Annotated in this window: 58 protein-coding genes and 1 tRNA gene (1 of these 59 cut by a window edge); 32 read left to right on the forward strand and 27 right to left on the reverse strand. The window is 65.4% G+C overall.

What is annotated here, in order from left to right:
* Both JDO7802_RS18610 and JDO7802_RS15740 read right to left on the reverse strand, forming a co-directional pair.
* Positions 1-578: AMP-binding protein (locus JDO7802_RS18610; protein WP_245624207.1), on the reverse strand; the 578-nt coding region annotated here is incomplete at its 3' end.
* A 4-nt stretch (positions 579-582) separates the two neighbouring features.
* Positions 583-1,077, reverse strand: a complete 495-nt coding sequence (locus tag JDO7802_RS15740) for a hypothetical protein (protein ID WP_055086879.1) — start codon at positions 1,075-1,077, stop codon at positions 583-585.
* Between the two features lie 108 nt (positions 1,078-1,185).
* Between JDO7802_RS15740 and moaA the strand changes: the two genes are divergently transcribed.
* Genes moaA through JDO7802_RS15755 form a run of 3 tightly spaced genes read left to right on the forward strand, consistent with a single transcriptional unit; the run spans position 1,186 to position 3,283 of the window.
* Positions 1,186-2,187: a GTP 3',8-cyclase MoaA gene (gene moaA / locus JDO7802_RS15745; protein ID WP_055086880.1), complete on the forward strand. Its 1,002-nt coding sequence runs from the start codon at positions 1,186-1,188 to the stop codon at positions 2,185-2,187.
* A complete protein-coding gene (locus tag JDO7802_RS15750; protein WP_055086881.1) occupies positions 2,184-2,813 on the forward strand; it encodes a hypothetical protein in 630 nt (209 codons plus the stop codon). The genes moaA and JDO7802_RS15750 overlap by 4 nt, the downstream gene beginning before the upstream one ends.
* A complete protein-coding gene (locus tag JDO7802_RS15755; protein WP_055086882.1) occupies positions 2,810-3,283 on the forward strand; it encodes a SixA phosphatase family protein in 474 nt (157 codons plus the stop codon). The genes JDO7802_RS15750 and JDO7802_RS15755 overlap by 4 nt, the downstream gene beginning before the upstream one ends.
* A gap of 79 nt (positions 3,284-3,362) precedes the next feature.
* On the opposite strand, the gene JDO7802_RS15760 is transcribed toward JDO7802_RS15755, so the two are convergent.
* Together JDO7802_RS15760 and JDO7802_RS15765 are read right to left on the reverse strand one after the other, a co-directional pair.
* Positions 3,363-4,112 (reverse strand): leishmanolysin-related zinc metalloendopeptidase, encoded by a 750-nt coding sequence (locus tag JDO7802_RS15760; protein ID WP_055086883.1) that lies wholly within the window; start codon positions 4,110-4,112, stop codon positions 3,363-3,365.
* Positions 4,113-4,575: 463 nt separating this feature from the next.
* Positions 4,576-5,055, reverse strand: coding sequence for an Lrp/AsnC family transcriptional regulator (locus JDO7802_RS15765; RefSeq protein WP_055086884.1), 480 nt, complete (start codon positions 5,053-5,055; stop codon positions 4,576-4,578).
* Positions 5,056-5,172: 117 nt separating this feature from the next.
* Here JDO7802_RS15765 and cysG point away from each other — a divergent pair, with 117 nt between their 5' ends.
* From cysG to JDO7802_RS15795, 6 genes are read left to right on the forward strand one after another with little or no spacing between them, the layout of a single operon-like run.
* Positions 5,173-6,549 carry a siroheme synthase CysG gene (gene cysG / locus JDO7802_RS15770; protein WP_055087291.1) on the forward strand — a complete coding sequence of 459 codons (1,377 nt, stop codon included), beginning with the start codon at positions 5,173-5,175 and terminating at the stop codon, positions 6,547-6,549.
* Positions 6,546-6,866 (forward strand): DUF2849 domain-containing protein, encoded by a 321-nt coding sequence (locus JDO7802_RS15775; RefSeq protein ID WP_055086885.1) that lies wholly within the window; start codon positions 6,546-6,548, stop codon positions 6,864-6,866. Before cysG ends, JDO7802_RS15775 begins: the two co-directional genes overlap by 4 nt.
* A gap of 3 nt (positions 6,867-6,869) precedes the next feature.
* The gene (locus JDO7802_RS15780) at positions 6,870-8,519 is read left to right on the forward strand and encodes a nitrite/sulfite reductase (RefSeq protein ID WP_055086886.1); all 1,650 of its coding nucleotides are present in this window, start codon (positions 6,870-6,872) and stop codon (positions 8,517-8,519) included.
* Entirely contained in the window at positions 8,509-9,249 is a 741-nt protein-coding gene (locus tag JDO7802_RS15785; RefSeq protein WP_055086887.1) for a phosphoadenylyl-sulfate reductase, read from the forward strand. The genes JDO7802_RS15780 and JDO7802_RS15785 overlap by 11 nt, the downstream gene beginning before the upstream one ends.
* A gap of 1 nt (position 9,250) precedes the next feature.
* Complete coding sequence (locus tag JDO7802_RS15790) at positions 9,251-9,679, forward strand: DUF934 domain-containing protein (RefSeq protein ID WP_055086888.1); 429 nt, start codon at positions 9,251-9,253, stop codon at positions 9,677-9,679.
* Positions 9,680-9,731: 52 nt separating this feature from the next.
* Entirely contained in the window at positions 9,732-10,568 is an 837-nt protein-coding gene (locus JDO7802_RS15795; RefSeq protein ID WP_055086889.1) for a ferredoxin--NADP reductase, read from the forward strand.
* A gap of 112 nt (positions 10,569-10,680) precedes the next feature.
* On the opposite strand, the gene JDO7802_RS15800 is transcribed toward JDO7802_RS15795, so the two are convergent.
* Entirely contained in the window at positions 10,681-11,466 is a 786-nt protein-coding gene (locus tag JDO7802_RS15800) for a hypothetical protein (protein ID WP_055086890.1), read from the reverse strand.
* Positions 11,467-11,696: 230 nt separating this feature from the next.
* On the opposite strand from JDO7802_RS15800, the gene infC reads away from it, so the two are divergent.
* Positions 11,697-12,191, forward strand: coding sequence for a translation initiation factor IF-3 (gene infC, locus JDO7802_RS15805; RefSeq protein WP_438501651.1), 495 nt, complete (start codon positions 11,697-11,699; stop codon positions 12,189-12,191).
* Between the two features lie 365 nt (positions 12,192-12,556).
* Here the strand turns inward: infC and JDO7802_RS15810 are convergent, their stop codons facing one another.
* From JDO7802_RS15810 to JDO7802_RS15865, 12 genes are all read right to left on the reverse strand, one after another.
* Positions 12,557-13,348 carry an FAD binding domain-containing protein gene (locus tag JDO7802_RS15810; protein ID WP_055086892.1) on the reverse strand — a complete coding sequence of 264 codons (792 nt, stop codon included), beginning with the start codon at positions 13,346-13,348 and terminating at the stop codon, positions 12,557-12,559.
* Positions 13,349-13,358: 10 nt separating this feature from the next.
* On the reverse strand, positions 13,359-15,785 hold the full coding sequence (locus JDO7802_RS15815) for a xanthine dehydrogenase family protein molybdopterin-binding subunit (RefSeq protein WP_055086893.1): 2,427 nt from the start codon (positions 15,783-15,785) through the stop codon (positions 13,359-13,361).
* 125 nt (positions 15,786-15,910) lie between these two features.
* Complete coding sequence (locus JDO7802_RS15820; RefSeq protein WP_055086894.1) at positions 15,911-16,396, reverse strand: (2Fe-2S)-binding protein; 486 nt, start codon at positions 16,394-16,396, stop codon at positions 15,911-15,913.
* A 92-nt stretch (positions 16,397-16,488) separates the two neighbouring features.
* Complete coding sequence (locus JDO7802_RS15825; RefSeq protein ID WP_055086895.1) at positions 16,489-17,463, reverse strand: molybdopterin-binding protein; 975 nt, start codon at positions 17,461-17,463, stop codon at positions 16,489-16,491.
* A complete protein-coding gene (locus tag JDO7802_RS15830) occupies positions 17,460-18,419 on the reverse strand; it encodes an XdhC family protein (RefSeq protein ID WP_055086896.1) in 960 nt (319 codons plus the stop codon). Before JDO7802_RS15830 ends, JDO7802_RS15825 begins: the two co-directional genes overlap by 4 nt.
* Before the next feature lie 99 nt (positions 18,420-18,518).
* Positions 18,519-20,573 carry an OmpA family protein gene (locus tag JDO7802_RS15835; protein WP_055086897.1) on the reverse strand — a complete coding sequence of 685 codons (2,055 nt, stop codon included), beginning with the start codon at positions 20,571-20,573 and terminating at the stop codon, positions 18,519-18,521.
* Positions 20,574-20,649: 76 nt separating this feature from the next.
* Complete coding sequence (locus tag JDO7802_RS15840; protein WP_055086898.1) at positions 20,650-21,135, reverse strand: DUF1203 domain-containing protein; 486 nt, start codon at positions 21,133-21,135, stop codon at positions 20,650-20,652.
* A gap of 70 nt (positions 21,136-21,205) precedes the next feature.
* Positions 21,206-22,438, reverse strand: a complete 1,233-nt coding sequence (locus tag JDO7802_RS15845; protein WP_055086899.1) for a vWA domain-containing protein — start codon at positions 22,436-22,438, stop codon at positions 21,206-21,208.
* Positions 22,431-22,967, reverse strand: coding sequence for a hypothetical protein (locus tag JDO7802_RS15850; RefSeq protein ID WP_055086900.1), 537 nt, complete (start codon positions 22,965-22,967; stop codon positions 22,431-22,433). Before JDO7802_RS15850 ends, JDO7802_RS15845 begins: the two co-directional genes overlap by 8 nt.
* On the reverse strand, positions 22,964-23,842 hold the full coding sequence (locus tag JDO7802_RS15855) for an AAA family ATPase (RefSeq protein WP_055086901.1): 879 nt from the start codon (positions 23,840-23,842) through the stop codon (positions 22,964-22,966). The genes JDO7802_RS15850 and JDO7802_RS15855 overlap by 4 nt, the downstream gene beginning before the upstream one ends.
* 96 nt (positions 23,843-23,938) lie before the next feature.
* Complete coding sequence (locus JDO7802_RS15860) at positions 23,939-24,517, reverse strand: YceI family protein (protein WP_055086902.1); 579 nt, start codon at positions 24,515-24,517, stop codon at positions 23,939-23,941.
* A 123-nt stretch (positions 24,518-24,640) separates the two neighbouring features.
* A complete protein-coding gene (locus JDO7802_RS15865) occupies positions 24,641-25,264 on the reverse strand; it encodes a DNA-3-methyladenine glycosylase I (protein WP_055086903.1) in 624 nt (207 codons plus the stop codon).
* Positions 25,265-25,373: 109 nt separating this feature from the next.
* On the opposite strand from JDO7802_RS15865, the gene JDO7802_RS15870 reads away from it, so the two are divergent.
* From JDO7802_RS15870 to JDO7802_RS15895, 6 genes are all read left to right on the forward strand, one after another.
* Positions 25,374-25,865 (forward strand): PRC-barrel domain-containing protein, encoded by a 492-nt coding sequence (locus tag JDO7802_RS15870; RefSeq protein ID WP_245624208.1) that lies wholly within the window; start codon positions 25,374-25,376, stop codon positions 25,863-25,865.
* Between the two features lie 221 nt (positions 25,866-26,086).
* A complete protein-coding gene (gene rpsF / locus JDO7802_RS15875; RefSeq protein WP_055086905.1) occupies positions 26,087-26,440 on the forward strand; it encodes a 30S ribosomal protein S6 in 354 nt (117 codons plus the stop codon).
* Positions 26,441-26,451: 11 nt separating this feature from the next.
* On the forward strand, positions 26,452-26,679 hold the full coding sequence (gene rpsR / locus JDO7802_RS15880; RefSeq protein ID WP_055086906.1) for a 30S ribosomal protein S18: 228 nt from the start codon (positions 26,452-26,454) through the stop codon (positions 26,677-26,679).
* Positions 26,680-26,691: 12 nt separating this feature from the next.
* On the forward strand, positions 26,692-27,324 hold the full coding sequence (gene rplI / locus JDO7802_RS15885; protein ID WP_055086907.1) for a 50S ribosomal protein L9: 633 nt from the start codon (positions 26,692-26,694) through the stop codon (positions 27,322-27,324).
* Positions 27,325-27,480: 156 nt separating this feature from the next.
* Positions 27,481-29,445, forward strand: coding sequence for a bifunctional 2',3'-cyclic-nucleotide 2'-phosphodiesterase/3'-nucleotidase (locus JDO7802_RS15890; protein WP_055086908.1), 1,965 nt, complete (start codon positions 27,481-27,483; stop codon positions 29,443-29,445).
* 103 nt (positions 29,446-29,548) lie between these two features.
* Entirely contained in the window at positions 29,549-30,730 is a 1,182-nt protein-coding gene (locus JDO7802_RS15895) for a PQQ-dependent sugar dehydrogenase (RefSeq protein WP_055086909.1), read from the forward strand.
* A 180-nt stretch (positions 30,731-30,910) separates the two neighbouring features.
* Here the strand turns inward: JDO7802_RS15895 and tig are convergent, their stop codons facing one another.
* The 4 genes from tig to JDO7802_RS15915 form a co-directional block, all read right to left on the reverse strand.
* Positions 30,911-32,239 (reverse strand): trigger factor, encoded by a 1,329-nt coding sequence (gene tig, locus JDO7802_RS15900; protein WP_055086910.1) that lies wholly within the window; start codon positions 32,237-32,239, stop codon positions 30,911-30,913.
* A 162-nt stretch (positions 32,240-32,401) separates the two neighbouring features.
* The gene (locus JDO7802_RS15905) at positions 32,402-32,899 is read right to left on the reverse strand and encodes a MarR family winged helix-turn-helix transcriptional regulator (protein WP_055087292.1); all 498 of its coding nucleotides are present in this window, start codon (positions 32,897-32,899) and stop codon (positions 32,402-32,404) included.
* Positions 32,900-32,987: 88 nt separating this feature from the next.
* A complete protein-coding gene (locus JDO7802_RS15910) occupies positions 32,988-33,260 on the reverse strand; it encodes an FAD assembly factor SdhE (protein ID WP_055086911.1) in 273 nt (90 codons plus the stop codon).
* A complete protein-coding gene (locus JDO7802_RS15915) occupies positions 33,257-33,634 on the reverse strand; it encodes a helix-turn-helix domain-containing protein (protein WP_055086912.1) in 378 nt (125 codons plus the stop codon). Before JDO7802_RS15915 ends, JDO7802_RS15910 begins: the two co-directional genes overlap by 4 nt.
* 76 nt (positions 33,635-33,710) lie before the next feature.
* Between JDO7802_RS15915 and JDO7802_RS15920 the strand changes: the two genes are divergently transcribed.
* From JDO7802_RS15920 to JDO7802_RS15940, 5 genes are all read left to right on the forward strand, one after another.
* Positions 33,711-34,913, forward strand: a complete 1,203-nt coding sequence (locus tag JDO7802_RS15920; RefSeq protein ID WP_055086913.1) for a pyridoxal phosphate-dependent aminotransferase — start codon at positions 33,711-33,713, stop codon at positions 34,911-34,913.
* A gap of 8 nt (positions 34,914-34,921) precedes the next feature.
* Positions 34,922-35,470 carry an EF-hand domain-containing protein gene (locus JDO7802_RS15925; protein WP_144430640.1) on the forward strand — a complete coding sequence of 183 codons (549 nt, stop codon included), beginning with the start codon at positions 34,922-34,924 and terminating at the stop codon, positions 35,468-35,470.
* Positions 35,467-35,865, forward strand: a complete 399-nt coding sequence (locus JDO7802_RS15930) for a hypothetical protein (protein ID WP_055086915.1) — start codon at positions 35,467-35,469, stop codon at positions 35,863-35,865. Before JDO7802_RS15925 ends, JDO7802_RS15930 begins: the two co-directional genes overlap by 4 nt.
* 80 nt (positions 35,866-35,945) lie before the next feature.
* Positions 35,946-36,728: an exodeoxyribonuclease III gene (gene xth / locus JDO7802_RS15935; RefSeq protein WP_055086916.1), complete on the forward strand. Its 783-nt coding sequence runs from the start codon at positions 35,946-35,948 to the stop codon at positions 36,726-36,728.
* Between the two features lie 38 nt (positions 36,729-36,766).
* The gene (locus JDO7802_RS15940; RefSeq protein WP_055086917.1) at positions 36,767-37,810 is read left to right on the forward strand and encodes an aldo/keto reductase; all 1,044 of its coding nucleotides are present in this window, start codon (positions 36,767-36,769) and stop codon (positions 37,808-37,810) included.
* 21 nt (positions 37,811-37,831) lie between these two features.
* Here the strand turns inward: JDO7802_RS15940 and JDO7802_RS15945 are convergent, their stop codons facing one another.
* The 3 genes from JDO7802_RS15945 to JDO7802_RS15955 form a co-directional block, all read right to left on the reverse strand.
* Positions 37,832-38,284 carry a DUF1499 domain-containing protein gene (locus JDO7802_RS15945; RefSeq protein ID WP_055086918.1) on the reverse strand — a complete coding sequence of 151 codons (453 nt, stop codon included), beginning with the start codon at positions 38,282-38,284 and terminating at the stop codon, positions 37,832-37,834.
* Positions 38,285-38,323: 39 nt separating this feature from the next.
* Positions 38,324-39,517, reverse strand: a complete 1,194-nt coding sequence (locus JDO7802_RS15950; RefSeq protein WP_055086919.1) for a glycerate kinase type-2 family protein — start codon at positions 39,515-39,517, stop codon at positions 38,324-38,326.
* Positions 39,518-39,624: 107 nt separating this feature from the next.
* Positions 39,625-39,709, reverse strand: a tRNA-Leu gene (locus JDO7802_RS15955).
* A gap of 134 nt (positions 39,710-39,843) precedes the next feature.
* On the opposite strand from JDO7802_RS15955, the gene JDO7802_RS15960 reads away from it, so the two are divergent.
* Both JDO7802_RS15960 and JDO7802_RS15965 read left to right on the forward strand, forming a co-directional pair.
* On the forward strand, positions 39,844-40,359 hold the full coding sequence (locus JDO7802_RS15960) for a Hint domain-containing protein (RefSeq protein ID WP_055086920.1): 516 nt from the start codon (positions 39,844-39,846) through the stop codon (positions 40,357-40,359).
* A gap of 218 nt (positions 40,360-40,577) precedes the next feature.
* Positions 40,578-41,075 (forward strand): Hint domain-containing protein, encoded by a 498-nt coding sequence (locus JDO7802_RS15965; RefSeq protein WP_055086921.1) that lies wholly within the window; start codon positions 40,578-40,580, stop codon positions 41,073-41,075.
* On the opposite strand, the gene JDO7802_RS15970 is transcribed toward JDO7802_RS15965, so the two are convergent.
* Complete coding sequence (locus JDO7802_RS15970; RefSeq protein WP_055086922.1) at positions 41,072-42,655, reverse strand: bifunctional ADP-dependent NAD(P)H-hydrate dehydratase/NAD(P)H-hydrate epimerase; 1,584 nt, start codon at positions 42,653-42,655, stop codon at positions 41,072-41,074. The genes JDO7802_RS15965 and JDO7802_RS15970 overlap by 4 nt on opposite strands.
* A 154-nt stretch (positions 42,656-42,809) precedes the next feature.
* On the opposite strand from JDO7802_RS15970, the gene JDO7802_RS15975 reads away from it, so the two are divergent.
* The 6 genes from JDO7802_RS15975 to hisD all read left to right on the forward strand — a co-directional run bounded on the left by JDO7802_RS15975 (position 42,810) and on the right by hisD (position 47,629).
* Positions 42,810-43,148 (forward strand): P-II family nitrogen regulator, encoded by a 339-nt coding sequence (locus JDO7802_RS15975; protein WP_055086923.1) that lies wholly within the window; start codon positions 42,810-42,812, stop codon positions 43,146-43,148.
* A gap of 42 nt (positions 43,149-43,190) precedes the next feature.
* Complete coding sequence (gene glnA / locus JDO7802_RS15980) at positions 43,191-44,594, forward strand: type I glutamate--ammonia ligase (protein ID WP_055086924.1); 1,404 nt, start codon at positions 43,191-43,193, stop codon at positions 44,592-44,594.
* Positions 44,595-44,719: 125 nt separating this feature from the next.
* Positions 44,720-45,097 carry a carboxymuconolactone decarboxylase family protein gene (locus JDO7802_RS15985; RefSeq protein WP_055086925.1) on the forward strand — a complete coding sequence of 126 codons (378 nt, stop codon included), beginning with the start codon at positions 44,720-44,722 and terminating at the stop codon, positions 45,095-45,097.
* Complete coding sequence (gene pcaH, locus JDO7802_RS15990; protein ID WP_055086926.1) at positions 45,094-45,813, forward strand: protocatechuate 3,4-dioxygenase subunit beta; 720 nt, start codon at positions 45,094-45,096, stop codon at positions 45,811-45,813. The genes JDO7802_RS15985 and pcaH overlap by 4 nt, the downstream gene beginning before the upstream one ends.
* Positions 45,810-46,334: a peptidase associated/transthyretin-like domain-containing protein gene (locus JDO7802_RS15995; RefSeq protein WP_055086927.1), complete on the forward strand. Its 525-nt coding sequence runs from the start codon at positions 45,810-45,812 to the stop codon at positions 46,332-46,334. Before pcaH ends, JDO7802_RS15995 begins: the two co-directional genes overlap by 4 nt.
* A gap of 17 nt (positions 46,335-46,351) precedes the next feature.
* Complete coding sequence (hisD, locus tag JDO7802_RS16000; RefSeq protein ID WP_055086928.1) at positions 46,352-47,629, forward strand: histidinol dehydrogenase; 1,278 nt, start codon at positions 46,352-46,354, stop codon at positions 47,627-47,629.
* Positions 47,630-47,651: 22 nt separating this feature from the next.
* Here hisD and JDO7802_RS16005 read toward each other — a convergent pair whose 3' ends face one another.
* The gene (locus tag JDO7802_RS16005) at positions 47,652-50,105 is read right to left on the reverse strand and encodes a GcvT family protein (protein ID WP_055086929.1); all 2,454 of its coding nucleotides are present in this window, start codon (positions 50,103-50,105) and stop codon (positions 47,652-47,654) included.
* Positions 50,102-52,531 (reverse strand): GcvT family protein, encoded by a 2,430-nt coding sequence (locus JDO7802_RS16010; protein WP_055086930.1) that lies wholly within the window; start codon positions 52,529-52,531, stop codon positions 50,102-50,104. Before JDO7802_RS16010 ends, JDO7802_RS16005 begins: the two co-directional genes overlap by 4 nt.
* 320 nt (positions 52,532-52,851) lie before the next feature.
* Between JDO7802_RS16010 and aroQ the strand changes: the two genes are divergently transcribed.
* The 3 genes in view from aroQ to mnmH are tightly spaced (at most 31 nt apart) and all read left to right on the forward strand, a layout consistent with a single transcriptional unit that may run on beyond the window.
* Positions 52,852-53,286: a type II 3-dehydroquinate dehydratase gene (aroQ, locus tag JDO7802_RS16015; RefSeq protein ID WP_055086931.1), complete on the forward strand. Its 435-nt coding sequence runs from the start codon at positions 52,852-52,854 to the stop codon at positions 53,284-53,286.
* Positions 53,279-53,896, forward strand: a complete 618-nt coding sequence (locus JDO7802_RS16020) for a nucleoside/nucleotide kinase family protein (RefSeq protein WP_055086932.1) — start codon at positions 53,279-53,281, stop codon at positions 53,894-53,896. The genes aroQ and JDO7802_RS16020 overlap by 8 nt, the downstream gene beginning before the upstream one ends.
* A 31-nt stretch (positions 53,897-53,927) precedes the next feature.
* Positions 53,928-54,692, forward strand: the 5' portion of a protein-coding gene (gene mnmH / locus JDO7802_RS16025) for a tRNA 2-selenouridine(34) synthase MnmH (RefSeq protein ID WP_055087293.1). It continues 276 nt past the right edge of the window; only the first 765 of its 1,041 coding nucleotides appear in the window; it begins with the start codon at positions 53,928-53,930; its stop codon lies beyond the right edge, outside the window.

The raw sequence follows: 54,692 nt of genomic DNA on the forward strand, positions 1-54,692 counted from the left end.
AGCACACCCTTGGGTGTTCCGGTCGTGCCCGAGGTATAGATCATCATCGCCGGATCTTCGGCCCGCGTCTGGACCGGCGCGGGGACCGGCGCGACGGCGTTCCAATCGTCCACGTCGATCATCGCCGCCATATCCGGCAGATGCAGGTCGGCAAGCCGCGTCAAACCGGCACCGTCCGTCATCACCGCCTTCGCCCCGGAATCGCGCAAACGGTACTCCAGCGCCTCGGGTCCAAAGAGAGAGAAGAGCGGCAACGACACCGCGCCCAGCTTCATCGCCGCGAAATGTGCGACCATCACCTCCGCCCGCTGCGGCAGAAGGATCGCGACCCGGTCGCCGCGCCTCACGCCACGCAGGGCAAGCAGGGCCGCCAACCCGTCCGACGCCGCCTTCAGCTGACCAAAGGTCCAGACGCGCCGCCCGTCAGACAGGTCAATGATCGCCGTGCGGTCCGGCTCCGCCTCGGCCCAGCTGTCGCAGCAGCCTTGCGCGATGTTGAACGTCGCGGGAATGTCCCACCGGAACCCCGCGCGCATCTCGGCCCAGGGGGCCAGCGCGGGGATCATGCGGCGCGTCAACGCCCTATCCGGTCGTCGCCAGCGTCACCGGGAACAGGCCGACCAGCGGCAGGCCCAACGCCTGCAACGCCGACAGCGAAATCTGAGGTCCACCCGCGCCGCCCAGCGGGCGCAGGGTGACGGCGATCGCGTCGCCGTCCGATGTGCGCACGGTCCCGGGCGTGTCCTGTGTGACCAAAGCCGATTTGACCCAAAGCCCCGTTTCCGCCGGACTGCCCAGCGCGACGGTCACGGTGCCCAACTCGCCCCCGGCGGGGGCCGATGCGGCAACGTCGCGCGCCTGGGCCTTTTCGGCCTCCGACACGGTGTCCAGCGCTTCGGGCCGCGTGGCCGGCCCCGCCAGCGGGCTTGTCACCGTGGCACCCGTCGGCACGGGGGTCGGCACCGCCGGATCGACGGTCGGCGCGGGGTCGCCCGATCCACCGCCCACGCGATTCAGCAGCGGTATGTCAGCACAGCCCATCGCAAGAAGCGGGAGGATAAAAACGAAGCGGTTCATGAAGGCTCTCCAGGCACGAGTCGGTTCACTCTAGCGGACATGCGGGTGGTGTCAGCCCCGCACCGTCTGCCACTTGTGACTGCGCGGCCCGGCGCGTAGCCTTTGGATATGACAGCCCCCCTGATCGACCCCTTCGCCCGCACGATCGACTACCTGCGGGTCTCGGTAACGGACCGCTGCGACTTCCGCTGCACCTACTGCATGTCCGAACACATGACCTTCCTGCCCAAGCGCGACTTGCTCACGCTGGAGGAGTTGGACCGCATGTGCTCCGCCTTCGTGCGGATGGGCGTGCGCAAACTGCGCATCACCGGGGGCGAGCCATTGGTCCGCAAGGGTATCCTGACCTTCTTCGACAGCATGTCACGCCACCTCGGCGACGGCCTGGACGAACTCACCCTCACCACCAACGGAAGTCAGCTGGAACGCTTTGCCCAGCCGCTTTGGGATGCGGGCGTGCGGCGGATCAACGTCTCGCTCGACACGCTGGACCCGGTCAAATTCAAGGAAATCACCCGCTGGGGCAGCCTCGACAAGGTGCTGGCGGGCATCCGCGCCGCGCAATCGGTCGGCATGCGCGTCAAGATCAACGCCGTCGCGCTCAAGAATTTCAACGACGTCGAACTCTTCGATCTGCTGGCCTGGGCCGCGCGCGAAGACCTGGACCTGACCTTCATCGAGGTCATGCCCATGGGCGACATGGGCGAAGTGCAGCGCCTGGACCAATACTGGCCGCTGCGGGATCTGCGCGCGTCCCTGGCCGAACGGTTCACCCTGACGGAACTGGCCTACAAGACCGGCGGCCCCGCCCGGTATTTCGAAGTCGCGGAAACCGGCCAGCGCATCGGCTTCATCACGCCGCTGACCCATAATTTCTGCGAATCGTGCAACCGCGTCCGCGTCACCTGCACCGGGGAATTGTTCATGTGCCTGGGCCAGGAAGACATGGCCGACCTGCGCGCCCCGCTGCGCGCCTCCGAAGCCGATGCCGGGCTGGAGGATGCGATCCGCGCCGCAATCGCCCGCAAGCCCAAGGGCCACGACTTCGATTATTCGCGCCAGGACGTCGCCGGCCAGATGTCGCGCCACATGAGCCATACGGGCGGATGACGACCCACGACACGCTTGTCGATCGTGCGGCCCGGCAGGCGCTGACCGTGCTGGGCGGCTTCACCGAAGATGGCCGCACCACGGTCCTGCTCGGCCCCGACCCCGACCGGTTCTGGCCCGCGTTGCAAGCCGCGCCCGAAAGGGACCTGCCCAACCCCGTCGACACCTGGTCCACCCGCGTCGTCACCGCCCTGGCCGACGATCTGGGCGCGCAGGCGCGGTTCCCCTTTGGACAGCCCCTGCAACCGTTTTTGACTTGGGCGATGAACACCGGGCGCTGCCACATCTCGCCCGTGGGCATGTTGGTCCACGACACGCAGGGCCTGATGGTCAGCTTTCGGGGCGCGCTGCTGTTCGACCATGAAATCGCCTTGCCCGCCGCGCCGCCCAAACCCTGCGACACCTGCACGGCCCCCTGCCTGACCGCCTGCCCGGTCGATGCCCTGGGGCCCGACGGCTACGACTTGCCGGTCTGCCACGGATGGCTCGACGATCCGCGCAACACCTGCATGGACCGGGGCTGCGCCGTGCGCCGCGCCTGCCCCGTGTCGCAACCGCGCCCCGACGCCCAATCGGCCCACCACATGGCCAGCTTCCACACCACCGAGAGAGGGACCGACCGATGAAACTCATCCTGTTGCGGCACACGAAATCCGACTGGACCGATCCCGCGCAGCAGGATCGGGATCGCCCGCTCAACGACCGGGGCCGCGCCGCCGCGGCCGAGGTCGGCAAATGGCTGACCTCGCGTGGCTATCTGCCCGACCTCGTGCTCTGCTCCGATGCCGTGCGCACGCGCGAGACGTTCGCCGCCCTGGACCTGCCCGACACGACCGTGGACCACCGCGCAGACCTTTACCTGGCCGACGCCGACACCATCCTGGCCCTCGCCCGCGCGCAGACCGCCGCCTGCGTCCTCATCGTCGCCCACAACCCCGGCATCGCCGAGGCGGCAACGCAGGCCGTCGCCACCCCGCCCGTCCATACCGAATTCGCCCACTACCCCACCGGAGCCTGTCTGGTGGTCGACCTGACGGACGACCGGCCGGGCCGCCTCCTCGACTTCGTGGTGCCGCGCGACCTCGGGGTAACGTGACGCAACACACCCGGCCCAATCGGTCGATGTCCGGCTTGCCGGCGGGACCGATGCCGCGCCCTCGTGGCCGGTGCGCCGCCTAACTCTCGTCTTGGCGAAGGACGATCGGTTCGGGTCGCTCCATCCGGCACAGGATACCGCTGCGCACGGCTTCGGGGACGCCCTTCAAGGCTAGGTCCCGGAAACCGGGCAAGACGAAATCGTCCGCACGGCCATAATCGACGGCATACCCCAGATCCTCGAAGGACGCGATCGACATCCGGCTCAACGGTCGGCCGGTTCCCGACAGAAAGCCGGTCAGCAATTCGTCCCCGAAGATCAGCTCCCGCCAATGCCCGTCCCGTGTCCCTGCTCCGCCGGTGTTGGCCACCGGCACGGCCGAACCGCCGTCCGCATCAAGAAGCGCGAATTCCCGCGACGCCGCCGGCCCGATGAAACGTGGGTCGATCGACCCCGCACCCGCGATCAGGTTCCTGCGCGACCACAGCGTTCCAAAGCCAAGAACATGGGCCATTTCGTGCAGGATCACGTCTTCGAAACTGCCGGCGCCTTCAAGATCGACCACATCCGCCCGGTCGAATTCCATGACCCCGATCAACGGCAATTCAGATCCTGCTCGCAAGACGGTCGGCCCCGCGCGCCCCAGGACGCCTTCGGCCCCGTCTATGTCCACGACCGAGGCATCGATCCGCATCCCGGTGATGGTCACACCTTCGTATGTGATGGGGTCGAATTGCGTGGTTATGATCTCGTCCCACCTGACGGCGGCCCGCTCGAAGACCGCGCGCCGGGCCGCAGGGAAGTCTCCGGAAAATGACAATGTGATCATGAGCGACGGTCCTCACGCGGCCTGGGTCACAAAAGCGTAGCAAAGACTTCGCAGGCCGCGATACCGCGCCCCGTTTTTTCGGCAAGGGGACGCTGACCACGGGCGTCCCATCCGCTGACAAGCGCCGATCAGCTCAGGGGTGGCCTAATATCGTTCCTCGACCGTCTGCTGGACGAGGCGCTCCCGTCCCGGCTCGATAGGACCGTACGTGGGGCGATCCGGTTGCCGCCTGTATCAATCTTCGAAATTCACTGACCGCCGCGACCGCATCTTCGCACTGCAAGCTGCGCTCTCAATCACTCGGAAAAACAGCAGCGCACCATTCCGCTCTGCTCCGACCCTTTCGGTGCGATCCGATACGGGTGACGTATATCCGACGTAGATCACCCGTAGATCACCCATGGATTGGACCCTGCCGAACCGACAAAGATAGGGAAGATTTCCCGCGCGCTCTGCCCCCGGGTCAGACCGGCAGCGCGGTGCCCGTCTTGATCTCCTCCATCGACAAAAGCGCGGTCACGTTGAACACCCGCACCTCTGAAATCAGCGCCTGATAGAACACGTCATAGGCCCGCGCATCCGCGACCCGCACCTTCAGGATATAGTCGATTTCACCCGCCAGCCGGTGCGCCTCCTGCACTTCCGGCCGGGCGCGCAGGGCGGCCAGGAAGGTCCGCTGCCACTCCGCCTCGTGCTCGGACGTGCGGATCAGAACGAAGAAACAGGCATCCAGACCAATGGCCTGCGGGTCGACCACCACGGTCGACGGCCCCATCACCCCGGCCTCCCGCATCTTGCGAATGCGATTCCAGACCGGCGTCTTCGACGACCCCACCTGACGTGCGATTTCATCCAGCGATTGCCCGGCATCCGCCTGCAATGCGCGAAGGATGTTCCGGTCCAACTCGTCCAATCGGGCAGGCTTTCGGGTCTGGGCAGTCATTCGGAACACCTTTCTATTTGAGAAAGTATTATCGCGGCAACGTCCCTGTTACCACCGCTCCTCTGTCCAAAATACAGAACGATGTTCTATATCTACGACAGGAACCGGAGCCGCGCCATGAACCACTTCCCCATCTTCCTCGCCCTAGAAGGCCGCCGAATCCTCGTCGCCGGCGGCGGTGACGCGGCGATTGCCAAGCTGCGGCTGCTGCTCAAGACGACCGCGCGGATCACCGTCGTCGCCGAAGATGCCGACCCCCTGATCGCGCAATGGGCGGCGGAAGGCCGGCTGACGCTGATCCCGCGCGCGCAGGAACCCGGCGATGCGCTGTGCTGTGTCATCGCCTATGGCGCGCACGAGGATGACGCGTTGGACGCCCGCACCTTGCGTCTGGCCGCCGCCGATGGGGCATTGGTGAACCTGGTCGACAACCTGCAGAAGTCGCAGTTCATCACCCCCGCCATCGTCGACCGCGATCCCGTCGTCATCGCCATCGGCACCGAAGGCGCGGCCCCCGTCCTGGCGCGCAAGATCAAGGCGGATCTGGAGGCCAGGCTGCCCGCACAGACCGGCCTTCTGGCGCGGATCGGGAAAACGTTCCGAAAAACGGCCGACATCCTGCCCATGGGCGCCGTCCGCCGCCGGTTCTGGGCCGAATACTACGACACCGCCGGCCCCCGCGCCGCCGACGCCGGAGAGGCTGCGATCCGCGCATCGCTCGATCTTCTGCTTGACAAACATGTGAACGCCGAAGCGCGTCAAGGTCATGTCGATCTGGTCGGGGCCGGTCCCGGCGACCCAGACCTGCTGACGCTCAAGGCGCGCAAGGCGCTCGACCGCGCTGACGTGGTGATCCACGACCGTCTGGTCACGCCCGAGATCCTGGAGCTCGCCCGCCGCGAGGCGCTGATCATCGACGTCGGCAAGGAGGGGTTCGGCCCCTCGACCGCACAAGCGGACATCGACGCACTGATCGTGGAGCATGGGTTGAACGGCGCGCATGTGGTGCGGCTCAAGGCCGGCGATCCGACCGTATTCGGGCGGCTGGACGAGGAGATCGCCGCGCTGGAGGCCGCGGGCCTCAGCTATGCCATCGTTCCGGGTATCACCGCCGCCTCCGCCGCGGTTGCCACCATCGGGCAGAGCCTGACCAAGCGGAACCGCAACGGATCGGTCCGGTTTCTGACCGGTCACGACATGAAGGGCTTCGCCGATCAAGACTGGGCCGCGCTGGCCCGCCCCGGCGAGGTCGCCGCGATTTATATGGGCAAGCGGGCCGCGCGCTGGATGCAGGGTCGGCTGTTGATGCACGGCACCGCGCCCGCGACCCCGATCACGGTGATTGAAAACGCAAGTCGGGCGGATCAAAACATCCATGCCGCGACGCTGGCCACCCTGCCCGACACGCTGACGTCCGTGACCGGCCCCGCCGTCATCCTTTTCGGCCTCGCCCCCCGTGCGGCCAGCACTGCCCTGCAGGAGATCGCGCTATGAGCCGCAATCGCCCCTTCACCCCCAAGGTGCTGACCGCCAATCTGCTGCGCGACGGTGACGTCGTGTACTATACCGAAAGCGACCGCTGGTCGCTAAATCTGGCCGACGCCGAGGTGCTGGAAGACGAGGCCCATGCCCAGATGCGTCTGGTCGAGGCCGACGATCCCGCCGTTGTGGTGGGCGTTTACCTAGCCGACGTGATCCGCACCGACAGCGGCATCGCCCCCGCGCACTTCCGCGAAGATTTTCGCGCCGCCGGCCCCACCAACTACGACCATGGCAAGGCCCATGGTCAACGCCCCGGATCCGAGGTTTAGACCATGTATCACTATTCCGATTTCGACCGCGATTTCCTGGCCGAACGTAACGCCCAGTTCCGCGCGCAGGTCGAACGCCGTCTCGACGGCTCGCTCACCGAGGACGAGTTCAAGCCGCTGCGCCTGATGAACGGCGTGTATCTGCAACTGCACGCCTACATGCTGCGCGTGGCGATCCCCTATGGCACGCTGTCATCAGACCAGATGCGCGTTCTGGCCGAGCTGGCCGAGCGATGGGACAAGGGCTACGGCCACTTCACCACCCGTCAGAACATTCAGTACAACTGGCCCAAGCTGACCGACATTCCGGACATGCTCGATCGGCTCTCTGACGTCGGCCTGCACGCGATCCAGACGAGCGGCAACACGATCCGCAACGTGACCGCCGACCATTTCGCCGGGGCGGCGGGCGACGAGGTGGCCGACCCGCGCCCCGTGGCCGAGCTGCTGCGCCAGTGGTCCACCGACCATCCGGAGTTCCAGTTCCTGCCGCGCAAGTTCAAGATCGCCGTGACCGGATCGGTGAATGATCGCGCCGTGACCCGCGCCCACGACATCGGCCTGCTGCTCAAGGAACAGGACGGCGTGGTGGGTGTGGAGGTCATCATCGGCGGCGGCCTGGGCCGGACCCCGATGATCGGCAAGACGGTTCGGGAGTTTCTGCCGCTCGACGATTTGTTGCCCTACTGCGAGGCGATCGTCAGCGTTTACAACCGGCTGGGTCGGCGCGACAACAAGTACAAGGCGCGCATCAAGATCACCGTGCACGAGAACGGGATCGACACGATGCGCGACCTGATCGAGGCGCGCTTCGCGGAGGTCAAGCCGCTGTTCTCCGGCGTCGACCGACAGATGCTCGCCGGGATCGAAGCGCAATTCGCGCGTCCCGACTTCGTCGCCAACACGCCCGCCCCGATCCTGGACCCGGTGCTGCAAAGTTTCGTGGACACCAACGTCACGGCGCACCGGCGTGACGACCACGCCATCGTCACCATCTCGATCAAGAAGCACGGCGAGACGCCCGGCGATGCCACGACCGCACAGATGAATCTGATGGCCGACCTGGCCGATGCCCACGCTTACGGCGAATTGCGGATCAGCCATGAGCAGAACGTGATCCTGCCCCACGTCCGCCGCGACGCCCTGCCCGAATTGTTCGCAGCGCTCAAATCAGCCGGTCTGGGCACCGCTAACGTCGGGCTGGCCAGTGACATCATCGCCTGCCCCGGCATGGACTATTGCGCGCTGGCGACGGCGCGGAGCATCCCGGTCGCCCAAGGCATCGCCACCCGCATCGACGAATTGAAGATCGAGCACGAAGTCGGGCACCTGAAGATCAAGATCTCGGGTTGCATCAACGCCTGCGGCCACCACCACGTCGGGCACATCGGGATCCTGGGCCTGGATCGTGCGGGGGTGGAAAACTACCAGATCACGCTGGGCGGCGACCACACCCAGACGACAGTAATCGGCGAACGCGCCGGTCCCGGCTTCGCCTACGATCAGGTCGTGCCCGCCATCGAACGCCTGATCTTCGCCTATCTCGACGTGCGCCAATCAGCGGACGAAACTTTCATCGATACGTTCCGCCGCTTGGGCGCCGCGCCGTTCAAGGCCGCGCTTTACCCACAGGAGAAACAAGATGCCGCTTGATCTCACAGCCCTGCTGACGGCCCGCGCCGCGCAGCTGAACGCCGATCTGGCCCACGCCGATGCCGCGACCATACTCGACACCGCCCTGCGCAACGCTTCCGTCGGCGATCTGGCGATGGTGTCGTCTTTCGGGGCGGAATCGGTCGTCCTTCTGCACCTGCTGGCGCAGGTCGCGCCCGACACACCGGTCCTGTTTCTGGAGACGGGAATGCTTTTCCCCGAAACGCTGACCTATCAGACACGCGTCGCGGAAATGCTTGGCCTTGGGGACGTGCGGATCATCCGGCCCGACACGCTCGACACCTTCCTGCACGACCCCGACGGCGACCTGCACGACCGCGATCCCGACGCCTGCTGCGCGATCCGCAAGACCAAGCCGCTGGAACTGGCGTTGCTTGCCTTCGATGGCGTCATCACGGGACGCAAACGCCACCAGACGGGCGACCGCGCGGATATGCAGATCGTGGAAGTCGACGCGGGCAAGCTGCGCATCAACCCGCTGGCCGGTTGGACGCCGCAGGATATCGCCGATTACATGGATGCGCATGATCTGCCCCGGCATCCCTTGGTCGCGCAGGGCTTCGCGTCGATCGGCTGCGCGCCCTGCACCACCAAGGTCGCCCCCGGCGAAGACCCACGCGCCGGGCGCTGGCGCGGTCGCGTGAAAACCGAATGCGGCATCCATTTTTCCGGCGGGCGCGTGTACCCCGGCCAAAATAAGGACGCCTGACATGCCGATCGTCAACGACGCCGGATTCGCCCCGGACACCCTGAATGCGACCTTCGCGACCTCCGACGATCTGCCCGCGAACGGGCCGATGGCGGTGGACATCGCGCCCGACGCGGACCTTGGTCCCATACTTGCGCGTCTGGACGAGGCGAGCGTGATCCGCGTCGCCTTCCCCAGTTTTGCCGATGGCCGCGGGTTTTCCATCGCGCGCGAATTGCGGCGGGCGGGGTACACCGGGCGATTGCGTGCCCAGGGGCACGTCATTGCCGATCAATACGCGATGGCACGGCGCAGCGGCTTCGACGAGGTCGAGATTTCCGACGACCTGGCCGCCCGTCAACCCGAGGCACAATGGCTCGCCCGCGCCGATTGGCAGGCCCACGACTATCAAAGCAGATTGGGCCGGATGCGCGACACCGCGTCCGCCTAGAAACTTCCCCCCCGATTTCCTAGAGGTGCGGACAGGCTCCGCAATCGAAGACATGAACCAGATGACCGCTACCGCCCCCGCGACCCCTATCCTGCCCGACGCCCAGACCGTCACCTCCGTCACGCATTGGACCGACCGGCTGTTCTCGTTTCGCGTGACGCGGCCGGCCAGTTTGCGCTTTCGGTCGGGCGAATTCGTGATGATCGGACTGATGGGCGACCCACACCCCCAGACGGGCAAGGTCAAACCGTTGCTGCGCGCCTATTCCATCGCCTCCCCGTCCTGGGACGAGGAGTTGGAATTCTACTCCATCAAAGTGCAGGACGGGCCGCTGACATCGCGGTTGCAGCATATCCAGCCCGGCGATCAGATCATCCTGCGCCCCAAGCCCGTCGGAACGCTGGTCCACGACGCGCTGCTGCCAGGCAAGCGGCTGTGGCTCTTTGCGACCGGCACGGGCTTCGCACCTTTCGCGTCGCTGCTGCGCGACCCCGAGACGTTCGAGGCTTACGACGAGATCATCATGACCCATACCTGCCGCGACGTGGCGGAGTTGGAGTATGGACGGCAATTGATCGACAGCATCCGCACCGACGAGATGCTGGGCGAACTGCTGGGCGAGGAAAACCTAGCCAAACTGACATATTATCCCACCACCACGCGGGAAACCTCGGCCAAGATGGGCCGCATCACCGACCTGCTGAAATCGGGCGAGGTACAGCGCGATCTGGGCGTCGATGCCATTTCACCCAACACCGACCGCGCGATGATCTGCGGCTCCATGGGGTTGAACACCGACCTGAAGGAAATCCTCGAAGGTTACGGCCTGGAGGAAGGGGCGAACTCCGACCCCAAGCATTTCGTGGTGGAAAAGGCCTTCGTCGGCTGACCGCGCCGGGCGGCGCGCGACTCCGTTTCGGCCGTCCTGACCAGACAAACCCGCATAGAAAAGGGCCGCGCGATCACTCGCGCGGCCCCCTTTCATTCCATGGCCGGTCAGGTCATTCCACGCCGAGACGTGCCTTGACCTGTGCAATGACACCTTCGACCAGCGCGGGATTGTCCTTCGCCGCTTCGATGGATGTCTTCAGCGCCGTCTTGGCCAGCGCATTCATGTCCGACTGATCGACGTAGGCGCCCACGGCATCCGCGTCGAAGCCTTCGGCGGTCAGCAGCGATGCGATATCCAGTTCGGTCGCGGCGGGCGCTTCGGTGCCATCGGTCGCGGCGTCGGCAGCATCGTCGACGCTTTCGGGGGCGTCGTCCGCATCGACCGTCGGCTCCGTCGCCGGGGCTTCGGCGTCGTCGACCGCATCTTCCACGGTGCCGGTCTCATTGGTGCCGTCCGTGGCAGGTGCCTCGGCGTCGTCAACGGTATCTTCGACCGTGCCCGTCTCGTTGGTGCCGTCGGTCGCGGGGGCCGTGCCATCGTCGACGGTGTCCGTCAGGCTGTCGGCGGCGGCTTCGGCTTCTTCCTCGACAGCGGCGGCGGCCTCGGCTTCTTGGGCCAAACGCGCGGCTTCTTCTTCGGCGGCGGCTTCGGCAGCTTCCGCTTCCTCGGCCAGGCGGGCGGCTTCGGCTTCGGCCTCCTCGGCGACGCGGGCCGCTTCGGCTTCGGCTTCGGCGGCCAGGCGCGCGGCTTCCTCTTCGGCGGCGGTTGCGGCTGCGGCCGTTTCGGCTTCGATCCGGGCGGCTTCCTCGCGGGCGTCGCCCATGCGGTCGAACACGACCCAGCCCAGGGCGGCGACGACCAGAACAGCCAGACCGACGATAAGATTGCGTGACATGCGAACCTCCTCAACATGATTCCATCTGGGCGTCTGAGTGCAGCATCCCCGCGACAAGAACAATGGCGGCCCCCGGTGTGGCCCCAAATCGCCGCCGCACCGCCGTTCCAGTCTTGAACGCGTCATGTTCAAGCGTTAAGTTGTCGACCTGATCGAAATGTCCCGAAAGGACCACCACCATCGCCCGCAGACCACATAACGCGCCCCCGCAGCGCGACACCGGACCCCGCATCAACGACCGCATCCGCGCCACCGAAATCCGTCTGATCGGGGCGGAAGGCGAAAACGTCGGCGTCGTCACGCCCGCCCGTGCCATGCAAATGGCCGAGGATGCGGGCCTCGACCTGGTCGAGATCAGCCCGAATGCCGCGCCGCCCGTCTGCAAGATCATGGATTTCGGTAAGTTCAAATACGAGACGCAGAAGAAAGAGGCCGAGGCCCGCAAGCGTCAGAAGACGATCGAAATCAAGGAGGTCAAGTTCCGCCCGAACACCGACACCAACGATTACGATGTCAAGATGCGTAATGTGTTCCGCTTCCTGGAAGACGGAGACAAGGTGAAGGTCACGCTGCGGTTTCGCGGCCGGGAAATGGCGCACCAGAACCTGGGTCGCGAGCTGTTGGAACGGGTTGCCGAGGACACCAAGGAAATCGGCAAGGTGGAGAACTTCCCCAAGATGGAAGGCCGCCAGATGGTCATGATGATCGGCCCGCAGCAACGCTGACCTGAACCACATGACACGATGATCTGGGCACCTTCGGGTGCCCTTTTTCATTTTCGGAAATTGGCGGGCAAGTAGCTCTTGTTGCTGAGGTTTTTCGTGGTCGTGAGCGGTCATGGCCGATCCGCTCACCCTTCGTTCGTCCGGTCAGCTCCCTCCATGCGCGATGGCCTGAAAAGCGCGAAAGCGTCTGGCAGGCCGATCCTATCGGTTCGCGATTCCTAGCGGGGGTGTTGAAGAGCGTGGCTTGCTGACCAAGCCGAAGACGTGACCCCGGTACGACCCCGACCCAGATCGCCACCAGCCTTGGTCTGGAACCAGGGTCCGGACCGCGCCGGGGCGCGATCCGTTTGCACTCGTCGCGGTTATCAGATCGCGGCCTTGACCGCCCGCGCCGTCATCACCTTGACCAGATGCGCGCGGTAGGTGGCATCCCCGTGCAAGTCGGAGATCATGCCGTCGGACGACGGTGCCGACAGCCCCAGGATCGCCTCGGCGGAGAAATTGTCGGACAGCGCGGCCTCGGCTTCGGACCAGCGGAAAACGCCATCCGACGACGCCCCGGTCACGGCGACACGCACCCCGTCCGAGAATTTCGCCACGAAGACCGCCACCAGCGGAAAGCGGGACGCGGGCTGGATGAACTTTTCATAGGCGGCCTTTTGGGGCACCGGGAATTTCACTTCCGTGATGATCTCCCCTTCTTCCAGCGCCGTTTCGAACATGCCCTGGAAATACGCGTCGGCCGCGATCTCCCGGTCGGGCGTGCAGATGGTGGCGTTCGACGCCAGCGCTGCCGCCGGATAGCAGGCCGATGGATCGTTGTTTGCCAGACTGCCGCCGATGGTGCCACGATTGCGCACGGCCGGGTCACCGATGCGGGCCGCTGTCGACGCCAGTGCGGGATAATCGGTGGCCCCCTTGGCGACATCCGCGTGGGTGGTGCCCCCGCCGATGCAGATGCGCCCGTCATCGTCGGTGCAGATGCCCCTGATCTCCGCCACGCCCGAAAGTGCCACGAATTTGTCCGACATCGCCAGCCGTGCCTTCATTGTCGGCAACAGGGTCTGGCCGCCGCCCAAGGCCTGCGCATCGTCGTCCTTCAGGGCCGCGACGGCATCCTGCAGGGTGGTGGGTTTCACCAGCTCGAAATTATACATCTCTCTCTCCTCAGACGTTCTTGGCCGGACCGCCGACGGATCGGGCATGTGCCGTCCCGTCGCCAGTGCCGCCCGTGCCCTGCATCGCCGCCCAGACCTTGGCGGGCGTCAGCGGCATGTCGATATGGCCCACGTCGTGCCCGCCGGACGCCAGCGCATCCAGAACACCGTTGACGATACTGGGTGGCGATCCGATGGCCCCCGCCTCGCCGCAGCCCTTCACGCCCAGTGGGTTGTGGGTACAGGGCGTGGCACAGGAATGATCCACCTGAAACATGGGCAGGTCCTTGGCGCGCGGCATGGTGTAATCCATGTAACTGGCCGACAGAAGCTGCCCATCCTCGTCATAGGCGCAATTCTCGAACAGGGCCTGGCCGATGCCCTGCGCCAGCCCGCCGTGAACCTGACCTTCGACGATCATCGGGTTGACGACGTTGCCGAAATCGTCGGCGGCGGCAAAGGACAGCACCTCGACGAAGCCCGTCTCGGGGTCGACCTCCACTTCGCAGGCATAGGCCCCGGCGGGATAGGTGAAGTTGTTGGGATCGTAGAATGCCGTCTCCTCCAACCCTGGCTCCAGGTCCTCCAGCGGATAATTGTGGGGGACATAGGCCGCCAATGTCACGTCGCCCCAGGCCAGCTCCTTATCGGTGCCGGCGACGGTGAACTTACCGTCCTTCAGCTCGATATCCTCGTCCGAGGCTTCCATGATGTGGGCGGCGATCTTCTTGGCCTTGGCGATGATCTTTTCCGTGGCCCTGAACATGGCCGATCCGCCGACCGCCAGAGAGCGGGAGCCATAGGTTCCCATGCCCATCGGCGCGTTGGCGGTGTCGCCGTGCACGATCTCGATCTGATCCTCGTTGATGCCGATCATGTCGGCGATCACCTGCGGGAAGGACGTCTCGTGCCCCTGTCCATGGCTGTGCGAGCCTGTCATCACGACCAGACCGCCGGTGGCATTCACCCGGACCGTGGCGGATTCGTACAGGCCCGCGCGCGCGCCCAGCTGCCCCACCAGCTTGGACGGTGCGATGCCGCAAGCCTCGATATAGCAGTTGATGCCAAGCCCGCGCAGCTTGCCCCGGCTTTCGCTTTCCTTACGGCGCGCCTCGAAGCCGTCGCGGTCGATCATCTCCAGCAGTTTGTCCATCGTCGCGTCATAGTCGCCGGTGTCGTATTCCACGGCCACCGGCGTCTGATAGGGGAATTCCCGGATGAAGTTCTGTCGCCGCAGCTCGACCGGGTCGATGCCCAGTTCGCGTGCCGCCTTGTCGACGACCCGCTCCAACTGGAACGTCGCTTCGGGGCGGCCGGCCCCGCGATAGGCATCGACCGGCACGGTGTTGGTGAACACGGCCTTCACGTTCACATAAACCAGCGGCGTCTTGTAGTTGCCGGCCATCAGCGTGCCGTGCAGCCATGTCGGCACAGACGGCGCAAAGGTGCTCAGATAGGCTCCCATATTGGCATAGGTTTCAGTGCGGACGGCTGTGAAATTGTTGTCGGCGTCCAGGGCCAATTCGATCTTGGTGACGTGGTCGCGGCCATGGGCGTCGGACATGAACGCCTCCGACCGGGATGCCGTCCATTTGACCGGGCGCTCCAGTTGCTTGGCGGCGAAGGTGCAGAAGGCCTCTTCCGCATAATGGAAGATTTTGGTGCCGAACCCGCCGCCCACGTCGGGGGCCACGACCCGCAGCTTATGCTCGGGGATGCCCAGAACGAAGGCCCCCATCAACAGGCGAATGACGTGCGGATTCTGCGATGTCGTATACAGCGTCGAGGAATCGTCGTGGCGCGCATAATCGCCCACCGCCACACGCGGCTCCATCGGGTTGGCGATCAGGCGGTTGTTCACCAATTCCAGCGTGGTGACATGAGCGGCCGATTTGATGGCGTCGTCCACGGCCTGCCGGTTGTCCTCCACGAAGCCCCAATCGTAGCACAGGTTCGACGTCAGATCGTCGTGCACCTTGGGCGCGTCGGCCTGTACGGCCTTCTTCATATCCATGACCGCGGGCAGCGAGGTGATGTCCACTTCGATCGCCTCGCAGGCGTCGCGGGCGATCGACACGCTTTCGGCGACGACGGCGGCGATCGGGTCGCCCACGTGGCGCACTTTGCCTTCGGCAAGGATCGGGTGCTTGGGCTCCTGCATCGGGTTGCCTTCGCGGTCAGTGATCTGCCAACCGCAGGGAATGCCGCCCACGCCATCGAAATCCATGGCGGTAAAGACGCCGACGACGCCTTCCATCGCTTCGGCGGCCGCGGTGTCGATCCCGTTGATCGTGCCATGGGCCACGTCCGATCGCAGGAAGACGACATGCGCCTGCCCCGCTACGTTGATGTCATCGGTGTACCGGCCCTTGCCGGTCAGAAAGCGGACGTCTTCGCGCCGTTTGGGGCTTGCCCCGATACCAGTGTCCTTCGGCATGTGTCTTTCTCCCTTTGATGCGGGGGGCCTCGACCTCGCCCCGCTGGTGTATGGTGGAGCGCGCGGCCTCCCCTCCGCGCGCTCCCAAGGGGTCATGGGTATTCACCCGCCCCTGTTCCTGGTGCCTATTCGGCCGCGACGGGTGCGACCTGCTGGCCGGACGCCGCCATCACCGCCTTGACGATGTTGTGATACCCGGTGCAGCGGCAGATGTTGCCTTCCAGGTAATGACGCACCTCGGCCTCGGTCGGCTGGGGGTTGTCCTTCAGAAGGGCCGCGGTCGACATGACCATGCCCGGTGTGCAGAACCCGCATTGCAGGCCGTGGTAATCCTGAAATGCCTGCTGGATGACGCCCAGGCTGCCGTCGGCATTCGCCATACCTTCGACGGTGGTGACCTCCGCGCCGTCGATTTCCTGCGCCAGAACGGAACAGGCCTTCACCGCCTCGCCGTTCACATGGACCACGCAGGCCCCGCATTGCGACGTGTCGCAGCCGATGTGCGTACCCGTCAGCCGCACGCCTTCGCGCAGCCATTCGGCCAGCAACGTGCGGCCCTCGGCTTCGGCGGTGCGGGTCTTGCCGTTCACCGTCATCGTGACCTTTGTCATTGGTCGTCCTCCCTTGTTCCAAGAATCAGTGAAGCACAGGCCGCCGCATCTGGGAACAGGGCATTTTTACCGCAGGGCCTCGGGGCGGCGGCCTAGCGCCGTTCACGGGGCTGGGGCCGCGTGGGAATTTCCTTCAGCAAACCCCCGACTCCCATCCCGGCGATATCGGCCCCCGTGACCGGGACCCCGCAGATCACCCGCTCCAGCACCCAGTCCGCCCCGTTGAGCGCCGGGGACCGCGCGCACCCCGGCAGCCCGATCACCGCCGCGCCGTCCAGATCGCCCAGAAACAGCAGGTTGCCCGGATCGACCGGCATACCGAACCGCTCCAACCGCCCGCCCGCCGCCCGCAACGCCGCCGGGCCGACATCCGCGACATCTGCCGTGGCCGAAGCCGTCAGGATCAGGCGCAGCGGGGCCATCGCCTCCCGCAGCGCTTGGGTCAGGGCCGCGGTCTCGTGCGGCACCTCCGTCACCCCCACCTCGACGCCAAGCCGGGTAAGACGATCCAGAATCGGTGCCGATTTCGGGTCCGCATCGCCCGGCAACCGCGTCACGATCAGGTCTGCGCGGTCCAGCACCGGCGGCATCAGACGCAGGGCCCCCGCGAACGGGGCCAGCCTGTCCGCGACATGGCCCGCCGCCGTGGCATAGGGGATGATCTTGACCGTCCCGACCATGTCGCCCGTCCCGACGCGCTGCCATTCCGCCACTGTCGCAAGCGTCACATCGGCGGTGATACCATTGACCCCGTCGACCTTCAGGCGATCGACGGCCACGACGCCCGGCCCGGTCGCGTGGATGTTCGCCCGCCCCGTGAATGCGGGCCGGATTTCGAGGCCCGGACCGGTCACACCCTCCGCCACCAAGGTCGCGGCTTTGTTTTCTGGCAGATCGTCGTCGGCCAGCCGCGCGACCGTGACACGTGTGATCCCCGCGTCGCGCAGGCGGGCGAGTGTCTCTTCGTCCAACACCTGACCCTTTCGCAACCGACCCGTCGGAAGGGCGACGGAATGGGCCAGCACGCCGCCCGACGCCTCCGTCAGCGAAACGGGGCCAAACTTCATGGTCGCCGCAACGCCTGCGTCATCGCAGCCAGGACTGCGACTGCGATCTCTCCGGGTGTCTTCGATCCGATGTCCAGACCGATGGGCGCGTCGATCCGGTCGAGGGCCGGGCCCAGATCCGCCAGCCGGTCGCGGCGTTTCGCGTGCGTTCGGGTCGAACCCAATGCACCGACGTAAAAGGCGTCCGATCCCAACGCCACGCGCAGCGCCGGATCGTCGAGCTTCGGATCGTGGGTCAAAAGCACCACGGCCGTGCGCGCGTCAGGTGCAAAAGCCACCATCGCCTCGTCCGGCCAATCATGAACCAGCGTGGTATCGGGAAACCGATCGGACGAGGCAAAGGCCTCCCGCGGGTCGATAACGGTCACCGCGTACCCCGCAATCCGCGCCATCGGGACAAGCGCCTGCGCGATGTGCACGCCGCCCACCACCGCCAGCCGCAGGGGGGGCGCGTGAAGCGTCACGAAGGTTTCGCCGTCAGGCTCGAACCCGCTGCGATCGGCGTTCAATCGGTCGCGCAGGTCGTCCGCCGCGATCAGATGCGTGGTGCCACTGGCGACGTTCACCGCCTGGCCGACCGCTTCGGGACGAGCCCGCCGATTGACCAGATCGGTCAACGTTTCGACCGTCAGGCCGCCGCCAACAGGCTCCAGCAAGATACGGATCGTGCCACCGCAGGCTAGACCGACGGCAAAGGCTTCGTCGTCGGACACGCCATACTCCAGAACGCGGTGCGTCAGATCGCCCATCGCGTCCAACGCTTCGGCCACCACGGCCCCCTCGACGCAACCGCCCGAAACCGACCCGACCAGTTCCGCATCCTGCGATATGGCAAGCTGCGATCCCCGGGGGCGCGGCGCGCTGCCCCAGGTTTCGATCACCGTCGCCAGCGCGGCACCCTTGCCCGCCTTCGCCCAGGCCAGCGCGGCGGCGGGCGCGTCATCCAAGCCAGTCATGATGTTATCTCTTCGGGAATGAACTGAAATCTCATTGCACCTTAAACGCAACGGCCCGCCCCCGGAAAGGGACGGGCCGATCATGGCGATGGACAGGGATCAGTTGGCTGCGGCGGTCTGCAACAATCCGGTGATCTGGCGGACGGTCGCGCGACGGTTGGCCCGCTCATCCTCCTGCGTCTGCACCTTCAGGAACGATTCGCCGTAACCCTGGACGACCATGTTTTCGACCGGAACGTTGAAGTATTCGTTCAGCGCCAGGGCCAGGCTTTCGGCGCGCCGGTCCGACAGGGCCAGGTTGTAAGCCGCATCGCCGACGGCGTCGGTATGACCTTCGACCAGGAAAACCTCACGCGGGTTGGCGCGGATCGATGCCAGCACTTCATTAGCTAGTCCGCGCAGGTTCTGGGCCTGTTCGGGCGCGATGGCCGCCGACCCGGACGCGAATGTCACGGTGCTGACGTCGAACGCCGGGGCCAATGCGCGGACCTCCGCGATGTTGCGGACCTGTGCCAGGCTGAACCGACGGTCCAGCTGCTCCTGCTGGCGCAGCGCTGCGGCCAGGGGATCATCCCGATCCGCGGCGCGTGTTGACACCACAGGCTCGGGCAAGGTGGCGACGTCGACGGGCTCCACTTCGGCCGTATCGTCGATCAACAGATAGCGGGTGCCGTCTTCGGCGATCAATTCACGCCGCAGGACCCGCAGCGATGCATCGCGGATCGTCACGACGCGGCTTCCATCCTCCCGCAAAACGGTCTGGCGGGTGGATCCGTCGTCGAACCGCTCGGTGCGGACGTTCGATCCGGCCTGACGCATCAGCACGCCGTCGTCCTTGAGGACGCGCAGACTGCCGTCATCCTGCTGGACGACCACGCGGTCACCCGAGTTCGACACGACGCGGGACCGGTTGTTCTGGTTCACCAGAACGGCCCCGACGGCCAGCGCGCCCAAGGCCCCCAGCAGGATCTTGTCGTTGCGGTCAAAGCGGTCCTCCCGCTCGGTCACGACGGCGCGCGTCTCGAAATCTTCGTCCGAGGTGCGGACGTCTTCGGCCGCGACGACCGATTCCTCGACCTGCGCATCCTCGGACGCGTCGTCACCGGCGGCCACAGCGGCGGACACGGCATCCGACGCTCCGCCGCCACCCAAAAGCGCGCCCAGGGCGGCTTCGGCCTGACTGACGGCGGTCTGCTCTTCCTCGGACAGTTCCGGCTCGGGGCGGGTGGCAACCTCGTCGGCGATGGCGCTTTCGGTCTGCGTTTCGACCAACGGGGTTTCATCGGCAGCGGGGGCTTCGGCCTCGGCGGTCTCCTCGACCTCGGGCGCTTGCGTCGCGTCTTCGCTTTCGGCCGCCAGGGTTTCAATGATGTCGCCTTCGGGCGCTTCGACTTCGGCTTCCGCGTCGGCGGCCGTATCTGTCTCGGTCTCAACCTCTTCGGTCTCTACCTCAGCCTCCGCTTCGGTTTCCACCTCGGTCTCGGTTTCAGTCTCAGCTTCCTGTTCGGCTTCGGCAGCTTCCGTTTCCGCCGCCGCTTCGGCTGCGGCCTGTTCGGCTGCTTCGGCTTCCGCGTCTGCCGCCGCCTCGGCGTCCGCTGCGGCTTGCTCGGCAGCTTCGGCTTCGGCTGCCGCTTGCGCTTCGGCCTCCGCTTCTGCCTGTGCGGCGGCTTCCGCGTCTGCGGCGGCCTGTTCCGCAGCTGCCGCTTCGGCATCCGCTGCGGCTTGTTCCGCGGCCTCGGCGTCCGCTGCCGCCTGCGCTGCGGCGTCTGCCTCTGCCTGGGCCGCAGCTTCGGCATCGGCGGCTGCCTGTTCCGCAGCCGCGGCTTCGGCTTCCGCGGCAGCTTGTGCCGCTGCGTCGGCTTCGGCCTGGGCCGCCGCTTCGGCGTCGGCGTTCGCAGCATCGGAATCGGCGTTTGTAGCTTCTTCAGTCGGCTCTTCGGCAGCCGCGTCCGGCGTGGCGGCATCGGTCGCGCGCTCGGCGACGCAGTTGGACAACCCGTCGACGTCCGCCCCGAATTCGGCGGTGCATTGGGCCAGGATCTCCTCGGACGTCTGCGCCATGACTGGAAGGGTCAGGCCGGGAACCAGCATGGAAACGCTGGCGGCAAGGGCGATGGCGCGGTTGCGCTTGGAAGACTGGGGGCGGCGGGGCATGAAAGCCTCCTGTTGGTGGGCGTGATGTTCCGAACGAAACGCCAAGCCGACCCCGCAGTTCCAATGCGTCCCGCTGTTATCGGATATCACGCGCCGTTTCGACGTCGCGCCACGCCCGCGTCAGGAAGCAATTGTTTCGGGCCGAACGGACATCGACATAGGCCAGCGCCGGATCGGCCAGTCTGGTCCCAACCTCCTCCATCAGATCGGCTGACGCTACGACGGCCCCCGTGCCGTAGCGTATACGGTCGTCGGCGGTGTATCCCTTGATCAGATAGTCCGGCGATGTCGTCAGGATCGGCGGAAGCCCCGCGTCCGCCCAGGGCACACAGGCCGCCTCGCACAGGAAGATCGGGCCCGTTTCGGCATAGGGCTGAAGCGTCGCGAAGGGCCGCGCGGCGCAGATCAGATAGGGATCATCGGCGGGCACGTCACGCAGGCAGGACCGGCACGGGACCCCGGTGCCATCGCTGATTGCGCGGTCGGCCGGTTGGCCATTGGCGTCGGGGCCGCCCGCACGGATATGAGCGACGAAAGTGGGGTCGAGAGGGACGAATTGCATTGTCGGATCCTTTGTTGTCGATCCGTCCAGATGGCAAGAATCGCGCGCCGGCGGCGACCCGGAAGATGCGCTATCGGCGCAGTCGGTCCAGGGCCCCGACATCGTCGGGACGGGAGAGCGCGTCGGCCAACCCCTCCAACGCGGCGATCGAATGGCCCGCGCGCAAGCTGTCGACATGGGGCAACAGCGCCCGGATGCCGGCGGCCTTGGGGGCGAAACCATCGAACCGCAGCAGCGGGTTCAACCAGATCACCCGCCGCGCCGACAGATGCAGGCGGCGCGCCTCGAAGGCCAGCCGGTCCGCGTCGCCCCGGTCCAGCCCGTCAGTGACCAGCAGGACGATGGCCCCCTGCCCCAGAACACGGCGCGACCAGTCGCGGTTGAAGGCGTGAAGCGCATCGCCGATCCGCGTGCCCCCCTCCCAATCCTGCGCCTCGGCACCGGCGGCGGCCAGTGCCGCATCGACGTCTCGGGTCGCCAGGTGCCGGCTGATGTTCGTCAGCCGTGTGCCGAAGGTGAAACCGTGCACCTCGGCCCAGCCCTGTCCCTGCCGATTGGCGACGGCGTGTAGGAAATGCAGCAGAGCGCGCGAATAGGAGGACATGGAGCCGGAGATATCGCAAAGCGCCACCAGGTTCGGCCAACGGATGCGGGGTTTGGCGTACTTGAGTGCCTTGATCTCTCCGTGGCGCAGGGCCGCGCGCAGGGTGGCGCGCCGGTCGATCCGCCCGGCGGGGGCGGCCTGCGTTCGCCGGCTGACCAACGGCGCGACCGGCAGGCGCAGACGGGCCAGCATCCGCTTCGCCACTGCCATTTCGGCGACGGACATCTGCTCGAAATCGAGGGTCCGCAGGGTTTCCGTCGCGCTGGCCGTGGCCGCCGCGTCCAGCTGCAACTCCTCCGCAGCCGCCTCCTCGTCCTTGGGGATCTGCTCCGGCTGATCCAGCAGCGCTTCGGCCGCGCGTTTCTCGGCCGGCTTCGGCCCCCGCTCTTCCTGCACGCCGCGCACCGTGGGGGTCAGCATCGCCATCATGTGTTCGAGATAGCGCGGGTCGCGCCAGTAAAGGCGGAAGAGTTGCGCGAAGGTCGCGCGATGTTCGGGCCGCTGCACGAAGACGGCCTGCAGCGCGTGGAAGAAATCGGCCCGGTCGGTGAAACCGGCGGCGGCCACCGCACGGGTCGCAAGGATCAGGCGGTCCGGACTGGCGGGCACCCCCGCGCGGCGGAGGGCCTGGGCGAAATGCGCGATGTTTGCCGCCAGTTGCGGGGCGTCAGGCAGGTCGAGGGGGGGATGTTCAGGCATGAAGCAAACCTTCGATCCGTTTCGCTGCCTGCGCCGCGCTCAGCGTCGTGACGTCGATTGTCCGTGCGCCGGGCAGATGCAGCAGCGCATGACGCGTGCGCAGGTCGTCGAGGGTTGCCGTATCCGTCAGTTTATAGCCATCGTGCCGGGCGGGGTCGGACAAGCGCCTGCGGTTCTCGGCCAGTTCGATCTGAAGGACGAAAGCCATCAGAGCCGCGCGCCTGCGCCGCACCAGTCGAAGCGTCGGCTCGACAAGACTGCTGTGTCGATCGGTCTGTGCGAGAGCGTCCGTCAGGATCAACGGCACATCCGCCGGCAATGAGAGAGCCGCATCATACAGCATCCGGCGAAGATCGTCGCGCAAGGTCGCACGCTCGGGTGTTCCACGCGCGAACAGCGCGCTCGCAGGGTCGAGAATAAGATGATTGTCCAGCAGGCGGCCCCCGATCCTGTCCCGCAGAAGCCGTGCAATCGCCCGCTTTCCACTCCCCGGCCAGCCGCAGATGTGAATCACGGGCGCAGATGTCACGCCACCTCCGCCCGCACCTCGTCCAGGATGCGCTTGGCCTCCGACCCCTGCAGCTTCTGGATGTCGTCCTGATACTTGAGCAGCGCGCCCAGCGTATCGGCGATGACCGCGGGCGACAGCTCCAGTATATCCAGCGCCAGCAGGCATTTGGCCCAGTCGATCGTCTCGGCGACGCCGGGTTTCTTAAACAGATCCTCGGTGCGCAAGGCTTGGACGAAAGCGACGACTTCGGTCGACAGTGCAGTCGAGGCTTCGGGCGCGCGGGCCGACAGGATCTCCATCTCCCGGTCGTGGGTAGGATAATCGACCCAGTGATAGAGACAGCGGCGCTTGAGCGCGTCATGCACCTCTCGCGTGCGGTTCGACGTCAGGATCACGATCGGCGGCGCGGGTGCGGTAACGGTGCCGGTTTCGGGAATGGTGACCTGGAAGTCCGACAATGCCTCCAGAAGGAAGGCCTCGAACGGCGCGTCGGTGCGGTCGATCTCGTCGATCAGCAGGACTGGGGCGCCACCGGGTTGGGCGCGCATCGCCTCCAGCAACGGGCGCGCAATCAGGAAGTCGTCGGAGAACAGATCAGGCGGCTCCGCCCCCGTCGCTTCGGCCCGCCGGATCGCCATCATCTGCGCGGCGAAGTTCCATTCGTAAACGGCAGAGGCCGCATCCAGCCCTTCGTAGCATTGCAGCCGGATCAGGCGACGCCCCAAGGCGGCCGCGATGGCCTTGGCGATCTCGGTCTTGCCCGTCCCCGCTTCGCCTTCCAGGAAAAGCGGGCGGCCCAGGGTCAGGGAAAGATACGTCACGGTGGCAAGCGCGCGCCCGCAGACGTAATTCTGTTCGGCCAGCGCGGCCTGCACGTCATCGATGGATTTCATCCGCGCATGGGGCACGGTCGCACGGGCCGGGTCAAGGCGGCGTGTCGGTTCGCCGATGGTCTGGCCGGGGAACGCGGTGCCCCCCGGCCGATGGGATCAGGCGTCGGCCTTGCCCGCTTCGATCGAGATAATCACCTCGACCTCGTCTGACACGAAGGGCGCGAAGGCCCCGGCGTCGAAATCGGACCGCAGGATCGTCGTGGTGGCGTCGAAGCCAAGCCACGGCTTTTGCTGCTGCGGGTGGTCACCGACCTGATTGAGCGTCGCGTCGAGGACGATTTCCTGCGTCACGCCACCCAGGGTCAGGTCGCCGGTGATCTTGGCAGTGTCTTCGCCCGTCACTTCGATTCCGGTAGAGACGAAACGAACGGTGTCGTTCGTGGAGGCGTCGAGAAAGTCCTCGGAGGAGAAATGCTTGTCACGCTCTTCCCAGCCGGTGAACATCTCGGCCGCGGGAATGGAGACGTCGACCGACGAGGCGGCGGGGTCTTCCGCGTCCCATTCGATCGTGCCTTCCCAGCCCGAGAACATCCCAAACGTCGTCGAGAAGCCAAGGTGGGTGTAGCTGAAGAGCGTCTGCGCGTGGCTGGAGTCGACCTGATAGGTTTCGGTGTCGGCGAATGCGGGCGCGGTGGCGACCAGAAGGGCGGCGGCGGCAAGTGTCGTGCGGACCATGATGGACCTCCGTTTAGGGGCAGTTGATTGGTAACGCAGTCTGGTTCATCGCGGGCCGATGCGGAACAGGCGGATGTTCAACAGGTTGTGTGCGGCGGCGCACCGCCGTTCGATGCCGGAACGTCAGCCCGGCGGGGTGAAGGCGCTCCGGTCCCGGAGGCATTGGGGGCGGAAGTCACAGCCTTCGAAATGATCATTCACGACACCCAGCCCCTGGAAGATGCCGTAGCACACGGTCGGGCCGACCCATTTGAAGCCACGTTTCTTCATCGCCTTCGCCATTGCGGTGGAGGACGCATTGACCGGATTGTCCCGCAGCCAGTCGAGCGTCATGCGCTTGGGGCGCTCGGACGGGGCGGGTTCAAACGACCAGAGGAAAGCGGGCAAACCGCCCTCGTCGCGCATCGCGCGCGCCGCCTGGGCATTGTGGACGCAGGCGCGCAGCTTCGCCGGATTGCGAATGACGCCGGCCGTGGTCATCAGCCGGTCGATCGCGTCATCGTCGAACCGCGCCACCCGGTCCAGATCGAACCCGTGAAAGGCGTCGCGCAGCACCCTGCGCTTGCCCAGCACCATGTGAAACGACAGGCCCGCCGCCAGTGTTTCGAGGCAGAGCTTCTCGAAGATCCATGTCTCGTCCGCCGACGGACGGCCGAATTCGGTGTCGTGATAAACACGGAACACGGGGTCATGCGCGCGGTATCCGCAGCGGGTCTTGCCGTCGTCGCAAAGGACCAGTTCATCCATCGTCACATCCTGACACGTTCCGTTGGGGAAAGCCTGCCGACACCGCGAAAATTTCTTCAGATTGCGGAACAAGGTGCGGCAATCGGTGTTGAATGGACACAACCTGCAAATGAAAGGACATTACATGTTCCGCATGATTTCCACGACCGCCCTGGCCCTCGCACTGGCCGGCCCCGCCTTCGCCGACGCGCACGCCGCCAACCCCTCGATGGCCGAGATGACCGACGAGGAAAGCGCACAGCTGATCCGCACACGCGACATCACCGGCGGCCCGATCTACTCCGTCTCCGAAGGCTACGAAGAAGAGAGCTGGATGGGCGACGATGTCGAGTCCGCCTACAGCAACGATACCATGGGTTATGGTAACGACCTGCGCCAGATCGGTGAAATCGAAGACATCATTCTCGACCGTTCGGGCCAAATGATCGGCATCGTGGCCGAGGTCGGTGGCTTCCTCGACATCGGTGACAAGCATGTGATGCTGCGCGTCGACGACGTCCGCCTCGTGCCGGTCGACGACGCGACCTACAGCTTCGTCACCCGCATGAGCGAAGAGCAGCTCGAAGAGATGCCCTCGGTCAACGAAGGCTGGTGGAACTGATCACCGCCATTTCGACCAAGTAACTTTTTAACGAGTTTCGGGGGGCCTTCGTGGCCCCCTTTTTCGTGCGTCCGCCCCGGCTGGCGTTCGGGGTTGCGCCCCTGCCCCATATCGCTATACCCCGCCCATCCCGCCATGCACTTTTACCGCGTGGTCTCTCGTGTCCGGGGGGCGGGTAAGACCCGGACTGTGAAACGCGCGACGACAAAACAGGAGTTCGCATGCCGCTCTACGAGCATGTCATGATTTCGCGGCAGGATCTGTCCACCGCGCAGGCCGAAGGCCTTGTGGAACACTTCAGCACCGTCCTCGCGGACAACGGCGGCACCGTCGTCGAGAGCGAGTACTGGGGCGTGAAGACCATGGCCTACAAGATCAACAAGAACCGCAAGGGCCACTATGCCTTCCTGCGCACCGACGCCCCGTCGGACGCCGTGCAGGAAATGGAGCGCCTGTGCCGCCTGCATGACGACGTCATGCGCGTGTTGACCGTCAAGGTGAACGCGCACGAGGAAGGCCCCTCGGTTCAGATGCAGAAACGCGACGAGCGCCCCGAGCGCCGCGAACGTCGATAGGAGCGGATATCATGGCTACCAAACCTTTCTTCCGTCGTCGCAAGTCCGATCCGTTCGAGGGCCCCAACGCCCCCAAGATCGACTACAAGGACACCCGTCTTCTTCAGCGCTACATTTCCGAGCGCGGCAAGATCGTCCCGTCCCGCATCACGGCCGTGTCGGCCAAGAACCAGCGTCAGCTCGCCCGTGCGATCAAACGTGCCCGGTTCCTGGCGCTGCTGCCCTACGCCGTCAAATAAGGAGACTTCGACATGCAAGTGATCCTTCTGGAACGCGTGGCCAAGCTGGGCCAGATGGGCGACGTCGTCGACGTCAAGCCCGGCTTCGCACGCAACTTCCTGCTGCCGCAGGGCAAGGCGCTTTCGGCGTCCGACGCCAACGTGAAGGCGTTCGAGGGCCGCAAGGCCCAGTTGGAAGCGACGAACCTCGAATCCCGCAAGGAAGCCGAGGCCGCAGGCGGCAAGCTGGCGGGCGAACAGTTCGTCATCATCCGCTCCGCCTCCGACTCCGGTCTGCTCTACGGCTCCGTCACCACCCGTGACGCCGCCGACGTGGCGACCGAGAATGGCTTCAGCGTCGCGCGCGGGCAGGTCATCCTGCAAGCGCCGATCAAGGAGCTGGGCATCCACCCGGTCACGGTGCGCCTGCACCCCGAAGTGGAAGTCGAGATCGAGCTGAACGTCGCACGTTCGAACGAAGAAGCGGAGCTTCAGGCCGCGGGCAAGTCCATTCAGGAACTGGCTGCAGAAGAAGAAGCCGCTGCCGAGTTCGAGATCAGCGAATTGTTCGACGACATCGGATCCGCCGCCGAAGACTTCGGCGACGACGAAGCCGCCCCCGTCGCGACGCCCGAAGGCGACGACGACGCGGAGCAGCCTGCCTGATCGGCAGCACATCCCGCACAGGATTTGGGCCGCACCTTCGGGGGCGGCCCTTTTTCGTTGCGAGGCCCGTGATCCCTACGCGCGGCGACAGGGGTTCTTCCCCATTTGGCCTATTGCGGTCTAGGCTGACCCGGCACCCAAACCCGGAGATCCGACATGCCCCTGACACGCCGCCGCTTCCTTTCGACCACCGTGATCGCCGGTGCGGGCCTGGTCATCGTGCATCCGTTCGCCGCCCGCGCGCAGGCGAATCAGGCGCATCTTCGCATCGCGGAGACGACGGACATGCACGTGCATGTCTGGCCATATGATTACTACGGCGACCGGGAGGTCGACACCGTGGGCCTGGCCCGCACCGCCAGCCTGATCGAACAGGTCCGGGCCGAGGCGGGCAACAGCCTTGTCCTCGACAACGGTGACTTCCTTCAGGGCAATCCGATGGGCGACTACATGGCCTATGAGCGCGGGCTCAAGGAGGGCGACCTCCATCCCATCATCGCGGCGATGAACACTGTCGGCTTCGACGCAGCCACCTTGGGCAATCACGAATTCAACTATGGCCTCGATTTCCTGATGAAGGCGCTGGCCGGGGCGCAGTTCCCCATGGTGCTGGCCAACGTCGCCACGACCGCAGGGGCCACGCCCACCGCCGATACGACGTTGATCCCGCCCTACGTCATCATCGACCGGGATCTGGTGGACGGTGCCGGCGAGACGTATCCCATCAAGATCGGCATCATCGGATTCACCCCGCCGCAGATCATGACCTGGGACCGCCGTCATCTGGAAGGCAACGTGACCGCCCGCGATATCCTTGCGACCGCCGAAGCCTACGTCCCCCAGATGAAGGAGGAAGGCGCCGACATCATCATCGCGCTGTCCCATTCGGGCATCGGACCGGCCCAGCCCGAGGAAATGATGGAGAACGCCAGCGTTCCGTTGGCCGCAATTCCGGGCATCGACGTCGTGCTGACCGGACACCATCACCGCGAATTCCCCGGCGAAGCCTATGCCGGCATCGAAGGCGTGGATGCGGTGGCCGGCACGATCCACGGCAAGCCCGCCGTCATGCCCGGTTTCTGGGGCAGTCACATGGGCCTGATCGACCTGATGCTGGAACGCGACGGCGGGGAATGGCGCGTCGCCGCGTCCACCTCCGAGCTGCGCCCCATCGCCGTCCGGGACGAAGATCGCAACTGGGTCCCGCAGGTGGAAAGCGACATCGGCGTTCTAGGCACGACGCAACTGGCCCACGACGAGACGTTGGCCTATGTGCGCCGCGCCGTCGGCAAGACCGACGCGCCGCTGCATTCCTATTTCGCGCTGGTCGCCGACGACCCGTCGGTGCAGATCGTATCGATCGCGCAGAAATGGTATGTCGAGCAACTGCTTGCGGGCACCGAATACGAAGGCTTGCCCATCCTGTCCGCCGCCGCCCCTTTCAAGGCGGGCGGCCGGGGCGGGGCGGAATATTATACTGACGTCCCGGCAGGCGACGTGGCGATCCGCAATGTCGCCGACCTCTATCTCTACCCGAACACGGTGCGCGCGGTGAAAGTGACCGGGCAGCAGGTGAAGGACTGGCTGGAACGCTCCGCCGGCATGTTCAACCAGGTGGAGGCGGGGGCAGCGGACGCGCCGCTCTTGAACCCCGACTTCCCCAGCTACAACTTCGATGTCATCGATGGCGTGTCGTACCGTATCGATCTGTCCCAACCCGCCCGGTTCGACAGCGAAGGCGCGGTTACGAACCCGGACGCGAACCGCATCGTCGATCTGACGTACGATGGCGCGCCGCTGGACCCCACTGCGGAGTTCGTGATCGCGACCAACAACTACCGGGCGTCGGGCGGCGGCGCGTTTCCGGGCGCGGACGGCTCGACCATCATTCTGGAGGCGCCGGACACCAACCGCGATGTCATCGTCCGCTATATTGTGGAACAGGGCACGATCAGCCCGTCGGCCGATGGAAACTGGTCCTTTGCGCCGATGGACGGCACCACCGTTTTGTTCGAGACGGGGCCAGCGGGCACAGGATATGCGCAAGGCGTGCCGGGCGTGTCGCTGGAGGAAGTGGGCATGACCGACGAGGGTTTTGCGCAATTCCGCATCGCGCTCTGACGACGAACGGATCCCGGGGGGGTGCCCCCCGGACGCGCGCGTGACGTGACAGGTGCGCGGGCCGCTCTAAGTATCGGTCATCTGCAAACATCGGAGATCTCACATGCGCGCCCTGCCCCTCATCCTGTCCCTCTTGCCCGCCGCCGCCACGGCGCAAGGCTTCGAATACGGACCGCGGAACACCGACTTCCCGCCCGTTTTCCCCGAACAGACCCGCGCGCCGCTGACGACCAGCGACGTCGTGCTAGACATGAAGGTTCTGGCGGACGGGTTGAACCACCCCTGGGGCATCGCAACCTTGCCCGACGACGCGGGGTGGCTGGTGACCGAACGCGCCGGTCAATTGCGGCACCTGTCGCCCGACGGCACCCTGTCGGAGGCGATTTCTGGTGTACCGGAGGTTTTGCCGCAGGGTCAGGGCGGCTTGCTCGATGTGACGCTGGCCCCCGACTTCGCCGAAAGCGGCACCGTCTTGATCACCTATGCCAAGCCCGTCCCGGGCGGCAGTGCGACGGCGGCGGCGCGCGGTGTGCTGTCCGATGATATGACCACCCTGTCGGATGTGACCGACATCTTCGTTCAGGACCCGCCCTCGCCAACGGCCAAGCACTACGGCAGCCGCATCTTGCAACTGGCCGACGGCACATGGGCCATCACGTCGGGGGAGCATTCCTCGGACGAGGAGCGGCCTTATGCGCAGGATCTCGACAAGACCTACGGCAAGGTGATCCGCGTCAATCTCGACGGGTCCGTGCCCCAGGACAATCCTTTCGTCGATCAGGATGGGGCCGTCGACACGATCTGGTCCTATGGTCACCGCAACATTCAGGGCGCGGCCGTGGATGCGGACGGTACGCTCTGGACGATCGAGCATGGGCCGAAGGGCGGCGATGAACTGAACGCGCCGGAGGCCGGGCTGAATTACGGCTGGCCGGTAATTTCCTACGGCAAGCGATATTCGGGCGGCGAGATCGGGTCGGGCGACGCCGTCCAGGACGGGATGGAGCAGCCGACGTACTTCTGGGATCCCGTGATCGCGCCCGGTGGCATGGCCTTCCATTCCGGCGCGGCATTCAGCGATTGGAATGGCGACGCGTTGATCGCGTCACTGAACCCCGGCGGCGTGGTGCGCCTGTCGCTGGAGGATGGTGTGGTCGTCGAAGAAGAGCGGATGCTGATGGACCTTGGCCGGGTCCGCGATGTCGAAATCCTGCCAGACGGATCCTTCATCGTCTTGACGGACAGGGACGATGGCCAGGTCATTCATGTGACACCGGGAACCTGACCCGATTGGGAAACGGGTCCCACGACCGTTCCGAACACCGTTCGCCGCCCGCCGGCGGCGACATCCCGACGTACAGATCCCCGGCGGACATGCCGGGGATTTTCGATGCGCAACACATCTAGCGACCCATGAAAAAGGGCGGCCCCGAAAGGCCGCCCCATGATCGCCATACGAATGCGATCAGACTTCTTCGAGCTTCTCGACTTCGGCCTGCAGATCTTCCTTGCTGACCGATTTTTCAGTGACTTCGGCACGATCCAGGATCAGGTCGATGACCTTGTCTTCGAACAGCGGCGCACGCAGCTGCTGCTGGGCCTGCTGGTTCTGCTGGATGAATTGGAAAAACTCACGCTCTTGGCCAGGATACTGGCGGGCCTGGGTCATGATCGCCTGCGTCATCTCGGCGTCGGAGACTTCGACTTTCTCCTTCTGACCCAGTTCGGCCAGCAGCAGCCCAAGGCGGACGCGACGGGCGGCCAGTTTATTGTGCTCTTCGGTCGGCTCGACCTTCTCGTGGTCGTGACCCTGCACCTCCGGATGCTCTTCGTGCCAAAGCTGATGCGCGATCTGCTGCGCTTCGGCCTCCACCAGGCTGGGCGGCAGGTCGAACGTCACCAGACCGTCCAGCTGATCAAGAAGCTGACGCTTCACGATCTGGCGCGCAGCCCCGTCGTATTCGGAAACCAGACGCTCCTTGATCTGACCCTTCAGCGCATCAAGGCTCTCGGCCCCGAACTGCTTGGCCATATCGTCGTCGATCTTGGCTTCACCCGGCTTCTTCACTTCCTTGATCTTGCACTCGAAGATCGCGGCCTTACCGGCCAGGTGCTCGGCCTGATAATCCTCGGGGAAGGACACTTCGACGTTCTTTTCCTCGTCTGCCTTCACGCCGACCAGTTGATCCTCGAAGCCGGGAATGAACGAGTTGGATCCCAGCACCAGCGGGTAATCCTCGGCGGCGCCGCCCTCGAACGGCTCGCCATCGACTTTGCCCAGGAAATCGAAGACGACCTGGTCGCCATTTGCGGCCTTGCCCTTCTTGGTAACGAAGACCTGCGCGTTCTTGGCCAGCCCTTCCAAGGCTTCCTGAATGTCGGCCTCGGCCGGCTCGACCGTCAGCTTTTCGATCTTCACGCCAGAAAAATCGACGTCCGGCACGGTCGGCAGGGCTTCATAGGTGACGGCGACGACGACATCATCGCCCTCTTTCCAGCCGTCCTGGTTCTGCATCTCGATCGCGGGCTGCATGGCCGGACGGTCGCCGGTTTCCTCGAAGTGCTTGCCTAGGGCACCGTCGATGCTTTCCTGCATCGATTCGCCCAGCAGGCGCTGACCGAACTGCTTTTTGAGCAGGGCCATGGGGACCTTGCCCTTGCGGAAACCCTTCATCTCGACCTCGGGCTGCGCTTCGACCAGCTTGCGGTTCACCGTCGCATCGAGATCGGCGGCGGGGACCGTGATGGTATAGCCGCGCTTAAGGCCTTCGTTCAGGGTCTCGGTCACCTGCATGGGATCGTCCTTCCGTGTCCGCCCGGAGCCTGCGCGCCGCGGCATATGCAAAATGCCCCGCCACGGGGGGCGGGGTGAAATCGAGCCTGTCTCTATGTGCCGACGGCATGGGGTGCAAGCCGAAACCGGGGCCGCGCACGCCGGGTGCGCGGACTGCCAGGATCAGTAGATATAGCGGATCTGATCGGTCCAGTACCGCTCCACCCGGCGCAGGGTGCCCACGATCTCCACCAGACCCGCATCGGACAACACACCGGTGTGCCGAATGCCGTCCGCATGACGCAGGAACAGCGCCTCGACCGCGTCGCGCACGTCCCGTCCCTTTTCCGTCAGACGGACACGGACGGCGCGGCGGTCGATCTCGCAGCGTTGGTGGTGCATGTACCCCATCTCGACCAGTTTCTTGAGGTTATAGCTGACGTTGGAGCCTTGGTAGTACCCGCGGCTTTTCAACTCCCCGGCCGTCACCTCATTGTCGGAGATGTTGAACAAAAGCAGGCCCTGAACCGCGTTGATCTCAAGGATGCCGACGCGTTCGAATTCATCCTTGATGACATCGAGCAGAAGGCGGTGAAGCCGTTCTACCAAGGTCAGCGCATCGAGGTAGCCGGACATGAAATCCGGCTGCTGGCGGGGTTTGAAGTTCTCAAGTCGGCTCATTTCGGCAGATCCCGTGGCAGTCATCGTTGCTCCGTACCTGACGCCAAAGCCTTAGGATTTCGTTAAAATGCCTCAAATCCGCCGCGATTTAGCCGCGAATGCCCGCCGCGCGTTCGCCCAGCACTGCGATCAACGGCGCAAAGCGGGGTGGCGGGGCCTGCTGACCGGTGACCCAAGCATACAGATCGTGGTCATTCTCGCCCAGCATCGCCTCGAACAGGGCCAGGTCCGCCGCGTCCATGTCGGGCAGCCGTTCGTCGGCATATCCCCCAAGGATCAGGTCCATTTCCTTGATACCCCGCCGCCAGGCCCTGATCTTCAGACGCTTGCGGCGCGCCTCGTCTGCGGACAATGCGGTCATGCGACGTCCTCCAGCTGAGCGCGCAAACGCCCCTCCAACATACGCAGCCGGTCGGCCATGCGCGCGGCGTCGCGACGCAGACGCTCCACTTCGGCCAACAGATCGCCCTCGGGCTCCGCAGAGGTCAGCGTCGGCCCGTCGCCCGTGCCCGTCATCAGCCACATCAGCGACACGTTCGTCAGGCCCGCCAGGATGGAGATGCGGTTGGCGCGCGGCTCCGACCGGTCGTCTTCCCAGGCGCGGATGGTCTTGGGCTTCACGCCCAGCCGCCGCGCCAGTTCTTCCACGTCGAGGCCCGCGATTTCGCGCGCGCCGGTCAGGCGGTCGCCGAAAGTCGTGGCGGCGGGGTCGAACCATTCGGTATCGTCGGGCATCGCAGGCGCTCCTTGATTGCGGATGTTTCGCAACCTAGGAAGTCAGCGACCAGAAGCAAACCCGGAGACCGACCCAATGGCGTTCCTGTCCGACACACTCGCCCGCGTGAAACCTTCGCCCACGATCGCCGTGACGAACAAGGCGCGCGAATTGAAGGCCGCCGGGCGCGATGTCATCGGCCTGGGCGCCGGAGAGCCGGACTTCGACACGCCGCAGAATATCAAGGACGCGGGTGCGCGCGCCATCGCCGAGGGGCACACGAAATACACCGCCGTCGACGGCATCCCCGAGCTGAAGGACGCCATCTGCGCCAAATTCAAGCGCGACAATGGACTGGATTACACCCCGTCGCAGGTCACCATTGGGTCGGGCGGCAAGCAGGTGCTCTACAATGCCTTCGTCGCCACGCTGAACGCCGGCGACGAAGTCATCATTCCCGCCCCCTACTGGGTCAGCTATCCGGACATGGTCCTGCTGGCCGGGGGGGAGCCGGTGATCGTCGAAGCCGGGATCGAGACGAATTTCAAGATGACGGCCGAGGCGTTGGAGGCGGCGATCACGCCCAAGACGAAATGGCTGATCTTCAACTCCCCTTCGAACCCGACCGGCGCGGCCTATTCGGCATCGGAGCTCAAGGATTTGACGGATGTGCTGATGCGCCATCCCCACGTCTGGATCCTGACCGATGATATGTACGAACACCTGGTCTTCGACAATTTCGTCTTCGCCACCCCCGCGCAGGTGGAGCCTGGCCTGTACGACCGGACGCTGACGATGAACGGCGTTTCCAAGGCCTATTCCATGACCGGCTGGCGTATCGGCTATGCCGCCGGGCCGGAGCATCTGATCGCAGCCATGCGCAAGGTGCAGTCGCAGTCGACGTCCAACCCCTGCTCCATCTCGCAATACGCGGCCGTCGAGGCGCTGAACGGCACGCAGGCGTTCATCCGGCCCAACCAGAAACTGTTCAAGGGCCGCCGCGATCTGGTCGTAGACGGCCTTAACGCCTGCCCCGGTATCACCTGCCCCAAGCCCGAAGGCGCGTTCTACGTCTATCCGTCGATCGCCGGCTGCATCGGCAAGACGAGCAAGGGCGGGGTCGAGATCACGGACGACGAGACCTTCGCCTCCGCCCTGCTGGAGGAAGAGGGCGTGGCCGTCGTGTTCGGCGCGGCCTTCGGCCTGAGCCCGCATTTCCGGGTTTCCTACGCCACGTCGGACGAGGCGCTGACCGAAGCCTGCGCGCGGATCAAGCGGTTCTGCGAGGGGTTGGTGTGAACGCTGTCTTGACCGCTCTCGTCGTGTCTGTCGGCACCGTAGCGGTGGCGCAGGTCGCGGTACCAGCGGAAGATGCGTTGGTCACCGACAGAATGGCGCGTGTCATCGAGTACTCCCGCGACCTCGACCATATGCAGGCTCGGTTCTTTGATCCATTCCTCCAATTGTCCGCATCATCTGCGGGGATCGAAATCGCATCCATTCCAAAGCTGATCCAAGCTGATCGCGCCAGAAAACTTGCCACCTGGATGACAGGTTACGCTGCACTCGACCTGGATTGGAACGGTAGCCTTACGCGGGAAGAGATCGCCCGCCGGCACAGGTCGGACGATGAAGAAACAGACGCGCAGATGGCGACCCTGGATGATGACGGTGACGGTTCCGTGAGCCTTGACGAATTGCACGACGCAGCCGCCACCGGGGTTATCCTGACCGGCGAAGACCTCATCACCGATCTCGCCCATTGGGATCTTGATGGTAACGGCTTCGTTTCGCGCCCGGAATTTCGTGCGGTCGTCGATGCGGAACTGACAAGACAGAACGAGGCAAGCCGATGAACGGCGGCCTCCCCCCGTACTACTTTCGCGTCAAGGACAACGGCGCGCTGGTGTTTCGGGTGGATTCGGAGAACCGGCAACGGCGGCTGGAACTCGATCAGATCGCGACGATCAACATCAACAACGGACAGGTGAAGCCCCAAGGCGATACCGTTCTGACAGATGAGGATCAGGCCGCGATCGACGCCTGGAAATCCGCGCGCGAAACGGAATTGACCGCCCGCGACATCGACGACATTCGGCGCACCGTCGACCACCTGAACCTGACGGCCCACTGGGTTCAATCGAAGGCTACGGACGCGCAACTGGACGATGTGACCGACCGGCTGTTGCTGGCGATGCACGACCTGCGGACGGTCCTGGTCAAGAAACGGGCCGACAAGCTGCTGGGCTGATTACCGGCCTTCGGACGGCCGCCCCCGTGACACCCCCCTGCGCCTGTCCTACACCCGCCCCAACACCGGAGGCCCGCCCCATGAAAATCGCCACGTTCAACGTCAACGGGATCAAGGCCCGGTACGAAACCGTGTCCGCCTGGCTGCGGGACGACGCACCCGATGTCGCCGTCCTGCAGGAGATCAAGTCGATGGACGAGGCGTTCCCCCGCGAAGTGGCGGAAGATGCGGGGTACGAATTGCACACCCACGGGCAGAAAGGGTTCAACGGCGTCGCCCTTCTGTCGAAGACCCCGCTGGAGGACGTGACCCGCGGCCTGCCCGGAGACGACGAAGACGAACAGGCGCGGTATATCGAAGGTACGGTGATCGGCGAACAGGGCGCGGTCCGAATCTGCGGGCTCTACCTGCCCAACGGCAATCCGGCGCCCGGGCCGAAATACGATTACAAACTGGATTGGATGGCGCGGCTGGAAGCGCGGGCGCGTGTTTTGCTGGCCGAGGAAACGCCGTTCCTGATGACCGGAGATTTCAACGTCATCCCCGACGCGCGCGACGCCGCAAACCCCAAGGTCTGGGAGACGGATGCGCTGGGCCTGCCGCAGACGCGGGCGGCATGGCGACGTCTCCTCAACCTTGGCCTGACCGAGGCCTTCCGCACCCGCACGCAAGGGGCGGGTCATTATTCGTTCTGGGATTATCAGGCCGGTGCCTGGAATCGGAACGACGGCATCCGCATCGACCATTTCCTGCTGTCGCCCGCCGTGGCCGACCGGATGACCGATTGCACCATCCAGTCCGACATGCGCGGGCGCGATAAGCCAAGCGACCACGTGCCCGTCTGGCTCGACCTCGACATCTGACATCATTTCCACGTTCCCAACCGAAAGGACCGCATCCCATGCGCAATGTTCCCCTCGGCCGTCACGACACCATCTCCGAAATCATGCTGGGCACGATGACTTTCGGCACCCAGACCGCCGAAGCGGACGCCCACACCCAGATGGACATGGCCGCAGACGCCGGCGTCACATGGCTGGACACGGCCGAGATGTATCCGGTGAACCCGGTCCGCGCCGAAACGGTCGGCCTGACCGAGGAGATCGTCGGCAACTGGATCGCATCGGGCAATGCAGGTCGGTTGCGCGTGGCTACGAAACATTCGGGTGAAGGATCGCACGCGCGTGGCGGCGACCCGATCACGAGCGAAAGCATCCCCAAGGCCATCGAAGGATCGTTGAAGCGTCTGAAGTCCGAGACGATCGACCTCTATCAATTTCACTGGCCCAACCGTGGCAGCTTCCAGTTTCGCAAGTACTGGCAGTTCAGGCCGCAGGGCACGCGCGACGTCATCCTGCAGGACATGGCCGACTGCATGGGCGCATTGGAGCAGGAGGTGGAGCGGGGCACGATCCGGTCGTTCGGTCTGTCGAACGAAGGCACTTGGGGCATGGACCAATGGCTGATGCTGGCGTCGGACGAAGACGGCGGCGACGGCCCCGCCCGCCCCGTCGCCATCCAGAACGAATATTCCGTGTTGTTCCGGCTGGCCGACACCGACCTGACCGAGATGATGACCTACGAAGACGTCACGATGCTGGCTTTCTCCCCACTCGCCACCGGAATGATCACCGGCAAGTACCAGAACGGCGCGGTGCCCGACGGGTCGCGCAAGTCGATCAACGACGGTCTGGGCGGGCGGTGGTCGCCGCGTGTCGAAACCACGGTCGACGCCTATCTGAAGCTGGCCGCCGAACACGGGATCGACCCGGTGCATATGGCGCTTGCGTGGTTGCAGACCCGGCCCTTCGCCTGTTCCGCCATTCTGGGCGCGACGACGACGGCGCAGTTGGAACACGGGCTCAAGGCGCAGGATATGGTTCTCTCGGACGAATTGGTAAGCGCGATCGACGACCTGAACCGGGCGCATCCCCTGCCGTATTGATCGGGCCGGGTCGCGCGTCGCTCACAGGTCGAGCGCCGCAAGCCAACGCTCGACCCGCGCCTTGTTCACACCAAGGTCCGCTTGGCCATAGCGCGACCGGCTGTAGATCGACAGGCGCGCGCCGCCGTCGTCGGGCACGGCGGACACTGAAATCGCGTCCGGGTACCCCATCAGCCTTGTGCGTTGCACGTAAGTCACCAAACCTTCTGCCGGCGATCCGGCCAGACGGGTCACCCCCGCTTCGGCCATGGCGACCGCGTCGAGGCGATTCAGGACCGCTTCGGGCGTGCCGGGCAAGACGATGGCGGGCCGGTCCCCGCCGTCCGCCACCAGATAATCGTTGGGCTTGCCCGTGCGCGTGGCCGTGGTCGGATCGAGGTGCCACGCCTCCGCTTCCATCGGTGCAAGTCGGATATAGCCCAGACCGGCGACCACGACGCCAGCGGTGACCACGAAGAGTGTCGTTTTAATCATACCGTTTGACATAGCACCGACACCGGCGCTGTCACCTGCTTACCCGACGAACAGGATCTGAAGGTCGGCGACATTCGTGCCAGTCGCCCCCGTCATCAAAAGGTCGCCCGTCGCAGCCAGCACCCGGTAGCTGTCGTTGTCTGCAAGTGCCGCCGCCACATCCATCTCCGCCGCCCCAGCCCGCGTCAGCGTTCCGTCGTCGACCAACGCCCCTGCCGCGTCCGTCGGCCCGTCGCGTCCGTCGGTGCCGCCCGACAGAAACGCCCAGGGCCGATCGAAATCGCGCAGCGCGACGGCGACGCGCAGCGCCAGTTCCTGATTGCGCCCCCCGCGACCCTGCCCCCTTAAAACCACCGTCGTCTCTCCACCCCAGAGCGTCAGGCCCGGTCCTGCTGCCACCCGCGCGGCCACACGGGCCGCTGCCTGCGCCACGTCCCCCTCCAGCGGAATTGGGTCGAGCGTGGCGTCGGGGGCCGCGGTCCGCATGGCTTCGGCCGACAGGCGGTTGGATCCGATCACGCGCGTCGCAACCGCTGGCGTCGGGCTGACGCGGGCCGATGACAGGGCCACGCGACAGCTTTCGGGCAGCCGCCCCCACAGACCCGATTGCCGCAACAGATCGCGCGCGTCCGCCGCCGTGCCGAGCGGCGGCACCGTCGGGCCCGAGGCGATGGCCCCCAGATCGTCACCGACCACATCAGACAGGATCAGCGCCTCCATCGTCGCGGGCGCGCAGGCCCTTGCCAGCCCACCCCCCTTCAACCGGCTGAGATTCTGGCGCACCAGGTTCATCGCCTTGATGTCGAGCCCCGCTGCCAGCAGCAGACGCGAGACTTCGGCCTTATCCTCCAGCGTAACACCATCAACAGGCGCGACGGCCAGGGCAGACCCGCCGCCTGAAATCAGGGCAAGGCAATGCTGCCCCGCGCCCAACGCAGTCACAGCCGCCAGCACCGCCTCGCCCGCCCGCGCGCTGCCCGCGTCGGGCACGGGGTGTCCGCCGATAAGAACGCGCGCACCGGCAATTTCGGTGGCGTTTTCAGGATTCGTGACGATCAGGCAGTCGGTGCCGGGAAACCGGACCAGCGCGGCCCGTGCCATCGCCCCCGCAGCCTTGCCGATCGCCACGATCAGGTCGGGTGTCTGCGCGTCCGTCGTTGCCGCCCGGACGGCCGCCGCCGGGTCGGCCCGCGCCACGCCCGCCCTGAAGATCTCGATCATCTTGTCGCGCATCTTGCCGCCCCCTACCCGACATGGGGCCGGAACCGCGCCAAAGGTCAAGCGACCGGCCCTTCAATAGCCCGGAATGCGCCGTGTACGCGCCTGAAAGAGCGGGAAAGTGGTGCGGGTGAAGGGACTCGAACCCCCACGCCTTGCGGCGCCAGAACCTAAATCTGGTGCGTCTACCAGTTCCGCCACACCCGCACGGGATGCGCTTAACACTCCGCAAATCGACTGGAAAGAGCCTAGAAGAGTCCCGCTTCTTGCCCAGATCGTGCCCCAATTGGAGCGCATGGATGGATTAATAACACCGAAAATCGCCAGACAGGATCACTGCCATGACCGTCCAACTTCGCCAGAATGCCGAAAATCTGACCGCCAGCTCTACCGCGCAGGCCGTCGACGTCAAAAGTGGTATCAAGGGCGGCATCGCACGCGGCACCTTCATCCTGACGGCCAAGGGCGAAGTTGCGGTCGAACACCTGGTCGCGGGCGATCGTATCATCACCCGGGAGCGTGGCATGTCCTCCCTTTCCGCAGTTACCCAAATTGTCGCTCCCGCCTGTTCGGTGCGCACCGACAGCCTTGGTCTCGGTCGGCCCGAGCGTGACACGACCGTCGCTTGCGACCAGCACGTCATCGTGCGCGATTGGCGCGCCGAGGCATTGTTCGACTGCGTCGCCGCCCTCGTCCCCGCCCGTCGCCTGGCCGATGGCAAACAGATCGCCGCCTTTGGCGAGGCCGATTTCTTCCGCCTGGATTTCGGGACCCCTTTGACCGTTTATGCCAACGGGTTGGAAACACCAACGGGCCGCACCGAGTCCGGCGTTGTCGAGATCATCGAAGCCGACTGATCTGGCGCGCGAACAACGCGGCCTAAACCCGACCGCTCAAGACTACGGCCCGGATGCTGACGCGTCCGGGTTTTTTTCGTGTCGCAATTGTGGCCGTTAACGGGATTGCAACACTTTGCTGCAAGCGTTTGGGAAAGGGCGTGGAATTCTGCTGCGCCCCGCATCGGGGGTGCCCTAGGCTGATGGCAGAACAAGCGAACAATCGCGCGAGCAGTCATATGACGGTATTCACTCCTTCCCCGCCGCCCCTGGGCGTGCCGGTTCTGGCCGACCGCACCCTGCGCCACGCCCTGCCCGCCGGCAGCCGCGTTCTGACCGCAAGCGGTGAGATGCAGGTCGAAGCCATTGATCCCGGTACGCGCATCATCACCCGCGATCACGGCATGACCACCGTGCGCGACGTAATCCGTATGAATGTGGCCCCCGGCACCCCGATGATCCGCATCCCGGCGAATGCTATGGGCCGGGGCAAACCGGAACGCGACGTGACCCTGCCCTGCGATCAGCCGGTGGTGCTGCGCGACTGGCGGGCGAAGACGATCTTCAGGGCCCGCGAGGCGCGCGTCGCGGCGCAGCGCCTGATCGACGGGTCGGTCATTCGCAGCGTCACGTCCAACGGCGGGTCCGTCTGGTGCATCGTCCTCGATCGACCTTCCGCTCTCTATGTCGATGGGCTGGAGTTGGTGTCGGGCGCGCTGAGCGCAGTGCGGACCTAGCGCTCCAGCGCGGCCAAAACCTGCGGTAGCATCTCGGGCAGGTCCTCCGCGATCAGGCCCGGTCCGAAGGCGCGCGCCGCCTCGACATGCAGCCAGGCCGCGGAGGATGCGGCGTCGAGCGGGGACAGACCCCGCGCCAGCAATCCGGCGATGATCCCGGCCAGCACGTCCCCCGCCCCCGCCGTCGCAAGCCAAGGGGCCGCGCGGTCATAGACGGCGGCGTTGATCCGGGCGTTGCCCTTTTCATCGGCGATGACGGTGTCCATTCCCTTGAAGAGCACCGTGCAGCCCGCGCGGTCGGCGGCGTCGCGGGTGGCATCGACCTTGGAATAAGCCGGGCCTTCCATGGCGGGCACGTTCAGCCGTTCCGCGATGTCGGGAAACAGGCTCGCGAATTCTCCGCCGTGCGGGGTCAGAACGCAGTCGTGATGAAGCATGGCGAAGGGGTCGTCCCGTTCGGCAAGGATCGTCAGGGCATCGGCATCGAGGGCAATGTGCCTCCGCGCGGAGAGCGCCGCATCGATCAAATCCCCCGCTCGGTCCGACAGCCCCATTCCCGGCCCGAGACAGAGGGCATTGATGCGATCGTCTTCCAGCAAATCCGCCAGCGCCGCCGCATCGTCGCACCGCCGCAGCATGACCGCCGTCAACTGCACCGCACATTCCATCATTGCGGGTCCGGGGGCCACGCAGGTCACCAGGCCCGCACCGATCCGCAGCGCCCCGCGCGCGGCCAGACGCGCGGCCCCGGTCAGCCCCATGCCGCCGGTCAGGACAATCGCGTGGCCGTGGTCGTACTTGTGGCCGGACGCCTTGGCGACGCCTTCGAAGGGACCGCAAACGAGACGTGCCGTCTCCACGTCGGTCGCGCCGCCGTTTAAACCGATATCGACGACGCGCAGCCTTCCGCAGTCGGCCGGAGCGTCGCCGAGATAGTGACCGATCTTCGGCGCGTGAAAGGCAAGTGTCAGGTCAATCGCAAGCGCGGCCGCGGGCGACACGGTCGGAAAGGCAAGCCGGTCCTCGGGCGGGTCGGCGCATGGAATACGTCGGCCGGACTCGGCTGACAAACCGGATGGAATGTCCAAGGCGACGACTCTCGTTCCTTGCGTGAAGGTCCACGCGTATTGTTTCACCGCATCGCACAACTCCCAGGAGAGCGTTCGGGAAAGACCGGTCCCGAAGATGGCGTCGATGGTAAGGTCAGGAACATACCCTCGCCCGTCCATATCTCTGCCGGTCAGCGTCTGCACCTCCCCCACCTCCCGCCACCGCTCGTAATTCACCCGCGCGTCCGGCGGCAGCTTTTCCGCGTCGCCGTACAGGAACACCTCCACATCCCAACCCCTGCCCACCAGCACCCGCGCCACGACGAATCCATCACCGCCGTTGTTGCCCGGCCCGCACAGCACCACCGCCCGGCCGGGCGCGGCGGCAAGATCTGGCCATTCGTCCAGGATCGCGTCCACTGCGCCCGTGCCAGCACGTTCCATCAACTCCAGCCCCGTGACGACCCCGCTGTCGATAGCGGCCTGTTCCAGGGCGCGCATCTGGGCGGCGGTCAGCAGCAGATTATCCATGATTTCCGTTTCGCCTAATTATTGATCTCTGCGCCCGAAATTCAGGCTACTCGCCGCGATTCAAGTGGCGGGATCTGGTTGAAGACAGCCTATGCAATTGTCCGTCCCCGTCCAGACTGCGAAGCCGACCTCAATGCCGCCGGGGAGGACGTCCATGAAGAAAATCGAGGCCATCATCAAGCCGTTCAAGCTGGACGAGGTGAAGGAAGCGCTGCAGGACATCGGGATTCAGGGCCTGTCGGTGACCGAGGTCAAGGGCTTCGGACGCCAGAAGGGCCATACCGAACTGTACCGCGGTGCCGAATACGTGGTCGATTTCCTGCCCAAGGTGAAGATCGAGGTCGTTCTTGCCGACGATCAGGTCGACGACGCGGTCGAAGCGATCATCGCGGCCGCGCGCACCGACAAGATCGGCGACGGAAAGATCTTCGTGTCCCCGATCGAACAGGCCATTCGCATCCGCACCGGCGAATCCGGCGAAGACGCGATCTGAACCACAAGTTTTACAAGATACCACCAAGGGAAAGGGATCATCATGGCAAACAGCCTGATCAAGCTCATCAAGGACGAGGAAGTCGAATACGTCGACGTCCGCTTCACCGACCCGCGCGGCAAGCTGCAGCACGTCACGGTCGTCGCCGATCTGGTCGACGAGGATTTCATCGAGGAAGGCTTCATGTTCGACGGCTCCTCGATCGCAGGCTGGAAGTCGATCGAAGCCTCCGACATGAAGTTGATGCTGGACGTCGACAGCGCGTACATCGACCCTTTCTATGCGGAAAAGACGGTCTGCGTGCATTGCTCGGTCGTGGAGCCGGACACCGGCGAAGCCTATGACCGCGACCCGCGCGGCACCGCCGAGAAGGCCGAAGCCTATCTCGTGTCTTCGGGTATCGGCGATGCGTTCTATTGCGGCCCCGAAGCCGAGTTCTTTCTGTTCGACGACGTCAAGTATTCGAACACCATGAACAAGGTCAGCTTCGAGGTCGATGCGGCCGACGCGTCCTGGAACACCGATGCCGACTACGAAATGGGCAACATGGGTCACCGTCCGGGCATCAAGGGTGGGTATTTTCCAGTCAACCCGACCGACTCCGCGCAGGATCTGCGCTCCGAGATGCTGTCCACCATGAAGCGCATGGGCATGAAGGTCGACAAGCACCACCACGAAGTCGCGTCCTGCCAGCACGAGCTGGGCCTGATCTTCGGCACGCTGACCAAGCAGGCCGACGAGATCCAGAAGTACAAGTACGTCATCCACAACGTCGCCCACGCCTACGGCAAATCGGCGACATTCATGCCCAAGCCCATCGCGGGCGACAACGGCACCGGCATGCACGTCAATATGTCGATCTGGAAGGATGGCAAGCCGCTCTTCGCGGGCGACCAATATGCCGACCTGTCGAACGAGGCGTTGTATTTCATCGGCGGTATCCTGAAGCACGCCAAGGCGCTCAACGCGTTCACCAACCCGGCGACCAACAGCTACAAGCGTCTTATCCCCGGGTTCGAGGCCCCCGTTCTGCGCGCCTATTCGGCCCGCAACCGTTCGGGCTGCGTGCGGATCCCGTGGACCGAGAGCCCCAAGGCCAAGCGCGTCGAGGCCCGCTTCCCCGATCCGGCCGCCAACCCCTATCTGTGCTTCGCGGCGCTGTTGATGGCCGGTCTGGACGGGATCAAGAACAAGACCCACCCGGGCGAGCCGTCGGACAAGGACCTTTACGATCTGCCCGCCGAAGAACTGGCCGCCATCCCGACCGTCTGCGGCAGCCTGCGCGAAGCCCTGGACGAGCTGGAGAAGGATCACAACTTCCTGCTGGCCGGCGATGTTTTCACCCGCGATCAGATCGAAGGCTATATGGCGCTCAAGTGGGACGAGGTTTATGCCTATGAGCACACACCCCACCCGGTCGAGTATCAGATGTACTACTCCTGCTGAGCCGTAGGGGTCCGACGCCGGACCCTTCGTCGACGCGGCGAAAGGGGGCACCTGACAGGTGCCCCCTTTTTCATGGCGTCTCGGTCCGTCTTGCGTAAGACGCGCCGCCGCGCCATCGTGCCGCCATGACCGATGATCGCAAAATTCGCGGGGAGGCGCGCCGCAGACAGGTGCTGGGCGATGCCCATGTGGACCGGTCGCAGGCCGACCCAGCGGCGCTGGACGCGAAGTTCGTGGACCTGACGACGGTCGCCGCCTGGGGCACGGTTTGGGCGTCCGACGCGCTCACCTTGCGGGAACGGTCGATGCTGACCCTTGCCATCCTGGCCGCCACTGGCAATTGGGGCGAGTTCGAATTGCACCTTCGCGCCACCGCAAACACCGGGGCGACCGCCGAAGACGTGGCGGAACTGATCCAACACGTCGGCATCTATGCCGGCATCCCGCGCGCGAACCATGCGATCACCCTTGCCAAGCGGGTCCTTGCGGATCGCGAGGGATGACGGATGTCTTCACCGGTCGTCTGACGCCGCGCGCGGACGGGCTGCACCCGCCCCCGCTCGCCCCCGCCTATCGCAGCACGGCCCTGCGCAGCCCACGCCATGCGCCGATCCGGATGCCGTCGACCACGACCGAGGAGACGGGGCCGGTCTTCGGCCACGACATGATCGCCCCCCTGGACCACGATCTGACGGCAAACTTCGGATCCGGCGGGGCCATCGGGGAACAGGTCTTTGTCATGGGGCATCTGCGCGACGAAGGCGGCCGTCCGATCGCGGGCGCCTTGATCGAGGTGTGGCAGGCCAATGCAGGTGGCCGTTACCGCCACGCGCGCGACGGCTACCTTGCCCCGCTCGATCCCGGGTTCGGCGGTTGCGGCCGGTGCCTGACCGATGACGCCGGGGCCTATTCATTCCGCACAATACGCCCCGGTGCGTACCCTTGGCCCAATGGCGGAAACGACTGGCGGCCTGCGCATATCCATTTTTCCGTCTTCGGCCACGCCTTCGGTCAACGCCTTGTGACGCAGATGTATTTCGAGGGCGATCCGCATATCGCGCTTTGCCCGATCGTCCAATCCATCCCCGATCCGGCGGCAATCGACCGGTTGATCGCGCGCCTCGACATGGGCGCGACCGTGCCCTTCGACGCCCGCGCCTATCGTTTCGACATCACGCTGCGCGGCCTGTCCGCGACCCCGTTCGGGGCCGGTGCATGACCCGCGAAACCGCCAGCCAGACTGCCGGCCCCTATCTGCACATCGGGCTTCTGCCGGCTGCGGCGGGCCTGACAGCGGCTGGCGATGAAATCGTGGCGGCCCCTGTGGGCACCGTCGCCGTCGGTCAGCCGATCGCATTCCGTGCCGCAATCGTCGATGGCATGGGCGCGCCTGTGACCGACGCCCTGGTGGAACTGTGGCAGATCGATGGGGCGGGCCATGGTCTGTGGCGGCGGTCGGCGTGCGACGGCGATGGGCATGTCCGTTTTGAAACTGTGCGACCCGCGGCCCTTCCGGGCCAAGCCCCACACCTTACCCTATGGATCGTGGCGCGCGGCATCGGCCTGCCGCTTCAGACGCGCGCCTATTTCGACGATGCGTCCGAAAACAATGACGATCCCGTCCTGGCCCGCGTTCCAGCGGCCCGCCGCAAAACACTGATGGCCCATCGAAACGATGACGCGTGGACCATGAACATCGCCCTGCAAGGCGCTGATGAAACTGTATTCTTCAACATCTGACCACGGCGGAGGCCCATATGCCCATCTATCTGAAAAAGGCCGAACGGACGGCCGAAACGGGTCACGATGACGTCAGCCGCACCGTGCGCGACATGCTTACCGAGATCGAAGCCGGGGGCGACGATGCCGCCCTTGCCTATGCAGCGAAGCTGGACAACGCCCCCGGCCATCCGGTTCTGACCCAAGCCGATATCGACGCCGCGACCGCCGCATTGTCCGATGAGACCAAGGCAGACATCGCGTTTTCCCACGACAATGTCCGCCGTTTCGCGGAAGCGCAGAAGGCCACCCTGACCGAGACGGAGGTAGAGCTGCACCCCGGTCTGTGGGCCGGACAGAAGGTTATTCCAGTATCGGCGGCGGGGGCCTATGTTCCGGGCGGGCGCTATGCCCACGTGGCCAGCGCGATCATGACCGTGACGACCGCCAAGGTGGCTGGGGTGGAGCATGTGACCGTCTGCTCCCCGCCCCGCCGGGGTGGCGGGATGGACCCGGCCATCGCCTATGCCGCGCATCTGTGCGGGGCCGACAAGATCCTTGCCATGGGGGGCGTGCAGGGCATCGCCGCGCTGACTTTCGGGTTGTTCGACACGCCACCCGCGTCGATCCTAGTCGGACCCGGCAATCAATATGTGGCCGAGGCGAAGCGCCTCTTGTTCGGGCGTGTGGGCATCGACATGGTGGCCGGCCCGACCGACAGCCTCATCTTGGCGGACGGGACGGCAGACGCCGAAATCGTGGCCGTCGACCTGGTATCGCAGGCGGAACACGGATGGAATTCGCCCGTCTGGCTGGTCACTGACGACCGGGCCCTGGCCGACGCGGTCATGGCGCGGATGAACGCGCTGATCGCCGATCTGCCCAGCCCAAACCGCGAAAGCGCGGAGGCCGCATGGCGCGATTTCGGCGAGGTGATCCTGTGTTCCGATCGCGAGGAAATGGCCGGTGTGTCCGATGACTACGCCCCCGAACACCTGAGCGTTCAGGCCGCCGATCCCGATTGGTGGCTGGACCGTCTGACCTGCTATGGCTCGCTTTTCCTGGGCGAAGAGGTGACGGTGACCTACGGCGACAAGGCGTCGGGCACCAATCACGTCCTGCCGACCAGCGGGGCCGCGCGTTACACCGGCGGGCTTTCAGTGCACAAGTTCGTGAAGATCGTGACGTGGCAGCGTGCCACCCGCGACGGCGCGAAGGGCGTCGCCGAAACCTCCGCCCGGATCAGCCGGATCGAGGGGATGGAGGGCCACGCCCGCGCCGCCGACGTCCGGCTTAAGAAATATGGACAGATTTAGGGGGAACGCAGCGGGGCCCGGATCACATCCGAAGCCGTTCGCCCTTGGGGTCGTACATCGGTCGGAACGACGCCTCCGCCGCGATCCGCCGCCCGGCCACCTCGATCTCGTAGCGCGCGGACAGGCTGTCCTCCACGCTTTGCCCCGCGCAGGGCACGTATCCCAGGCCCATTGCACCGCCCAGCGTGTGGCCATAGGCCCCCGACGCGATGTGGCCGACGATCTTGCCATCGCGAACGATCGGTTCGTTGTGGTATAGCATCGCGTCGGGATCGGTCAGGCGGAATTGCAGCATCCGCCGGCTCAGCCCGGTTTCGCGCTTGTGAAGAACGGCCTGTTTCCCGATGAAATCAAACGGTTTTCCGGTCTTGACCGCAAAGCCCAATCCCGCCTCGACAACATGATCGGCAGGGGTGATATCGTGACCCATATGCCGGAAGGCACGCTCGATCCGACAATTGTCCATTGTATGCAGACCGACCGGACGCGCGCCGGTTTCCGCGTCGATCAGCGTTTCCAACACATGGGCGGCCATGTCGGACGGGATGTAGATCTCCCACCCTAATTCTCCCACATAGGAGACGCGGTGCGCCCGCGCGATGCCAAGGCCGATGTCGATCTCTCGCGCGGTGCCGAACGGGAATGCGGCGTTCGAGAAATCCGCCGGGCTGATGGCCTGCAACACCTTGCGCGACTCCGGCCCCATGACGGCCAGCACCGCCTCTGCGGCAGTCATGTCGGTGATGAAAACGGCGTCCGACGGGTCCTCGTGGCGGCGCAGCCAGGCCATGTCCCGCACCAGCGTCGCCGCCGGCGTCACCATCAGATAACTGAACTCAGACAGGCGCGTCACGGTCACGTCCGCCTCCACGCCGCCGCGCGAATTGAGCATCTGCGTATAGACGATCCGGCCCACGTCCACCGACATGTCCCCGCCGCAGACGCGGTTCAGGAAGGTTTCGGCGTGCAGCCCGTCGATCTTAATCTTGCCGAAGGACGACATGTCGTAGAAGCCGCATTTTTCACGGATCAGGGCGTGTTCATGGGCGGCGTTCGCGAACCAGTTCTGCGGCCCCCAGCTGTAGTCATAGCCCCGCGGCTCGCCGGGAAAGGCGAACCAGTTCGCCCGTTCCCACCCCGCGAATTCACCGAACACCGCCCCAAGGTCAGCCAGTTGCGCGTGGAACGGCGACCGCCGCACGCCGCGCGCCGTCTCCTTCTGGCGAAACGGCCAGTGGTCGGCATAGAGCAGGCCCAGGCTTTCGGTCGCGCGTTCCTTCAGATATCGCCGATTGCGCTGGAAGGTCTGGTTGCGCGCGATGTCGACGTCGACCAGATCGAACGGCATCTCTCCGTCGTCCATCCACCGGGCCAACGCCATGCCGGCCCCCCCGGCGGACTGGATTCCGATGGAATTGAACCCCGCTGCGACCCAAAGGTTCGGCACTTCGGGCGACGGTCCCAGATGATATGAATCGTCGGGGGTGAAGCTTTCGGGTCCGTTGAAGAACGTATGGATTCCCGCCTGCGCCAACATTGGCACGCGGTCTATGGCCTGCGCCAGGATCGGTTCGAAATGGTCGAAGTCTTCGGGCAATTGATCGAACTCGAACGTGTCGGGAATGCCATCCATGCCCCAGGGTTTCGCCCGCGGCTCGAACGCGCCCAGCAGGATCTTGCCTGCGTCTTCCTTGTAATAAGCGCATTCGTCCGGCACCCGCAGAACCGGCAAGCGCGCCAGGTCCGGAATGCTTTCGGTCACGATGTAGAAGTGTTCGCAGGCGTGCAGCGGCACGTTCACGCCCGCCATTTGCCCCACCTCGTGCGCCCACATGCCACCGCAGTTGACGACGTGGTCGCAGGTGATCGACCCGGTCTGGTCCCCCGCCGCCCATTCGACGGATCGCACGGTGCGGTGGTCGGACGTCATGCCGGTGACGCGCACGCCTTCGACGATCTTTGCCCCCTTCAGCCGCGCACCCTTGGCCAACGCCAACGCGATGTTCGCAGGGTCGCCCTGTCCGTCGCCCGGCAGCCAGACACCACCCTGCACATTGTCGAGATTGATGTGAGGATATTTTTCCAGAACACCGTCGGGCGACAGCTCCTCCACTTCGATGCCGAAGGCGCGCGCCATCGAAGCGGTGCGCAACAATTCTTCCTGACGGGCCGCCGTCAGCGCCACGGAAACCGAGCCGTTGTGCCGCAATCCGGTCGCGACGCCCGTTTCCGCTTCAAGTTCGACGTACAAGTCATTGGAATACTTGGACAGTCGAGTCGCCGCCTGCGACGATCGCAGCTGCGCGATCAGGCCAGCGGCATGCCACGTGGTCCCGGAGGTGAGCTTCTTGCGTTCCAACAGGACGATGTCCGTCCAGCCCTGTTTGGCAAGATGATAGGCGACGGAACACCCGATGATACCGCCGCCGACAATGACGACACGCGCTTTTTCAAGGAGTTGCGATGCGACGTTCATGCGCGCACCCTTTCGTTGTCGGCGTCCCACAGGGCACCGTCGCCGTGTACTTTGGCGTTAACGATCCGGCCGAAAACCTCGACCTCGACAGTGCTTCCGCCCGGGGCGTCCGCTTTGGCCAGCATGGCAAGTGCGATCGGTTTGCCCACGCGGTGACCATAGGCGGCGGAGGTGATCTCCCCCACGATCTGACCGTTCCGACGCACGGGCGACATGGGCAGCGGGTCATACCCGATATCGTCGAGTGTCAGGACATGCAGTGCGCGGGGCGGGTCGTCGCCACGCTCCGCCTTGCGGATGAAACGGTCCGCCCCGATCTCTCGCAGGGTATAGCCGGGCGACAGGTCCGACCCCCAAGCGCGGTACGCCTTTTCGATCCGCAGGGAATCGAGTGCGAACATGCCGAAGGGCCGCGCGCCCGCATCCGTCAGCGCGGCATAGATCTCCGGCATCGCGTCGAACGGACCGTGGATTTCCCAGCCCAACTCCCCCGCGAAACTGACCCGTTGAAGCCGCACGGGCCTGCCGCAGACCGTCGCCTGCTGCACCGACAGCCAAGGCAGCGACAGGTCGCCGTCGGTCAGCGGGGCCAGAGTGGCGCGCGATGTCGGCCCGGTGACCAACAGGCAGGAGATGTCGTCACTGCGATCCGTCAAGGTCAGGGCGGCGGGCATCGCATGGGTCAGCAGGTCACGGTCATGGTCGCGCGCGGCGGCGGCGGTGATGAGGGTGAAGGCATCCTCGTCCCACCGGCTGACCGACATTTCGGTGGCGAACCGGCCCGTGGGACCGGTGAAGTAGCACAGGGTCATGCGCCCGACCTTGGGCAGATGCCCCGCGATCATCCCCGACAGCCAGTCCGCGGCCCCGTCGCCCGACAGCTCGAACCGGGAAAATCCCGACAGGTCCAGAACGCCGGTCCCGTCGCGCACAGCGGCGATCTCCTTGGCCACGCGCGTGTGCCATGGGCCGTCGCGCCGCCAGGTCTGCGTCGTGTTCCACGATGTATCGTCATCCGGTTGCGCGAACCACGTCGCCCGCTCCCACCCGCCGTAGGGGGCGAATTGCGCGCCCTGCGCGGCGAGCGTGTCGTGGTTCGGCGAGGTGCGCATGTTCGGCGCGGCAGGCCAGCGCATGTGGGGAAAGTGCATTCCGTATTCGTGGCCGTAGACTTCCTCGGCCTTGGCTTTGCAATAGGCGGGGTCGGACGCCCACGCGGCGAAGCGACGGGGATCGACTGCAAAGCAATCCCAGTCGGGCGCGCCCTTGGTGATCCAATCTGCCAGCACCTTGCCCGCACCGCCGGCCTGCGCGATGCCGAAGGTGAAGGTATTCGCGTCATAGGCGTTCTTTACCCCAGGCATCGGCCCGATCAGGGGCAGGCCATCGGGGGTGTAAGGGATGGGGCCGTTGATGACGCTGCTCACACCGGCGGAGGCGAGGGCCGGCACCCGCTCCATCGCGTCGGCGATGTAATCCTCGATCCGGTCCAGATCTTCCTGCCACAGCTGGAAGGAAAAATCCTCGGGCATGTCGCCGCCGTTTTCGGGGCCAGTCCAGACCGCCCTGCAGTCCCGTTCATAGGGGCCGAGGTTCAGGCCGGTCTTTTCCTGGCGCAGGTAATACGACACGTCCGGGTCCCGCACCATCGGCAGCTTGCGCCCGTGTTCCTTGCTCCAGGCCTCGATCTCGGCGATCGGCTCCGTCAGCAGGTATTGATGGGACATGACGACCATCGGCAGCGGCGGGCGTCCGTGGGGCGCGAACCATTCCGCGACGCGCGCGGCATAGTACCCGGCGGCGTTCACCACCACATCGCAGGCAACATCGCCCAGATCGGTCTGCACGATCCAGCCGTCGCCATCGCGGGTCACGCCGGTCACCGGGCAGTGCCGCACGATTTTGGCCCCCAGATCGCGCGCGCCCTTGGCCAAGGCCTGCGTCAGCTGCGCGGGGTCGATGTCGCCATCCTCGGGGTCCCACAATCCGCCGACCAGGTCGTGCGTCTGTCCGATGGGATATTTCGCCTCTATCTCCTCGCAGGTCATCCGCTCCATCTTCAGGCCCTGAAGGTCGCCCATGGCGCGCACATGCTCGAATTCCTCCATCCGCTCGGGGGTGTGCGCGTAGCGGATCGTGCCGGACACGTGGTAATTCATCGGATAATCGACCGCGTCGGCCAGACCGCGATACAGGGCCATCGAATAGCGCTGAATATTCATGATCGCCCAGGATCCGGCGAAGTTCGGACAATTCCCGGCGGCATGCCACGTCGATCCGGCCGTCAGCTCGTTCCGCTCCAGCAACAGGCAATCGGTCCATCCCGCCAGCGCTAGATGATAGAGAGACGACACGCCGACCGCCCCGCCCCCGATTATGACGACTTTGGCCTTTGCGGGCAGGCGGCCCGTTTCACTGGTGTTCATGCGGTATGCTCACGGCAGGGGCGCGCGGCCCGGTGCGGGTGGGGGACGTGGCCCCCGGCGGACGTCACACGGCGAGGTGGTCCGGCGGCGCGTCCATCACGTCCATCATCGAAACCGCGACCGGCGTGCCGCGCAGGGCAAGCGTCGGGAAAATACGATGTGGCGTGAGTCGCAGCGGAAACATGGAATATACCGTCGGCCCCGCGCGCCGTTGCGTCAAGTCCTGCGACATTCCCGCCATAGCGCGCGGGGCGGCGCATCGCTCCGCGTTGGAACGCGGCCCCGCGTGGGGTAGAACCCGGCAAACGCACGAGGACGCGATGACCAAGACACTGATCCTGAACGGCCCGAACCTGAACCTGCTGGGCCAGCGGCAGCCCGAAATCTATGGCGCGCAGACGTTGGCGGATGTGGAGGAGGCCTGCACCGCGCTGGCCGCCGACCTGGACCTGGGCGATGTGACCTGCAAGCAGTCCAACCACGAAGGCGCGCTGGTCGATGCGATCCAGGATGCGCGCGGCCGTCAGGATGCCATCGTCATCAACCCCGGTGCCTATTCCCACACCTCCATCGCGATCCTCGACGCGCTCAACGCCTTCGACGGCAAGGTGGTGGAGGTGCATATTTCCAACATCCACCAGCGGGAGGCGTTTCGCCACCATTCCCATGTCTCGGCCCGTGCGGATGCGGTGATTGCCGGGCTGGGCACCGAAGGCTACCTCGCGGCGCTGCGCTGGCTGGCCCGACGTGGCTGAGGCGATCGATATCACGGCTTTGGCGGCGCATCTGTCCGCCCTGCCCCCCGGTCGTCGTTTGGTCGCGGTGGCCGGACCGCCCGCTGCCGGCAAATCGACCGTCACCGAAAATCTGGCCGCGCGGATCACCACGCGGGGACGGCGTGCACAGGTCGTGCCGATGGATGGTTTCCACCTGTCCAATTCGGATTTGGACGATCTTGGCCTGCGGACACGCAAGGGTGCGCCTGAGACTTTTGACGTGCCCGGACTGCTGGCGTTGATGACGGCGCTTCGCAGCGGGAGCCCCGTAGCCTTCCCGACGTTCGACCGCGCCGTCGACGCCACGGTTCCGGACGGGGGCATCTTCGACGCGGATATTGCGATCGTCGAAGGCAATTACCTGCTTTTGGACGAAGACCCCTGGCGGGGGCTGCTCCCCCTTTGGGATACGACCGTCATGTTGGATGTGCCCGAGGACGTGCTGCGCGACCGCCTTGTTGCACGCTGGGTGGCCCACGGAATGACGACGCAGGCGGGCCTGGCGCGCGCCGAGGCGAACGACCTGCCCAATGCGCGACGCGTGCAGACGGGATCGGTCGCCGCGGACCACGTGCTTCGGACGGCTTGACGCCACGCGTGCCGCGCCGCACCTGTCGCCCATGGATTTCACCCTTCCCGACCTGCGCCTGACCGACCTGCCGTTCGACGATATCGTCGACGTCCGCTCTCCTTCCGAATTCGCCGAAGACCATGTTCCGGGGGCCATCAACCTGCCGGCCATGTCTGACGCGGAGCGCGCGCAGGTCGGAACGATCTATGTGCGCGAGGACCGGTTCAAGGCGCGCCGCATCGGTGCGGCGCTGGTGTCGCGCAACGTCGCCGCCCATCTGGAAGGGCCGCTGGCCGACCGCGACGGGTCCTGGCGCCCCCTGGTCTATTGCTGGCGCGGGGGTCAGCGATCGGGGTCGGTCGCGACGATCTTCGATCAGATCGGGTGGCGCGTCGGACGGCTGACGGGCGGCTACAAGGCCTATCGCAAGATGGTGTCGGACCGCCTGTACCAGGATGCGCTGGGCCTGCGGATCGTCCTGATCGACGGCGGCACGGGGCACGGCAAGACGCAATTGTTGGACCATCTGGCGGCGGCGGGCGCGCAGATCGTGAATCTGGAAGGGCTGGCAAACCATCGCGGGTCGAACTTCGGCGGCTGGGCCAACGGACAGCCCAGCCAGAAGATGTTCGAGAGTCGCTTGGCCCAGGCGTTCGGTGCGCAGGACCCGGCCCGCCCCGTCTTCGTGGAAAGCGAGAGCAATGCCATCGGGCGCGTCCTGCTGCCGCCCGCGCTTTGGTCGGTAATGGGCACGGCCGAGGTCATCGGCCTGCGCGCACCCCTGACCGCCCGCGCGCAGTTCCTGATGACGACC

Origin of the sequence: Jannaschia donghaensis, from assembly GCF_001403795.1 — a bacterium.
Classification (GTDB): domain Bacteria; phylum Pseudomonadota; class Alphaproteobacteria; order Rhodobacterales; family Rhodobacteraceae; genus Jannaschia; species Jannaschia donghaensis.

Bases quoted from the DNA above. Each gene is read 5' to 3' on its own strand.
- JDO7802_RS15905 (WP_055087292.1), bottom strand. From the start codon at position 32,899: ATGAGCCGACTTGAGAACTTCAAACCCCGCCAGCAGCCGGATTTCATG.
- JDO7802_RS15765 (WP_055086884.1), bottom strand. From the start codon at position 5,055: ATGACTGCCCAGACCCGAAAGCCTGCCCGATTGGACGAGTTGGACCGG.
- aroQ (WP_055086931.1), top strand. From the start codon at position 52,852: ATGACCAAGACACTGATCCTGAACGGCCCGAACCTGAACCTGCTGGGC.
- JDO7802_RS15795 (WP_055086889.1), top strand. From the start codon at position 9,732: ATGAACCAGATGACCGCTACCGCCCCCGCGACCCCTATCCTGCCCGAC.
- JDO7802_RS15895 (WP_055086909.1), top strand. From the start codon at position 29,549: ATGCGCGCCCTGCCCCTCATCCTGTCCCTCTTGCCCGCCGCCGCCACG.
- JDO7802_RS15920 (WP_055086913.1), top strand. From the start codon at position 33,711: ATGGCGTTCCTGTCCGACACACTCGCCCGCGTGAAACCTTCGCCCACG.
- rpsF (WP_055086905.1), top strand. From the start codon at position 26,087: ATGCCGCTCTACGAGCATGTCATGATTTCGCGGCAGGATCTGTCCACC.
- JDO7802_RS15915 (WP_055086912.1), bottom strand. From the start codon at position 33,634: ATGCCCGACGATACCGAATGGTTCGACCCCGCCGCCACGACTTTCGGC.
- JDO7802_RS15825 (WP_055086895.1), bottom strand. From the start codon at position 17,463: ATGAAGTTTGGCCCCGTTTCGCTGACGGAGGCGTCGGGCGGCGTGCTG.
- cysG (WP_055087291.1), top strand. From the start codon at position 5,173: ATGAACCACTTCCCCATCTTCCTCGCCCTAGAAGGCCGCCGAATCCTC.
- JDO7802_RS15950 (WP_055086919.1), bottom strand. From the start codon at position 39,517: ATGCGCGACAAGATGATCGAGATCTTCAGGGCGGGCGTGGCGCGGGCC.
- JDO7802_RS15995 (WP_055086927.1), top strand. From the start codon at position 45,810: ATGACCCGCGAAACCGCCAGCCAGACTGCCGGCCCCTATCTGCACATC.
- JDO7802_RS15975 (WP_055086923.1), top strand. From the start codon at position 42,810: ATGAAGAAAATCGAGGCCATCATCAAGCCGTTCAAGCTGGACGAGGTG.
- JDO7802_RS15780 (WP_055086886.1), top strand. From the start codon at position 6,870: ATGTATCACTATTCCGATTTCGACCGCGATTTCCTGGCCGAACGTAAC.
- rpsR (WP_055086906.1), top strand. From the start codon at position 26,452: ATGGCTACCAAACCTTTCTTCCGTCGTCGCAAGTCCGATCCGTTCGAG.
- JDO7802_RS15910 (WP_055086911.1), bottom strand. From the start codon at position 33,260: ATGACCGCATTGTCCGCAGACGAGGCGCGCCGCAAGCGTCTGAAGATC.
- JDO7802_RS15985 (WP_055086925.1), top strand. From the start codon at position 44,720: ATGACCGATGATCGCAAAATTCGCGGGGAGGCGCGCCGCAGACAGGTG.
- JDO7802_RS16005 (WP_055086929.1), bottom strand. From the start codon at position 50,105: ATGAACGTCGCATCGCAACTCCTTGAAAAAGCGCGTGTCGTCATTGTC.
- JDO7802_RS15890 (WP_055086908.1), top strand. From the start codon at position 27,481: ATGCCCCTGACACGCCGCCGCTTCCTTTCGACCACCGTGATCGCCGGT.
- hisD (WP_055086928.1), top strand. From the start codon at position 46,352: ATGCCCATCTATCTGAAAAAGGCCGAACGGACGGCCGAAACGGGTCAC.
- glnA (WP_055086924.1), top strand. From the start codon at position 43,191: ATGGCAAACAGCCTGATCAAGCTCATCAAGGACGAGGAAGTCGAATAC.
- JDO7802_RS15785 (WP_055086887.1), top strand. From the start codon at position 8,509: ATGCCGCTTGATCTCACAGCCCTGCTGACGGCCCGCGCCGCGCAGCTG.
- JDO7802_RS15790 (WP_055086888.1), top strand. From the start codon at position 9,251: ATGCCGATCGTCAACGACGCCGGATTCGCCCCGGACACCCTGAATGCG.
- JDO7802_RS15855 (WP_055086901.1), bottom strand. From the start codon at position 23,842: ATGAAATCCATCGATGACGTGCAGGCCGCGCTGGCCGAACAGAATTAC.
- JDO7802_RS15860 (WP_055086902.1), bottom strand. From the start codon at position 24,517: ATGGTCCGCACGACACTTGCCGCCGCCGCCCTTCTGGTCGCCACCGCG.
- JDO7802_RS15815 (WP_055086893.1), bottom strand. From the start codon at position 15,785: ATGCCGAAGGACACTGGTATCGGGGCAAGCCCCAAACGGCGCGAAGAC.
- JDO7802_RS15740 (WP_055086879.1), bottom strand. From the start codon at position 1,077: ATGAACCGCTTCGTTTTTATCCTCCCGCTTCTTGCGATGGGCTGTGCT.
- rplI (WP_055086907.1), top strand. From the start codon at position 26,692: ATGCAAGTGATCCTTCTGGAACGCGTGGCCAAGCTGGGCCAGATGGGC.
- JDO7802_RS15830 (WP_055086896.1), bottom strand. From the start codon at position 18,419: ATGACTGGCTTGGATGACGCGCCCGCCGCCGCGCTGGCCTGGGCGAAG.
- JDO7802_RS15960 (WP_055086920.1), top strand. From the start codon at position 39,844: ATGACCGTCCAACTTCGCCAGAATGCCGAAAATCTGACCGCCAGCTCT.
- xth (WP_055086916.1), top strand. From the start codon at position 35,946: ATGAAAATCGCCACGTTCAACGTCAACGGGATCAAGGCCCGGTACGAA.
- JDO7802_RS15760 (WP_055086883.1), bottom strand. From the start codon at position 4,112: ATGATCACATTGTCATTTTCCGGAGACTTCCCTGCGGCCCGGCGCGCG.
- JDO7802_RS15845 (WP_055086899.1), bottom strand. From the start codon at position 22,438: ATGCCTGAACATCCCCCCCTCGACCTGCCTGACGCCCCGCAACTGGCG.
- JDO7802_RS15755 (WP_055086882.1), top strand. From the start codon at position 2,810: ATGAAACTCATCCTGTTGCGGCACACGAAATCCGACTGGACCGATCCC.
- moaA (WP_055086880.1), top strand. From the start codon at position 1,186: ATGACAGCCCCCCTGATCGACCCCTTCGCCCGCACGATCGACTACCTG.
- JDO7802_RS15800 (WP_055086890.1), bottom strand. From the start codon at position 11,466: ATGTCACGCAATCTTATCGTCGGTCTGGCTGTTCTGGTCGTCGCCGCC.
- pcaH (WP_055086926.1), top strand. From the start codon at position 45,094: ATGACGGATGTCTTCACCGGTCGTCTGACGCCGCGCGCGGACGGGCTG.
- tig (WP_055086910.1), bottom strand. From the start codon at position 32,239: ATGCAGGTGACCGAGACCCTGAACGAAGGCCTTAAGCGCGGCTATACC.
- JDO7802_RS15820 (WP_055086894.1), bottom strand. From the start codon at position 16,396: ATGACAAAGGTCACGATGACGGTGAACGGCAAGACCCGCACCGCCGAA.
- JDO7802_RS15840 (WP_055086898.1), bottom strand. From the start codon at position 21,135: ATGCAATTCGTCCCTCTCGACCCCACTTTCGTCGCTCATATCCGTGCG.
- JDO7802_RS15965 (WP_055086921.1), top strand. From the start codon at position 40,578: ATGACGGTATTCACTCCTTCCCCGCCGCCCCTGGGCGTGCCGGTTCTG.
- JDO7802_RS15750 (WP_055086881.1), top strand. From the start codon at position 2,184: ATGACGACCCACGACACGCTTGTCGATCGTGCGGCCCGGCAGGCGCTG.
- JDO7802_RS15835 (WP_055086897.1), bottom strand. From the start codon at position 20,573: ATGCCCCGCCGCCCCCAGTCTTCCAAGCGCAACCGCGCCATCGCCCTT.
- JDO7802_RS16010 (WP_055086930.1), bottom strand. From the start codon at position 52,531: ATGAACACCAGTGAAACGGGCCGCCTGCCCGCAAAGGCCAAAGTCGTC.
- JDO7802_RS15930 (WP_055086915.1), top strand. From the start codon at position 35,467: ATGAACGGCGGCCTCCCCCCGTACTACTTTCGCGTCAAGGACAACGGC.
- JDO7802_RS15940 (WP_055086917.1), top strand. From the start codon at position 36,767: ATGCGCAATGTTCCCCTCGGCCGTCACGACACCATCTCCGAAATCATG.
- JDO7802_RS15865 (WP_055086903.1), bottom strand. From the start codon at position 25,264: ATGGATGAACTGGTCCTTTGCGACGACGGCAAGACCCGCTGCGGATAC.
- JDO7802_RS15945 (WP_055086918.1), bottom strand. From the start codon at position 38,284: ATGATTAAAACGACACTCTTCGTGGTCACCGCTGGCGTCGTGGTCGCC.
- JDO7802_RS15870 (WP_245624208.1), top strand. From the start codon at position 25,374: ATGAAAGGACATTACATGTTCCGCATGATTTCCACGACCGCCCTGGCC.
- JDO7802_RS15775 (WP_055086885.1), top strand. From the start codon at position 6,546: ATGAGCCGCAATCGCCCCTTCACCCCCAAGGTGCTGACCGCCAATCTG.
- JDO7802_RS15810 (WP_055086892.1), bottom strand. From the start codon at position 13,348: ATGTATAATTTCGAGCTGGTGAAACCCACCACCCTGCAGGATGCCGTC.
- JDO7802_RS15970 (WP_055086922.1), bottom strand. From the start codon at position 42,655: ATGGATAATCTGCTGCTGACCGCCGCCCAGATGCGCGCCCTGGAACAG.